The organism is Candidatus Paceibacterota bacterium, from assembly GCA_035583355.1.
In the GTDB taxonomy this organism is placed as follows: domain Bacteria; phylum Patescibacteriota; class Minisyncoccia; order Phycocordibacterales; family UBA6899; genus JAJZQJ01.
Window position 1 is genome coordinate 1 of sequence record DATEZQ010000011.1, and the last position, 57,671, is coordinate 57,671.

A 57,671-nucleotide genomic window follows, 5' to 3' on the forward strand; every position below is an offset into this window, starting at 1 on the left:
GCGACTTTTAATATGTGAGAGATCGCTTTGCGCATCGCTGCTCCGCAGCAATGAGCGGTGCTGCGCACCCGCTAGCGCAAAGCTGGCCGCCACAGCTTAGGTACGGCCCCGGTCTTTTTGCCGGGATCGCCGGCTTTTCGCTCTCGCGGTACCACTGTACCGCTTCGGGCTCCAAAGCCTGGCGCTGCAGGCAAAAATCCTCGGGGTATCATGGCGTGGCATGGGTAGGGCTTCAGGCTCCAGCGAGGCCACCGCCGACAAAAATACGCGCAGTGGAATGGGTTGGAGGCTATGGGCTCCAGAGCCTGGCGCTGCTCTTTTCCTTTATTTAGGAAAAGGGAAAGGGGTCGGGAAAACATATGTTTTCCCGTGAAGGAAGGCAGTGAGTCCTCGAGCGTCGGAAAGCCGTGGGTTTCCGAGGAGGCAAAATTCCTCGGGGTTTCATAGTGTGGGTGTGGTAGCAGGAATTTCTCCATTCCCTTATTCCCTTAACACCTTATTCCCTTGAATTTTCGCCTTTTACTCCATATATATAGAGCGGTATGGGTGTGCGGACGGCAAGTAGCGAGGAAAGATAATATTTGGTATAGTTCCAGTACCATGAATTTCCTAAAGAATCTCTTCCCGGATCCTGCAACAAAGGACCGTAAGAAGTTGGAACCAATAGTAGCCACGATTAACGCCCTCGAGGACTCTTTTGCGAGCCTCTCGGATGAGGGACTCCGCATGAAGACCCTTGAACTCCAGGGCCAGCTTTCCGCAGGGAAGACCACAAATGATATTCTCCCTGAGGCGTTCGCGCTTGCCCGTGAGGCAAGTAAGCGTACTCTTGGACTCCGCCAGTTTGATGTGCAGATGATCGGTGGCATCATTCTCAATAATGGTGGCATTCCCGAAATGCGCACAGGTGAAGGAAAAACACTCGTTGCAACTGCACCGGTCTATTTGAATGCACTCACAGGAAAGGGCGTCCATGTCGTGACCGTCAATGACTACCTCGCTCGTCGTGACGCTGTATGGATGGGTCAGGTGTATAACGCACTCGGTCTCTCTGTTGCAGTCATCAATCACGATTCTTCATATCTCTATGATCCCTCACATGTCGAGGAGGATAAGGAGCGTGATGAGGTAGGCTCATTCCGCGTCGTTTATGATTTCTTGCGTCCCTGCTCTCGCTCTGAGGCATATGGTGCAGACATTACCTATGGAACGAACAGTGAGTTCGGTTTTGATTATCTTCGAGATAATATTAGTTATGATGCGCGTGAGCTGAGGCAGCGCGGACACCATTTTGCTATCGTTGACGAGGTGGACTCCATTCTTATCGATGAGGCACGTACCCCACTTATCATTTCTGCTCCTGCGCAGGAGTCGGATGAGTTTTATGGCCAGTTCGCTGCAATCGCGGCGCAACTTGAACCTGAGACGCACTACACGATTGACGAGAAAAATAAGGCTATTCAGCTAACTGATGAGGGTATTACTCGTGCTGAGGAGCTTTTAGGTGTTGAAAATATCTATACTGAGCGCGGTATTAAGCATGTGCATCACCTTGAGACTGCTGTGCGTGCAAAGGCACTCTTCCTAAATAATCGCGAGTATGTGGTGAAGAATGGAGAGGTTATTATTGTGGATGAGTTCACGGGGCGTATGCAGCCAGGGCGTCGTTGGTCAGAAGGTCTTCATCAGGCGATTGAGGCGAAGGAACACGTTTCAGTGCAGCGCGAGAGTCGCACAATGGCCTCGATCACCTACCAGAACTACTTCAAGCTTTACGATAAGCTTTCAGGTATGACCGGAACGGCCGAGACGAGCGCGGAGGAATTTGAGAAGATCTATAATCTTCGTGTGATTCCTGTTCCTCCAAATAAGCCATCAGGTCGCGTTGACTTGAATGACCATATCTTCCAGACAGAGAAGGGAAAGTTCATGGCAATCGCACGAAGAGTGAAAGAGCTCCATGAGAAGGGCCAACCAGTTTTGATCGGTACCGTGTCTGTCGAGAAGAATGAAGAACTTTCGGCATTCCTCGAAAAGGAGGGGGTTCCTCATACAGTGCTGAATGCGAAGAATCACGAGCATGAAGGAGAGATTGTTGCACAGGCGGGACGTAAGGGTGCGGTAACTATTGCAACCAATATGGCCGGTCGTGGTGTTGATATCAAACTTGGAGGAAATCCATCCACAAATGAGCAGTATGAGGAAATCATCAGCCTTGGTGGTCTTGCGGTGATTGGCACGGAGCGTCATGATGCACGCCGAATCGACAATCAGCTCCGTGGTCGCTCTGGTCGTCAGGGGGACCCTGGCCTCACACAGTTCTTCGTTTCCCTCGAGGATTCGCTTATGCGCATCTTCGCTACGGACACCATTAAGGGTATGCTCGGGCGCTTTGGGGTCCCTGAGGATGAGCCGATAGCGACAAGCATGATCACGAAGGCGCTTGAGAATGCACAAAATAAGATCGAAGGTTTCAATTTCGATGCGCGTAAGCATGTTTTCCAGTATGACAATGTCATCAACGTGCAGCGACAGGCGATGTATGCTCGCAGGCATAAGTTGCTTACTGGCGAACTCCTTGAGGTCGAGAAGTACTTCATCGATCTTTGTGGAGAGGGGGGTGAAGCAGGCGAGCTCGCATTGCGTGCCGCAGAACAGCATATTGCTGCCACAAGTGCCGAGCAGTTCTATACGATGATCCGTCGCCTTACACTTCAGGTGAACGACATGCATTGGGTGGATCATCTTGAAATGATGGACTACTCACGTTCTTCGGTGAATCTTCGTGCGTATGGTCAGCGTGATCCGCTCGTGGAATATAAGCGCGAGGCATTACGCATGTATCGTGATATGGAAGCAGCAATCGCCGGGCAGATCCTCGAGATTGTCCCACGTCTTATCATAGATAATGAAACTGATGAACAGCGTAAGGCACGCGAGCAAAAGGCTGCAGCGCAGCGCGCTGCTATTGAAAAGCAGATGGCGGCAGCAAGTGCTCCTACCGCTGGAGAGTCAGGCCCCGCTCACGTGATAAAGAAGAAAGAGCAGGGAAGGAATGATCCTTGTGCCTGTGGTAGCGGAAAGAAATACAAGAATTGCCACGGGAAATAATTCATTTTCCTAGGCTGACATAAAGAAGCTGTCTGTCTATAAAAGCACCCTTTCCGGGGTGCTTTTATTAACATATAGAATATGGCTAGGAATATACATATTATTCCTACTTCTGTGGATTAGGGGGCGACGAAAACAAGGAAATATGCTAAGCTAATACTATGAAGCGAATCCTCGCGGTTATTTTTTTCACCGTCTTCATCGACCTACTTGGCGTCGGGATGATCGTTCCGGTGCTTCCGCAACTCTTAGGTAATCCTGACTCGCCACTTTATCTATTGAGCAAGTCTGGCGATAGCGTGAAGCTCGGGCTTATTCTTCACGGAATCCTCTTTTCTCTTTATGCAATAGGGCAATTCATTGCATCGCCACTTTTAGGTCAGCTCTCTGACCGCATCGGTCGCAGACGTGTACTCGCAGGCGCGATGTTCCTTACTGCGGTTTCGCAGGCGGGGTTTGCGTATGCAATTGGAGCACTTTCTCTTGTATTGCTCTTCCTTACGCGTTTCATTGGCGGTCTTGCATCGGGTAATATACCTGTTGCACAGGCGGTGATTACTGATGCTGTTCCTGAAGAGAAGCGTAGTTCTGCAATGGGTATTATAGGGGCAGCATTCGGACTCGGACTTATCATTGGTCCATATATTGGAGGTAAGCTTATCGCTTTTGGGCCTTCAGTACCATTTTGGGTTGCAGCCGCACTTGCTTTTGTGAATGGGATATTCATACTTGCGGCACTCAAGGAGACACATGTGGTGACGGTGCCAAAAAGCGAGCTTTCTCCACTTGTGATAGGGTTGCGTTCAGCATTCATCGAAGTGCGTAAGGCGTTTACTCATTCGAGTCTCCGCGCGGTATATATCGTGTACTTTCTTATGCAGCTTGGCTTTGCGATGTTTATGTCGTTCGCGACAGTGCATTTCTCAAACAAGTTTCACTTTTCTGCAGAGGCGCTTGGTATATATTTCGCATTTACGGGATTATGTGCGGTGGTCGCGCAGGTCATCGTTGTGCGTTATGTTGCGAGGCATCATACAGAACATTCCGTGCTTGCTCCAGGGCTTGCACTGAATGCGTTGGGGCTACTTGGAATAGCGATTGTCAGTCATGTCACTATTCTCTATGTTGCGACATTTGTGCTCGCTATAGGTTATGGGCTTGTACATGCCAATACGCCTGCGCTACTCTCTCTTCGGGTAGAAAAAGCTGAGCGTGGTGTGGTGCTTGGGTATCTCGGTAGTGTGCAGGCACTCGGGCTTGCAATTCCGCCACTCTTTGCAGGTTTCATTGCGGCATCGTTCAGTGCACAGTCGGTATTGCTGACTGCCGCGGCGATTGTCGCTTGGGCATCGTATTATTTCCATCATTCCAATAAAGCACAGGCCTAATGCCTGTGCTTTTTGCTGAGATTGGGGTAAAATACGCTTATGCAAAAGCCAACAATTACCTCACTGATTTTCTTCTGGGTTATTTTCGCAGTTACAGGTGTGTTCGCATATTTGATTTTCGCACCTTATCTTACGTCGTTATTCCTCGGACTGGTGTTCGCCATTGTGCTTGCACCAGTGCATACTTGGCTTTCAAAAAAGTATGAAGGGAAGACAACATTCGCTGCACTGACAACAACACTTATCGCGGTATTTGCGATTATTATTCCTATGCTTGTTATTGGTTCACTCATGACGCAGGAGGTTGTGAGTGCATATAACTTATTGACGCAGAGTGGGGGAGGCGCGCTCGTCAATGCAACTGAGCGAGTAAATACATTCTTCCAGCACGTTTTGCCTGCAGCAAATATTCACGTGGACTTGCCTTCTATTGTCGGAAGTTTCTTACAATATATCGGCAGCAATTTGAACGCATTTTTCTTGAGTATCGTTGGTGTGCTTTTCAGCGCAATGCTCATGTTGTTTGCATTGTATTTCTTCTTGCGCGATGGAGATAAGTTGAAGCATTTTCTTATGGAATGGTCTCCGCTTCCAGAACGTTATGACGAAAATATTCTCGATCGGCTTGCATCCGCAGTGAGCGCGGTGGTGAAGGGTTCTCTTGTTTCGGCAATCGCACAGGGAACAGGAGTCGGTATCGGATTTGCGCTCTTCGGGATTCAGGGCGCACTCCTTTGGGGTGTTGTTGCAGTTTTTGCTGCACTCATCCCTGTTGTTGGCACGGCATTGGTCACTGTCCCCGCAGCGCTCCTCTTTTTGTTCAATGGTGCATTGTTGAAAGGGATACTCCTGCTTCTCTATAGTGTGATTCTTGTAGGAAATATCGATACATTCATTAGGCCTTATTTGATGGGCAAAAATCTTGATATTCATCCACTTATTATTTTGCTTTCAGTGCTCGGAGGACTTTCGGTTTTTGGTCCTATTGGTTTCATTGCAGGTCCGGTTGTTATTGCGCTCTTCTTCGTTTTGCTTGAACTCTATCCTCAGCTCATGCGGGGAAAAGTCGAAGAAGGCGCTCCAAAGCAGTAACACAAAAGCCCCACTCGGGGCTTTTCTTGAGCTGTGTATAACTTGTGGAAAACTTTTCGCTTTCTACTATTGCATGCTCTTTGCTGGGGTCTATAATACAACTGTAGGACAAAACCTACCCGGATAAAACTCGTTCAGAGAAATCCCAAAAGGAAATCTCAAAAATCACAATGTACGAGCATTGCTGAAATAAAAAATTACGATGGCCATCGTAATTTTTTATTTCTTGGGCGTTTTTGCGCGACGAAGAAAACAGCGGGCTCTTGCCACACTGTTTTCTTCTGAGCACTGCTGCGCAGCTGCTTGTGCAAAAACTCTGTATATTAGCGGCGTATATTTGCTGATTCCGCCTCACGGTGTGAGTACGGCACTACGTGCCCAGATGAGGTTCTGTTGCGTCCTGTTCTTGAGAGGGCAGCAAACTTACATTGCCTCCGAGAGGTCATGCTTTGCATGACAACAATCCAGTCCTTTTGGTTGTATATCCTCATGACTCATGACTTCTACTCATGACTGTATTTTGGGCTTGATTTTATCCTATAATCTGCTATAGTTCGTCCATTAACAAAATAACTTTTGGATCATGATAACGATTGACGCAACATTGCGTGACGTGAAAGTAAATCCTAAGCACATCCGCGCAGAAGGCAATATGCCAGCGGTGTTCTATGGAAAGGGTGTCGAAACGACAGCCATCACTACTCCGCTCATCGCATTTACTAAGGCATATCGCGAGGCTGGTGAGTCTACGATTGTAACGCTTAAGGTGGGTGACAAGAAGTACTCTGTACTTATTCACGCACTCGACGTACATCCTGTAACCGGTGTTCCAATGCACGCAGACTTCCTTGTTGTTCCTATGGACAAGGTGCTCGAAGTTGCAGTACCGCTTGTATTCGTCGGTGAAATGCCAGCTGCAAAGCTCGGTGCAACACTGCTCAAGGTGCTTCACGAGGTGAACATTTCTGCGCTTCCTGCAGATCTTCCACACGATATCAAGGTTGATGTATCTTCATTGGTTGAAGTACATTCACACATCACGATTGGTGACCTCGCACTTCCAAAGGGCGTGAAGGTACTCGATGATGCCAGTGAGATCGTCGCTTCTGCAGCAGAGGCGATGGAAGAGGAGGTAGAGCCAGTTGTAGCTGTTGATATGGCTGCAGTTGAGGTTGAGAAGAAGGGAAAGAAGGAAGAGGCAGCACCAGCTGCATAATTCACAAAAAACGAGCAACAGCTCGTTTTTTTGTTTTTATGTGGTGTGATATCAATTTGCGTCATAAAAACATGGTAAAATGGTTATATAGATATGTTGCAGTGGCGCTTGGGGAAAACATTGTTTTATGCTGCCGGGCTCGTCTTGGTTTTCGGGCTCTTTTTTGTCATGCATGCACGCACCGTAGAGGCGGTCTCTTGTAATGCAGATGTCGGAACTGACCGTAACCTTCTTATGGAACAAATGAAGGCATGTGATGAAGAGGTTGCACAGCTTAATTCTACGATTGGTGAACTTTCCAAGAAGGGAAAGAGCTATAACAATGAAATTGCCTTACTGAAGGCACGTATCACAAAGGCGCAGTCGAATATCAAGGCGAAAAATGTGCAGATCTCACGACTTGCTGAAGATATCCAAGAGAAGAACCATGAGGTGAATCAGCTTTCCGATAAGCTTGAACGTGAGCGTCAGTCGCTTGCACAGCTGGTGCGCCTGACCTCAGAATACGATAATGCGAGTTTGATGGAGCAACTGCTCTCGGGTGATAGTATCTCAAATTTCTTCCTTGATGTTGATCAATTTGTTTCCTTGCAACAAGCATTGGGAAATTCGACCCAGACAATTAAACACATTCGTAAAGATACCGAAGAGGCAAAACAGCTCCTTGAGACGAAAAAGGATCAAGAGCTTGATGCTCGCGCAGAACTTGAGCGCGCAAGAGTAGAACATGAAGCGAACCAGAAGACGCAGCAGCAGCTTCTTTCGATAACAAAGAACCAGGAGGCGGGATACCAGAAGGTACTTGCTGATCGCAAGAAAAAGATTGCTGCGATTCGCGAAGCGCTGTTCAAACTCCAAGATGATACAAAGATCTCATTCGGACAAGCGTATGACTATGCACTTGAAGCAGAGAAGGATGTAGGTATTCGACCTGCATTTCTCCTTGCCATCTTCTCTCAGGAGACAAGCTTCGGTAAGTTTGTCGGTGGATGTGTGCTCACTGATGACAATGGGAATGGAAAGAAGATTAGTTCGGGAAGCGCGGTTTCGAAGTTGATGGCAACTCGTGATATTGCACCTTTCAAGACTATTACCGCAGCGCTCGCGAAGGATCCATATAGTACCCCCGTATCCTGCCCACAATCATATGGTTATGGCGGAGCTATGGGCTCTGCGCAGTTTATTCCCTCGACGTGGATAGGATTTGTAAAGCGCGTGCAGCCACTGGTGGGCTCGTATCCAAATCCTTGGAATCCTCGTCATGCATTCGTGACGGCAGCAATGTATTTGACTGATCTTGGTGCAGCAGCACGAACCGCAAGTGCGGAGCGCAATGCTGCATGTAGGTATTATTCTGGTGCAGCGTGTGGTAAGCGACCAGGGTCAAGTGCATACGGAGATTCTGTGCTCGCGAAAGCAGCAAATATACAGAAGACCATGATTGACCCGATGAATCAATAAAAACTTCCCCATTGGGGAAGTTTTTATTGATTCATCGGTTCTCACTGCGTAAGTACAGCCGCTGTCTTTTTCGCGGAGAAGGCCTCAGGTTTCGCCCTCAATGTACCATTGTACATCGTCGGGCTCCAACCAGGCCTTCGCCACGAAAAATCCGAGCGGTTTCATATATCTGGGGTAAGTGGCTCCGAATTATTACTCATGACTAATGACCCATGACTCATGACTTTGATGTGGGGAGGAGAGGGATGAGTACAGAAGCGATGCGGTCGGTGATGATTGTATAGCCGGCGTCGTTGGGGTGGATACCATCATCACTCATGAGTTTAGCGTTCCCGAATATACCATTGAGAATATCGGGGTCAAAGGCCGTACCCATTTCCTTTGCAAGTGATTTAAATGGTGATCGGTATTTATCGCCAATGATTCCACCTTGTACTCCAACGAGAAGAATCACGGCACCATCAGATTGAAAATCTTTGATGATAGTTTTGAGGTTACGAAATGTCTCGTCGACAGACACTCGGCGGAGTGCGTCATTTCCTCCGAGAAAGAGAATGACGATATCGGGTTTTTCAGCGCGTGCATCATTGATGCGGCTAAGTGCAAGAGCGGTTGTATCTCCAGAAATGCCCTTATTGATGATTGGAAGTTTTATTCTCTCGCTGAGCATACGCACATAGCCACCTGTATCACTACCGACACCTTGGGTAAGTGAGTCTCCGAAGGCGAGTATTTTATTGCCACGTGCGGGTGCGTTGCGTATGGAAATTGTTTTTGGATACAGTGCGTAAGTGACACCAGAAAAGACTAGGAGTGCAATGATAATGATAATAAAACGATTTTGCATACATATAGTGTAGCATAGGATAGTATTGGTGACTTCCATGGTTTGCTGCTTTGTGCTATCTTTGCGTTATGAATAGCGGCGCAGGAAAAAAAGTATTTGTTGGCATGTCTGGAGGAGTGGATTCTTCTGTCGTGGCGGCAATGCTTAAAGACGATGGGTATGACGTCACTGGTGTGTTCATTAAAGTCTGGGACGCGCCTTGGCTTCCTTGTGATTGGCGCGCAGAGCGACGTAGTGCAATGCATGTGGCAGCACAATTGCGTATACCATTTCGCACGCTTGATCTAGAAGCAGAATACAAGAAAGGGGTTGTGGATTACATGATTGCAGAATATGCAGCGGGGCGCATTCCAAATCCGGATGTATTTTGTAACAAAGTGGTGAAGTTTGGCGGCTTCTTCGACTATGCACGGAGCCAAGGCGCAGATTTCGTTGCAACGGGGCATTATGCGCGCACTGAAACAAGGAATGGTGTGGCGCGCCTCTTGACTGCTCACGATGAAGGGAAAGAGCAAAGTTATTTTCTTTGGAATGTTAGTGGCAATGCACTTGCACATACGTTGTTCCCAATAGGTGCTTTGCCTAAAGTGGAAGTGCGTAAGCTTGCAGAAAAGTATGCGCTTCCAAATGCGACGAAGAAGGATAGTCAAGGGATTTGTTTTCTTGGCCCAATATCAATCGTTGAGTTTTTGAAGCATTATGTAGACACACGTAAGGGTGCAGTGTTGAATGAGGAAGGCAAGACTATTGGTGAACATGAAGGCGCATTGCTCTATACAATAGGTCAACGTCATGGATTCCTTGTTCATGAAAAGACCGCTTCGAGCCAAGCATTTTATGTGGTGCGCAAGGATATGGAGAAAAATACGATTACGGTCGCGCCTCGCAAGGATGGCAAGACGAGCGCTGTTGCAGGGGGGTGCATACTCACTGACCTGAATTTTATCGCACCGAAGTCAGAGTGGGGGACGGGTGAGCTCGTTATTCGTTATCACGGTGAACGAATACCGCTCGCATCAATGGAGTTCACGGAGGAGGGGCTGCGTTGTCGATTCAGCCATCCTGTAACTGATGTTGCGCTTGGGCAATCAGGTGTGTATTACAAGGATGATGAATGTATGGGCGGTGGAGTTATTTGTGCTATTATTTAACACATTATGAATGAAGATAGAAAGTGGAATGTGATTGTCGGTGTGCTTGCAGCAGCACTTATTGTTGGCGGTGCATATATGATGATTCCTCGCACTGAGAAGGATAAAGTAGTTGCCGTAGCGGGTAAGGCTGCGGGCGAGGACTTGGCACCTGTTGAAGATGCAAAAGTGGAATCTGACGCTGCAAAGGTCATTAAGGTAAGTGAGAAGCCTTTAGTAAAACAGACTAATACAATAAAAATTATGGACCAAGATGGAGTAAAGGTAGAAATCATGAAGGAGGGAGCAGGTGATGGTGCGAAGAATGGACAGACTGTCGTTGTGCATTACACCGGTATGTTTACTGATGGAAAGGTCTTCGACTCGAGCGTGCCTCGTGGTCAGCCATTCCCAGTAAAGCTGGGTGCGGGTATGGTCATTGAGGGTTGGGAGAAGGGTCTCGTAGGGATGAAGGTTGGCGAGAAGCGCCGTCTTACGATTCCACCAGAGCTTGGATACGGCGCAGCGGGAGCAGGCGGTGTAATACCACCAAACTCCACCCTTGTGTTTGATGTCGAACTGCTCGAAATCAAATAGTAGAACACAAAAGCCACGATAAGTGGCTTTTGCTATACACTCCCGAAGCTGTGGTCTTATGCTATACTTTTGTATATGATGAAACAGCGCGGTTTTACATTAATTGAATTGCTTGTTGTGATTGCGGTGATTGCATTGTTGTCTTCTGTTGTGCTCGCAACACTGACCACCGCACGAACGAAGTCTCGTGATGCACAGCGAATTGTGAACGCAAACCAGATCGTCAAAGCACTCGAACTTAACGCTTCGGGCGGGGGAGCGCTGATGGTTAATGATGCGGGGATCTCATCGTCTACAAATCCAGGGGCGGGTTTTGTTGCAAAAACCTCCAGTGACGATGCGAGCTATCTTTCAAAGTCCATCGTGGCGTCGTTGAAAGAAAAGGGCGTTTATTCAAGTGATAAGTTGTCTGATCCTGTGTATGGGAAGGATAATTATTATCTTGCATACTGCCAGGATACAAATATTTATACGGTTTTTTTGAAACTGGAACGCCCAGAAAATCAAATCGCATCAACAACACTTGGGATGATGTGTGGCGGAGGTATTGCAAATTCGCTTGGGATGAATGGCGCAATCGCTGGAGGTGGTGGGGTTGCCGCTGCTCAGTCGTCATATGCATCGACTGATGGTTGTACAAGTTGCTCAACAACAAATGCCTGGGAGGTTGCAGGAGGTGCGCTACCTACACCACTCTCATTTGGGCAATCTGCAGTAATCGGTGACTATATGTATCTCTTTGGGGGGTACAACGGTTCTGCATATTCAAACGCAATCTACCGAGCACCACTTGTAAATCCCTTAGCTTGGGTTGATACTGGCTCAACACTTCCGGGTCCTGTTGCTCACGCAAGTTCTGCCATCATTGGATCATATATTTATATCTTCGGTGGTTATAATGGAAGCGTGTATATAAATACAATTTACCGAGCACCGCTCTCGAATCCTACTGCTTGGGTAAATACGGGTGCGACACTCCCTACAATTCTTGGTTATTCACATCTCGCGATCGTTGGTACGAATGTCTATCTCTTTGGTGGATATGCAGGAATTCATGTGAATACTATATTTCGTGCGCCAGTTTCTGATCCTATAGCTTGGGTTAATACTGGATCGACGATGCCGCTCACCCTTGCACATGGCCAGATAAAGGTAATCGGAGGATATGTTTACATTTTTGGTGGGAACGACGGAGTAACAGTGAAGAATACGATCTATCGTGCATCAACGGCTTCACCGCTTGTATGGGGAAATACGGGCGCGACATTACCATCAAACCTTATGTATTCAACGATTGGAGTTGTTGGTGATTACGTCTATCTCTATAGTGGAAGTGCAAACGCTACTGCTTACTTGAATGCGGTATATAGGGCGCCTATAAGCGATCCACTCGCTTGGTCAAGTCTTGGTGCCGTGCTGCCAACTGCTTACGGTGGCAGTAATTTTGCTATCATAAATGGCTATGCATACCTTATAGGCGGGTATAACGGATCAGCTCACCTCGGTGCAATCTATCGCGCCCCAGTGACCTATCCATAGAGCTTCTTGAGTAAAAATGCGGACCTAGTCCGCATTTTTATATTATCTAAAGTCGCATAATCAGTGTGTTACAATGTTATATATATGATTCCGATATTCATTACAAAGCAGAACGGCACTCGTGAGCCTTGGGACCCGAAGAAGGTGGAACGATCATTGCGTGCGGCAAAGGCAGATGAGCAGGTGATTGTTGAAGTTATGAAGCGACTTGATACTGAGGTGCGCGAGGGGATGACTACAAGAGAGATCTATCGTTTAGCATTCACTATGCTGCGCAAGATCCATCGTCCAACTGCTGCACAATATAGTCTGAAGAATGCAATCATGGACTTAGGGCCCTCAGGTTTTCCGTTCGAGCGTTTCTTTTCTGAAATATTGCGATCAGAAGGTTACCATACGCAGGTCGGAGTCATCGTAAAGGGAGCGTGTGTCGAGCATGAAGTTGATGTTATTGCAGAGCGTGATGGAGAGCGTTTTCTTGTCGAAGCAAAATATCATAATGCACAGAATACAAAGTCTGATGTAAAAGTCGCACTCTATGTACAGGCGCGCTTTGAAGATATTCAAAAGCAGCTCGGTGAGTCTGCGGCGGGACTCGGGTATTATAACCAAATGTGGCTTGTCACGAACACGAGTTTCACTGCACAGGCGATCCAATATGGATCATGTATCGGTTTGCGCATGACCGGATGGAATTTCCCCGCAGGAGATACGCTTCAGGATATGATACAGCGCACGCAGACGCATCCGATCACCAGTCTTACGACACTCACGCGCGCACAAAAGAATTCACTGATAAATGACGGTTATGTGCTCTGTCGCGATATTCTCGACCACCCAGACCTTTTAGAGAAGATGGGTGTAGTAAAGGGGAGACTCAAGGCGGTCCGCGATGAAGCCATGCAACTTTGCGGGAGAGTATCTCAAGCAGCGTAGCAAAAAAACGAAATACGGGAGTATTTCGTTTTTGTATTCATGCTATAATTTTATCATGATTCCAATAACTGATACCGATCTTATTTTACGTCTTTCGACCGCAGTGCTTTGCGGTCTACTCGTGGGCGTGGAGCGCTCTCGTGTAGGGAAGCGTGCGGGTATGCGTACCTATGGCTTGGTTGCTCTTGGTGCAGCATTATTCGTTGTGATCTCGCTCGCAGTTTCTGCGCAGTATGCTACTACATTCACCTTCGACCCCTTGCGCGTCGCTTCGCAGATTGTCGTTGGTATCGGTTTCCTTGGTGCGGGTGTTATCTTTGTCGAACGACAAGTGCTCACTGGACTGACAACGGCTGCGGGAATGTGGGTCGTCGCTGCAATCGGTGCGGCATCAGGATTTGGTTTGTATGTTATTGCTGCATACGTGACATTTCTTACATTGTTCATCTTTGAGGGGCTATGGTATATTGAAAATAGATTTGTACGTAAGGCTAAGTCATCTGATAAGTCAGATTAGGAGGGAACATCATGAACTCAGAACAACGCATCACAAAGGCAGTCATTGCCGCTGCGGGTATCGGTTCGCGCATGCTCCCTGCCACTAAAGCAATTCCGAAGGAGATGCTCACGATCGTTGATCGTCCCGTGATCCAACTCATTGTTGAAGAGCTTGTTGCTGCAGGTATCACCGATATTCTGTTTGTGACCAGTCCAGGAAAGAATGCCATCAAGGAGCACTTCGATCCCGCTCTCGAGCTCGAGGAATCGCTTGCGCAGTCGGGAAAGCATTCCCTGCGTGATGCGCTCCACGAGCTCTCCGCACTAGCTAATTTTTCATACATGTTGCAAAGCGGGCCATATGGTAATGGCACGCCAGTGCTCTGTGCGGAATCTTTTGTCGCGGGTGAACCATTCATCTATGTATGGCCTGACGATCTCGTGCTTTCGAAGACGCCATTCACGAAGCAGTTGATCAGTCGTTACCAGAAGACGGGTTGCCCGGTTATTGGTGTTGATGAGGTCCCTTACGAGGAAGTACATCGATATGGAGTCGTTGATCTTGATCCGCACACGGGTTCTATTCGTCGGGTGGTGGAGAAGCCTGCACGTGAAGATGCGCCGTCGAATCTTGTCCAATTTGGCAGGATGGTACTGACACGGGATATCATTGATATCCTCAAGGAAACTGCGCTGGGGAAGGGGAATGAGTTATGGCTCACCGACGCCATTGCGGCACATGTAGCTCGTGGGAATGTATTCCTTGCGGAACGTATTCCCGATGGCAAGTGGCTTACCACGGGTGATCCATTGAATAATCTCAAGGCTCTGGTTGAGCATGCACTTGTGGCCCCTGAGGTGTCGGAGAGTTTCAGGGCATACCTTCGTGATAGGCTTCAACGCGATTAATTGTGGGACATCTTAATACTGCTTCTTTTCTTAGCGCTTTGCGTGGAGAGAGGAGTAGTATTTTTTATATTTATCCTTGAATTGATTGCGATGCGTATGAGTGGAGCATACCGAAGGTACGTAAGGGTGTATGGGATTGTAAAAAGTATATATCTAGAGCCAGATATTTAAGTTAGTCAGAAATTTAATGTGGATAAAGTTATATACATAAATGAAAGTGGTGCTATAATTACATATGAAGTATAGTTGTAATATGTCACGTATCTTATTAAAACTCTCGGGTGAGGCACTTTCAGGTAAAAGTGAGGGTACCCTCTATGATCAGTCTGTTTTGCAAGATATGGTAGCGGCGGTGCGTTCATTATGTGCAGCGCATAATGAAGTCATGATTGTGCTCGGTGGGGGAAACCTTTTCCGTGGCGCTACACTTTCGTCGCAGTTACAACTTGAGCGCTCGACTGCTGATTATATTGGAATGCTCGCGACGATTCAAAATGCACTTGTTGTGCGGGACTATTTTCTTGCGAATGGGATCGATGCGCGTGTCGCTTCTGCGATTGCAATGCCACAAGTGTGTGAGGCCTATATTCCAAAGCGTATTGCGCGACACATGGAGAAAGGGAGAGTTATTATCTTTGCGGCAGGACTTGGCGTGCCTTACTTTACGACAGATACGACTGCTGTACAGCGAGCACTTGAGCTTGCGGCTACAGAAGTAATATTTGTAAAGAACGGTATCGATGCATTGTATGATGCTGATCCGCGCTTGCATTCCGACGCAAAACGAATTGTAAAGATCAGCGCTACTGACGTTGTGCGAGAGGGTTTGCGTGCACTCGATCTTTCGGCGGTTGCGCTCGCACGCGATAATAAGTTAAGTCTTCGTGTTATAGGTATGAGCGACCTTTCTCGCGCGCTCGATACGACCATCGGTTCGATCATCACCCCTGAGTAATATGGCCAATAAGCGTCAAAACATTATAAACAATGCGAATGAGTCACCGTCTGCGCCAGAGGCTGATTTGCATACGCTTGACGCTTACTCTATGTCCGCGCATCTTCGTAATGGTGCAGTGGGCATACTTGCCACCGATACACTTTACGGGCTTGTTGGCTCGGCATTTTTCCCTGATGTAGTCGCGCGCATTTTTCAGCTCAAGAGGCGCAATATAAACAAACCGGTCATTGTACTTGTGTCCGATGTGGAGCAGATGAAATATTTCGGCATTGAATTAACCAGAGAAGTACTGCGTGCGCTACAGACATACTGGCCTGGTAGGTATTCTATCGTATTGCCTACAACGGAAAATGCTCGTTTCGACTATTTGACTCGAGGTACAGGTACGATTGCTTTTCGAATGCCCGATCGTGCGGATCTCTTTGAGCTTTTAGATCTTGCGGGTCCTATTGTTGCTCCATCTGCAAACATTGAAGGGAAACCCCCAGCCACAACTATCGAAGAGGCACGTGCATATTTTGGAGACGAAGTTGACTTCTATGCAGATGCAGGGAAGGTTGAGGGTAAAGCAAGTACAGTGATAACGTTTGAGGAAGGACAAGTAAAATATCTCCGCGACTGACCACAAGGGTATCATAAGGAACCGTTGTGGTTTTTATTGCTGGGTATATGTTTGTATGCTAAAAATAGAGTAGGGTAGGAGAGGAGGTTTCGATGGACGAGAAAGCGACCACCGAACAGATCATCAGAGAATTGGAAGCATATCGAGTGAAGCAGCGAGCCGAGGTTAAGGAGCTTCGCAATAAGTTACAAATGACTTATGTGGAATTGAGGGAAAAGAGATTCTCTGCTTCAATGCGGGCGTGCAGGAGACTTGATTCGCTTCTGCGAAAAGAAACACAGGTTGTTGAGGGTGCCTTGCTGCAGTTTGCTGAAAAAACAAAGGAGCAGTCCCTCACGTCCATCGGTCCGGTGACACTGGTAAAGCTTGTCGAGTTGGTTAAGGCAATCGATGATCATATTGCACTGCAGGGGAAAATTCCGGGCATCGTGAAGAAAGAGGGGCAGTACCAATTGCGCTTCCCCCGTGCATACGATATCCTTCTTGGGAATCGCGCCTTGCTTGAACACATGCTTAGAGTTGTTGAGCGAGACACTGTTGCTCATGCAACCATGGAACTTGTGACTAGGTTGCATGAAGTCAATATGATTGTGCCGCAGCTTCCACAGGGTAATCGGCGCAAAGAGCTCGCAGACTATAAGCTCGCATTTAAGAATATCGGTATCTTTATACGTTTCGTGAAGAAGACCCATAAAATATTTTGTACTATATATCCCGATGAGGGAATGTGAATCACAGGCGCTTCGGCGCCTGTTTTTGTTGCTTTTTCAAGCCTGCCCGCTATAATCATAGGATGTTAGATTCGAACACCATCCGAGCTCGTTTTTTGGACTTTTTCCGTGAACGAGGCCACGCTATTATTCCATCCGCATCGCTTGTCCCCGAGAATGACCCCTCAGTGCTTTTCAATACTGCAGGCATGCAGCCTTTAGTGCCATACCTTCTTGGTGAGCCGCACCCACAAGGGAAGCGTATCGCAGATAGTCAAAAGTGTGTACGTACAGTGGACATCGATGAGATCGGCGATAATACGCACGCGACATTTTTTGAAATGCTTGGAAACTGGTCACTCGGTGATTATTTCAAGACTGAGATGATTGGTTGGAGTTTTGAATTTCTCACGAGCAAGGAGAAGGGACTTGCACTTGATCCAAAGCGTCTTTATGTCACGGTCTTTGGTGGAAATAGCGATGCGCCTCGCGACGATGAGGCACGTGCGCTATGGCAGAAGTATTTCGAGGGAGCAGGAATAAACCCAGATGGGCATATCTTCTATATGACCACAACTCCAACGGGCAAGGAACCAAATTGGTGGAGTCCAGGAGATAATGGTCCGTGTGGTCCGGATTCTGAGATGTTCTACAACGTATCGGAGAAAGATCTTGGTGATATGACACTTGAGGAATTCATGGCCGCAGATGAGCGTCAGGACATCGTTGAGATTTGGAATGATGTGTTCATGGAGTATGAGAAGAAAGATGGAAAAGTGATCGGTAAACTCGCAAAGCAGAATGTCGATACTGGTTCAGGTCTTGAGCGTGTACTCATGGTCGTACAGGGGAAGAATAATATCTTCGCGACCGATGTATTCGTGCCGATCATGGAGTATACACGTACGATCTCAGCAGATGAGCGTAGCGCACGCATCATCGCAGATCATATGCGTACCGCAGTCTTTCTTATTGGGGATGGTGTGCGTCCGGGAAGCGCTGATCAGGGTTATGTGCTCCGTCGCCTCATTCGTCGCGCGGTACTCCGCGCAAGCGGAAAGAAGCTCGCGCGCGATGCTATCGTGCAGATTGTCGGTATCATCGCTGCGAAATATGCAGGCGTGTATGAGAATATTGCTGTACAACAGGATAAGATTATCAACATCATCGATGATGAAGCAGTGAAGTTCGAGCGTTCTGTAGAACAGGGTCTCAAGAAGTTCGAACGCCTTGCTCCGCAGGGAGCGATTTCAGGCAAAGAAGCTTTTGATCTCTATCAGTCCTATGGTTTTCCTGCGGAAATCACTCTTGAGCTTGCAGGAGAACGCAATATTAAGGTTGATATGGAAGGGTATCAGGTAGAGCTTGCCGCACATCAAACGAAGTCGCGCGAGGGTGCAGAGCAGAAGTTCAAGGGAGGACTTGCCGATCACGGTGAGATGTCGGTGAAATACCACACGGCAACGCACTTGCTCCATAAGGCACTCCATATGGTGCTTGGAGAGACCGCACTCCAGAAGGGCTCTAATATCACTGCAGAGCGTCTGCGTTTCGACTTTGCGCATCCACAGAAGATGACTCCTGAGGAAATCAAACGTACTGAAGATATCGTGAATGACATCATTGCGAAGGATCTTCCGGTGACCTATGAAGATCTTCCTAAGGAGGAAGCGGAAGCACGTGGTGCACGTGGTCTCTTTGGAGATAAGTATGGTGACATCGTTCGCGTCTATGAAATAGGTAAGGGTGATGCACGCTTTTCGATTGAGTTCTGTGGTGGTCCTCATGTGGAGCACACCGGAGTCTTGGGTCATTTCAAGATCATGAAGGAGGAGGCATCATCGAGTGGAATACGCCGCATCAAGGCGATACTTGAGTAAAACACAACATTTGTTGTGTTTTTCATTGCAAGGAAAAGCGCCCGACATGTTGTCGGGCGCGAATGATGCAATGTGTTAAAGCGCGGCGCGGATGCCAAGGCCAACGTTCACTTGGCGAGCGATAAGAAAATCGAGGTAGTCGAACTTCTCAGCGTAGCCATAGAGCGCGAAGCGTTTGGAGAGATTTATACCGAAGCGGAGACTTCCACCAAAATATTTCTTCGTCTTATCTCCACGCTCGGGATTTCCGAAGGTTGCGTTGAACTTCAGCGTGCCGAAGTATTTGTCCCCCTCGTAATCATACGAGAGCGTTGTGCTCGCTACTGGGGTGCGTCTGAACTCACGGAAGCACGCAATCTTGAACAAGTGTTCTCTGTGCTCGTGGTAGGCGAGTCCGAGTGTTCCGCCGAAGTTGTTCATCGGTTGGGTTCCAGAATACTCCAGGGTGGAGCGCTGCCCGGACACACCGATGAAGGGTGACCAGCTGCTGCTTTTGTCGTGATATTTGTACTGGAGGCGGATGCCCGCAGTGCCACCATCGACATAGGAATAGGTGCTTCCTGAGAAGCCATACTCTTTCACACAATTGAGTTCTACGTATTTCCGTAGCGATGACATGGTGTATATCGCATTGATATGCTCAAAGCCGAACGTGAAGGCACGCTGGGTTGACTGACCGTCAAGGCTACTCGGCGCACCGCGAAGATTCGTGGAGCCTGCCTGGAGACTGAGGTGAACTTTTGGTTCATTCGCAGTGAGTACGAATACGGAAATGAAGAATGCGATGACTGTGCGCATGTTGTTCTCCGGGGACAGTGTAGGGGGGAGTTAAGGAACAGATTACATAAGTGATACAGTGGAAATAGCGCCCTGTCAATCGTCCTATATAGCCTTTACTTGGGCCCTCTCTTGCCTTTTTGTGGTCATTATGTTAAAGTAGCCACACTATGAAGACGGATATCCACCCAAAGTACTTCGAGCAGGCAAAGGTAACTTGTGCTTGTGGCGCAGAGTTTACTGTTGGTTCAGCGCAAAAGGAGCTCAACATTGAAATCTGTTCTCAGTGCCATCCACTTTTCACCGGCCAGGAGAAGGTGATGGATACTGCAGGCCGCATGGAGAAGTTCAAGGCTCGCGTTGCAGCAACTGCAGCGAAGACAGCCGCTAAGAAGGCAACAAAGAAATAAAACTGCATATTTGGGCGCATCTGGCCCCGCTTCGGCTTGCGACTCGCTCACCGTACCAACGTACGGCTCGCTAGAGTTCGCAACCCTCCAGCGGGACCATCTGCATCCCAAATCTGCAGTTTTTGTTTTATACTTGTATTGTGCTCACGGCTCATGACTGCTTAATATGGACTACGATCTCACAAAATTCAAAGACGACTATCGCACGAAATATCTCGCTGAGGATTTCGAGCGCATGCAAAAAGAACGCGCCGAGCTTGACGCGCTGCTTTCTGATCCTGATATGGCAGAAATGGCCCGAGATGACGCTACTGCGCTTGATGCTGCAATGGCAGAGCAGTACGCTCGCCTCGAGAAGATCTTGAAGGATGCCGAAGAAGAAGAGGAGAAGCCACGCGAGATTGTGCTCGAAGTACGAGCCGGAGTGGGTGGTGAAGAGGCTGCAATCTTTGCGGAGGATCTTGCGCTCATGTACCAGGCATTCGCAAAAGCACGAAGCTGGCGATTTGAAGTTGTCGATGAGAGCCGTGCAGAAATGGGTGGCTACAAGGAGGCGAGCTTCGAAATCACGGGAACTGATGCCTTTGATCTACTTCGTTATGAGACTGGTGTTCATCGCGTACAGCGTATCCCTGCAACAGAGAAGCAAGGGCGTGTGCATACATCAACGGCTTCGGTATCGGTCCTTCCTATTCGCAAGAAGTCGAAGGTGGTCATCAATCCTGCTGATGTGGAAATGCAATTTACCCGTGCAGGTGGTGCGGGTGGACAGAATGTGAACAAGGTTGAGACCGCAGTGCACCTTTTCCATAAGCCAACAGGTATTCACGTCCACTGTGCCGTGGAGCGTTCACAGCTCAAGAACCGTGAGAAGGCATTTACCATTCTCGCCGCAAAGGTGGAGCAGCTTGAGGATGAGAAGAACGCTGCGAAGAATGCAGAGATTCGCGCGATGGGGGGAACAGGCGATCGCTCTGAAAAGATCCGTACGTATAACGTGCTTCAGGATCGTGTGACGGATCACCGTATCAAGGAGTCGTGGCACGGTATTGAAGCCATTCTCGCAGGTGATATTTCTCGAATCGTTGAGACAGTACGAGACCGCGCACAGGCGGGGACCTTGGGTTCTGGTGATGACGAAGACTAAAATGGACGCGCATATTTTGGCGAATTTACCCCTACTTCGTCGAACGACTCAGTCAATGGGCACGAGCCCATCTCCTTCGAGTTCGTTCGACTCCAGCAGGGGGTAACTGCGCACAAAATCTGCGGTCCAGGTAATGTGTTAATTTTTCCTTACATGCGAACTAACCATAACGAAATCTTCCATGGCGTGACCCTCCAGATGATTCTGGAGTTCTTGGTTGCACGCTACGGCTGGGAAGAGCTCGACAAGCGCATGCGTATCAACTGTTTTGCAATCAATCCAAGCATCAAATCGAGCCTTGTATTCCTCCGTCGTACCCCTTGGGCGCGAGCAAAAGTCGAGGATCTCTATGAAGAGACTGTTGTCATGGATGCACGCGACAAGAAGCAGGGGATCGAGCCTGGAGCAAAGCGATTCTAGAAAACACCATTCTTGTGGTGTTTTTTTGTTGAAAACACAAAACTATACAATGAAATAGGAGAATTTCAATGTTTTTGCAGACTTATTTTGGGCGAAAAAATGTTGCAAAACCTCAATAAACGTGTTAGTGTTACTCCATTATTAAGAAAACAATAGAGGAAAGAATATGTCAGAAAATACCGTAATTGATGCTTTGTTTAATGCCGGTGCGCACATTGGATATGGGCGCCCTCGCCGCCATGCCTCTGTGCGCTCACAATTGTTTGGCGCAAAGAATGGCGTAGACATCATCGATCTTACAAAGACCGCAAAGCAGCTCGAGGCTGCAAGCTCAGCAGTCCGTGAACTCGGAAAGCAGGGCAAGATGGTGCTTTTTGTTGGTGCAAAGAAGGAGATCGCAGATCTCGTCGTTGATGCCGCAACAGCCGTTACTATGCCTTTTGTTGCAAGCCGCTGGCTTGGAGGTACACTCACGAACTTCATTGAGATTAAGAAGCGTATCGCACGCATGAAGAGTCTTACTGAGCAGTTTGCAAAGGGTGATCTTGTACAGAAGTACACAAAGAAGGAGCGTCTTATGCTTGAGCGCGAGCTTACTCGTCTCAAGGCAGATTTCGGCGGTATCGCCGCACTTGAGCAGCTTCCTGCAGCACTCATCGTCGTTGACGCACGTGCTGAGGAGATCGCAGTAACCGAGGCAATCAAGCTTCGTATTCCTGTTATCGCACTTGCAAACACAGACAACAACATCTCAAAGATCACGTTCCCTGTGCTCGCAAATGATTCAGCTCGTGAGAGCGTGAAGTACTTCCTTGATACGGTGGCTACATCGTTGAAAGCCGGCATCGCCCAGAAGTAAGAACGCCCCTTCGGGGACCAGGCGTTCTTGCCCGTAGATGTCGCGCCACCGCGCGTCACATCAACTCGAGGAACTGCTTCGCATTTCCTCTTTCGGGTAGCTTTGAACGTCACATTAATTAGATCTTTTGAAGTGACTTTGTCATTTCTTGATAAAATATATTCCTATGGAAATCAGCATGGACATGGTGAAGCAGTTGCGTGATGAGACGAATGTCGCAATCATGCAGTGCAAGAAGGCGCTCGAGGATGCGGGCGGTGATATGGAGAAGGCACGTATTGCGCTCCGTAAGAAGTCAGCAGAGATTGCAACGAAGAAGGCAGACCGTACCCTCGGTTCTGGTGTCGTCGCTGCATACATTCACGGCAATTCAACAGTCGGCGCAATGGTAGAGCTTAACTGTGAGACAGACTTCGTTGCAAAGAACGAGGACTTCAAGCAGCTTGCTTACGATATCGCGATGCACATCGCAGCTGTCGCTCCAAAGTACCGTGTTGAGGAGGATATCCCAGAGTCTGACCGCGCAAAGGCTATCGAGTTCTTCAAAGAGGAAGTTGATAAGCAGATGGCGGGAAAGCCAGAGGAGATCAAGCAGAAAGCGCTTGATGGAAAGATCTCAGCATTCTTCGCAGAGCAGGTTGTCATGAAGCAGCCATACGTCAAGAACCCAGACATTACGATTGCACAACTCATCGAGGGTGCGGTTCAGAAGTTTGGAGAGAAGACGGAGTTGGCACGCTTCTCACGTTTCGTAGTCGGTAAGTAATTTCCCAAAGGGAAATTACTTCCGCGGATGTCTCGCTTGTCGAGTCAACATATGATACTTCTTATCACAATTTGGGGGCTAGCACTGCTTGTTGTGCTTGGCGCACTTGGCGCTGCATTTTTCGGAGTGCAATCGCAGGCAGGGCAACGCTCGCGCGGTATACCTGCAACTTGGTGGGATATGTACATTTTGACCTACCAAGATTTCATGCGTGCACTTGTAGACCTATGGCACGATTTCATGCCATATGTACATAATGCAACGACGCATGTACTCTCACGAGTACTTGCATGGCGTGATCGCACCTATGCGAAGCTCTTCGGGTATCCTGCAGTGCCTCATGGTGGTGTCGTGTCATTTTTCTTGAAGAGAATAGTGGAGCATAAAGAAGAGTTTCGTCAGAAGGTCGCTCATCGTAGGGCAGTGTATGAACCCCTCCTCGACAGAAAGCCAAGATCATCGTTTGCTGATATGCGACCCGATCATAAGGCTGATGAGCATTCGACAAAATAAACTTTTTCGGTTATATTGTATCGGCATTCAACTGAATGTCGATACCACTGCCACCTTAGCTCAGTTGGTAGAGCAACGGTTTTGTAAACCGTAGGTCGTCAGTTCAAGCCTGACAGGTGGCTCCAAAAACATAAAACCCCCCAATGCGGGGGTTTTTGTTTTTGGGCCACCTGTCAGGCTTGAACGCGGAGGGGTCGGGAGGGGACTCCCTCTCCCGCGAAGGAGAGCAGGAATTCCCTTTGTTGCGGCAACAAAAGGAATTCCGTCGAGAACCGTGGGTTCTCGAGGAGCAGGGCCGTGCGGGGCCCCTCTGGGGTGCGCGGCATCGCGACGTGAAAGTCCTGCAGCTGTATTAAAAAGCACCCCTCCTGGGGTGCTGTATTTTTTTCCTACACCGGTATCGCATCCTTATGCTCCGGCTCGAACTCTACCCATTCTCCATGCTTCTTCACGAGCATCTCCTTGATTTCCTTTCGGAATTCGAGTCCATGCATCTTGAATGCATCGAGGCACATGAGGCTTGCGACTTCGCTGAACTGGCTGCTCGAGACGTGAAGCAGATCGACTGCTTCCTTTATCTCGAATTGCGAAAGTGAGCGGTCGTGGAGCTTTTGCACTGCTGACCGCAGGATGTTGTAGTCCCTGAACCGGCGGGCAACGAGAATGACCTCATCCTTCGTTGCTTTATCGAGATGTTCTCCGCACATCATGATGAGCCTGAAGAAATCCCTTGCCTGAGCTTGGATGATCCAATTGCTGTTGAGCTCGGGGAGCATCAAGAAGCAATCCTTGACGAGTTGTTGATAGGCCCAACTTGGGGCTTCCATTTCGTTGAGGCGTTGTACGGTGTGCTTCGCGAGTGAGAGGGCGTACGGGCTGCTCAGCCCAAGTATTCCCTTGATATCGAAAGCAAGATGCGTCGCGAGTGGCATGAGTCCACTACTGTTTGCGCGAAGAGGGCTACTCATGAGGGCTCCTTATGGTGTGGGGTTGATGAAAGAGCAAGTTGTTTCGGAGAAATACCTTAACACATATTGTGTATTATGGCAATTCAAGAAAGACGCTGAAATAAAAAAGTAGCGCGAATTTCTCGCGCCACTTATTGGTGAAAATTATTAGCGTTTTTTCAGCGGCACAACTGACTTGATGTGTGCTCGTCCGGAGATTCTCCCAATGACATACACAACTCGAATCTGCTTGCCGGGTGACAAGAAACGAAAGTCGTTGATGTCCGTCGTGAAAGTGAATTCATTTTCCCCCATATTGAAAGCAAGGAAGCATTCCTCACTTGAATACATGAAGGGGAAGAATCCAAATTTCTCTGTGCGTTTCTCTCGGTGGGTCACCTTGGACTCAACGTTCACTTTTGCGCAGAACCATGAGTCGAGTGCCTCGTAGACCCAATTCACGAATGCCGCGACTGCAGCCAGTGCGAGGAAAACGACGCAGAGCATCACTGCGAGAATGCAGATGGCACCGATGCGGTGGGGGATATCAAGACCCGGGGTGAAGATTTCCTTGATGAGAAACCAGATAAAGCCAAAGAATGCAACGAGGCTGTTTCCGCTGTCCATGATGGACTCCTTTTTGGTGGCAATTTGCCAACAAATATAATACCATATAAATTAGTTTTGTCAATGTAAAAATATACAAAAACCCTCATTTTACGCATGTTTCTCCGTGTGATATGATGGATTCACTATGTATTCACGAGAGCAAATCGGCCTTGACGCTACGCTCCCTGGGAAGGGGAATGAGCGCGGGCACATGCATCCAGTATCGATCATGATGCGTGATATCAACAGCATCTTCGGTTCAATGGGTTTTACCATTGCTGATGGTCCAGAAATAGAAACTGAGCACTACAACTTCGACACACTGAATATTCCAAAGGATCATCCTGCGCGCGATATGTGGGATACTTTTTGGCTTTCGGATAGTCGCGGACTCGAGCGCTTGCTCTTACGTACGCATACGTCGCCCGTGCAGATTCGTCACATGGAAAAGCAAGGTGCGCCAATTCGTATTATTGCTCCCGGAAAGGTCTTTCGTTACGAGGCAACCGACGCAACACATGAAGCACAATTCCATCAGTTTGAAGGATTGATGATAGGTAAAGAAGTATCGCTTGCAAACCTCAAGGGTATGCTCGAGCTCTTTTTCGCACGCCTCTTTGGTCGTCCGATGATGGTGCGTTTCCGCCCATCGTACTTTCCATTTACTGAGCCATCAGTGGAGATTGATATCGGTTGGACAGACAGTAAGGGCAAGGTAGAGAAGTGGATCGAGGTGATGGGTGCAGGCATGGTCCATCCTGAGGTGCTCCGTGCAGGCGGCATCGATCCAAATAAGTACCAAGGCTTCGCATTTGGTGGCGGTGTCGATCGTTTCGTTATGCTTAAGTGGGGAATCCCTGATATCCGTACGCTCTACAATGGTGATCTCCGCCTCGTTGATCAGTTCGATACCATCTAATTTTTCTTGTTATGATTATCTCTCGAAAATTACTCCAATCCTATTTCGATAAACCACTGCCAAAGGCAGATGTCATCGCGGCGAAATTGACCGCGCATAGTTTTGAGATTGAAGGAATGGAAGCAAAAGGTGGTGATACGTTGATCGATGTGAAAGTGCTTCCAAATCGTGCACACGACTGTCTTTCACATCGTGGTGTTGCACGTGAAGTTTCTGCGGTGCTCGATTTGCCAATGCGTAAAGAGGTAGTTGTGAAACTCCCAAAGGGTAGTGCGAAGGCACCCAAGATCGATGTACAGATAAGTGATAAGCGCGCATTTCGTTACGCTGCGCTTGTATTGGATAACATTACGGTTGGTCCATCACCAAAGTGGCTCAAGGAGGCGCTGGAGACACTTGGCGCGCGCTCTATCAACAACGTTGTTGATGCAACAAATTATGTACTCTATATGATGGGGCAACCACTCCATGCTTTCGACTACGCAAAGCTCGCAGGCGCAAAGATTGTCGTACGCGGTTCAAAGGAGGGTGAGCAGATCACAACCCTTGATGGGAAGCAGCTCATGCTTGATGTGGGGACGCTCGTCATCGCAGATAAGAACGTTCCACTCGCTATCGCAGGGGTAAAGGGTGGTATGGTGGCAGAGGTGACCAGTGAGACGAAAACTATTGTACTCGAGTCGGCAAACTTTGATGGAGCAACGGTGCGACGTGCGGCGCAGCGCTATAATTTACGCACTGATGCTGCGAAGCGTTTTGAGCAGGGCATGACGCCACACTTTGTTGACGAGGCGCTTGCTATGGTTGCAGGCATTATCATCGATATTGCAGGAGGAAAACAGGTTATTGTCGGTAACCCAGTCATAAAGGGTGCAGCACTCCCAAAGCAGCGCAGTGTGACGGTTTCACTTCTCCAAATCGAGCGTATCGTCGGTGCAAAATACAATGCAGCAGATGTTGCACGTATTTGGAAGCGACTTGGTTTTACTACGAAGGTAAAGGGGAAGGGTACAGAGAGTGTATGGACAATCACTGTCCCACATGAGCGTCTCGACATCACAATGAAGGAAGATCTCGCAGAAGAGGTCTGTCGTCTCGTAGGTCTTGAGGATCTTATTGGAACACTTCCGCTCGAGCCAATGGTCGCTCCGATGCCAAATCCATTTTGGATACTTCGAGATAAGGCACGAGAGGTGATGCTTGCTGCAGGATTCTCAGAAGTATACACCTATTCATTCAATAATCTTGGTGAAGTAGAGTTGCGTAATCCGATGGCTTCTGATCGCAAGACCCTCCGTAATAATTTGTCGCATGGTCTCCGCGAGGCACTTACCGAAAACCTCAAATATCGTGAAGCGGTGCGTATTTTCGAGTTCGGCTCCGTCTTTGGCAAGAATGCTGGTAAAGTAGCCGAGAATCGCTCATTTGCGGCCGCTATAGGCTTCCAGAAGCGCAAGCAGGGCCAGGTAAAGGATGACTTCGTACAACTTAAGGGTCTGCTCGACGCAGTGGCACAGGCCTGTGGATTCTCCGGATTTCGTTATGTTGAAGCGGGTGGAGATGTTGCTGCAGAAATCTATGTCGGGAAGACACTTGTCGGCGTATTCCATGTACAAGGCTTTGAACTTGATTTCGATATGCTCGTTGAGCTCGCAGGTAAGGAGAAGCAGATGCGCTACCGTGCACCAAGCAAGTTCCCATCAATGATCCGTGATGTCGCGCTCTGGGTACCCCAAGAGGTACGTGCAGGGGATATCGATGCAATCATCCGCGGTGCGATGGGTCCACTCGTTACGAACGTTGCACTCTTCGATGTCTTCGAAAAACCCGAAGAGAAGAAAAAGAGTTTTGCATTTCGCATGACACTGCAAAGTGATGAGCGTACGCTCTCTGATGAAGAGGCGAACGTCGTCGCCGAGAAGGTGGTCGCAGCACTTCGTGCTGCGGATGCGCGCTTCGATGTCCGCTCATAGTAATGATAAAAACCAGCTCGCTTGAGCTGGTTTTTTGTCGATGTTAATCGACGAGCACGAATTCGCCCGCGAAGCATTCGTTGCCCGCGACGCGGCACGAGTCGAAGTAGAGGTAGGGCTTCCGGCCTTTCTCGATGGTAATGACCTGCTTGACGATGGGGAAGGCGCGACCATGCAGGTAGATGTACCTTGTATTGATCTCGAGGAAGGTTGCTCCGGATTTTTCATCTTGAACAGCACTAGTTATTTCCCCCTTTATCTTGATCGGGGGAATATCTTTCGCATTCTGCCCGGGTGGAGTGTGCGTCATGGCGGCAAAGAGAAACTTTTTGCCTACCCATGTCATGTAGTCTTTGGTGTCCATAAGACCCCCGTTTTGTGTCTTTGACCACTCTAAACTATTCTTTACATTCGTCAAGTGTTATGGTGCAAAAATAATGTAATTTTGTGGCCTCATTAAGCCACAGATTTAGTTTCGTTGTCCCCATTTTTACATTGTGGTGAGGGGTGAAAAATGCTAAAATAGGGATATATTCTATAAGCGCGTGGAGTTACTCCAAGAACTATTTTATGGCAAAAGCAAAGGAAGAAAAGCAGTATGGTGCAGAGCAAATTCAGGTCCTCGAGGGTCTTGATCCAGTGCGTAAGCGTCCAGGTATGTACATCGGTTCAACGGGGGTTGAAGGTCTCCATCATTTGATTTGGGAGATTTTTGACAACTCTCGCGATGAGGCGATGAATGGTCATTGTAACCGCATAGAAGTTGCGCTGCTCCCGAATAATCAGATTCGCGTCACGGACAATGGGCGTGGAATTCCAACGGGTATTCATCCAAAGACAAAAGTCTCTGCGCTTGAGACGGTCATGACGACACTTCACGCGGGAGGAAAGTTTGGAGGAGAGGGTTCGGGTTATATGGCATCAGGTGGTCTCCATGGCGTGGGAGCATCAGTGGTGAATGCACTTAGTCAGTACACAAAGGTGACTGTTCATCAGAATGGCGGTATTCATATGCAGGAGTATGTGCGCGGAAAGCGCAAAGCTGCGGTGAAGCAAGTGGGCAAGAGTAAAGAGCATGGAACGATTGTGCTCTTTGATGCTGATCCTGAGATCTTTAGTGAGATTGCCTATAATCAAAAAGTGGTCATTGATCGTCTGCGCCAACAGGCATATCTTGTAAAAGCAGTTGAGGTTATCATTCTCGACTACACCAAGTATGAGGGCAAGATCAAGGAGGATGAGTATTTCTTCCTTCGTGACGCTAAGCACAATGTCCCAAGTACGACGTTCTATTTCGAAGGAGGGCTTATCTCGCTGGTGAAGTTCTATAATAAGCATCAGGCGCCGATTCATAAGAATATCTTCTATGTTGGGCGTGACGAAAACAAGGTTTTCGTCGAGGTCGCTTTGCAGTATGTTGATGATATGGCAACCCGTGGTGAAAGTGGATTTGCAAACAATATCTACACGCCAGGAGGTGGTATGCATATTACGGGTTTCCGTACCGCGCTCACCTCAACGCTCAATAAATATGCGAAGGAAAATAAGCTGGTAAAGGAAGGAGATGATTCTTTTTCAGGCGATGATGTCCGTGAAGGTCTCGCGGTCGTTGTTTCAGTCAAAATGCTTGAGATCCAGTTCGAGGGTCAAACAAAGGACAAACTCGGCTCTGTAGAGGCTCGTGGGGCTACAGAGAAGGTCTTTGGAGATGCATTCTCGACCTTCCTTGAGGAACATCCTGATGATGCAAAGGCAATCGTCGGTAAAGTGCTTCTCGCACAGCGTGCTCGCCGCGCTGCTAAGGCAGCGAAGGATTCAGTGCTCCGAAAGGGCGCGCTCGATGGCTTTGCGCTTCCTGGAAAGCTTGCTGACTGTCAGTCGCGTTCTGCTGAGGAGTCAGAGATCTTTATTGTTGAGGGAGACTCCGCAGGTGGTTCTAGCAAGCAGGGTCGCGATCGTCGTACGCAAGCAATTTTGCCACTCAAAGGAAAAATCTTGAATGTTGAGCGTGCACGTCTCGATAAGATGCTTGCCTCGGATGAAGTGCGCGCACTTGTTATTGCGATGGGTACCGCGATCGGTGATACATTCGACATTTCGAAGTTGCGCTATCACAAAATCATCATCGCAACCGATGCTGATGTTGATGGAGAGCATATTCGTACATTGCTGCTTACGCTCTTCTTCCGTCACTTCCGTCCCGTTATCGAAGCTGGTCATATTTACATTGCACAACCGCCACTCTACAAGATTAAGAAGGGTAAGGAGGTGAATTATTTCTACAGTGACGAGCAGAAGTTCAAATATCTTGAATCGCTCGGAATCGCAGTGGAGCCTGAGCCAGAACTCGCAGATGGCGAAGAGCTTCCTCCTGAAGCCGAAGAGGTTGAAGAGGAAGAGGTGAAAGGGAAGTCTCCAAAGATTCACGTACAACGCTACAAGGGTCTTGGAGAGATGAATCCTGAAGAACTTTGGGAGACAACAATGGATCCAAAGAATCGCGTGCTCAAGCAGGTGACGATTGATGATGCAGTGGATGCAGATAAGGTATTTGATTTGTTGATGGGGATTGAGGTGGCACCACGAAAGTCCTTTATACAGTCCAACGCTCGGTACGCAAATATTGATGCATAAAAAAAGAAGAAGCTTTGCTTCTTCTTTTTTTATGCATCAATATTTGCTTACTTTGTGCTGATGATTACAGCGTCGGTCTTTTTGTCGGGATTATGCTCTTTTCATTCCGCTTCGCGCTCAATGTATTTTTATACACCTCGCTTGCGATGCTCATTCCAAAGAGCATGCTGCCGACAAAAATCCTCGACGTTTCATTGAGTGAAAATATATTTTCCGAAAAAACTAAGTACATTTTTTGTTTTCTCTGGTGACTACTCGAAATAAAATTTGTGAAAAATTTAAGAGAGAAATTTCAAATCATAAGTTGGAAAAGTTGCAAGGGTTATATTAAAAAATGCAGATGGGAATGAGGGTGATCGGGGAGAAGGAAAAGAAGGAAAGAGTTAATACAAAAATCGTAATAAAACAAAATATCAAGTACGTCAAGTGTGTGGAGTACATTACTAACGTCAGTGATAGAAATGGCCGTTAAGCCATCTTTTTTGTTAGTGGGGAATACAAGGGGTTTCGGGGAAAAACTGTGGATAACTTTTGCATTTGCAAATGAATAACATGTGGATAAGAAACAAAATAGCGCTCTGTTCCGCGGTAAAATATAGATATAACACTTGCAGGAGTTATCCACACCCACTTGCAACTCGTTATGGAATACACATGGAGGAGTGGCTGCTCCTTTGTGTAAAATTTAATGAAGCACGAACCGGAAAACAGTGTTGTGCATCTTCCTCGGAGTGGCATAAAACCGCCACCAACAAGGATTATGCAACATGTCTCCTCACCGAATGCGAGTGGGGCTGTTCTGCTATCTCAGAGGAAAGCTACTGTATCTGTTGCAGTTCCTCGCACTGCAAACATCCCTGTTTCGCTGCGACCTGCTGATTTGACGCTCCAGAGTTTTTCTGTTACGCGCGCGCGTACGCACGCGCACGCACACGCGCGAAAAGATGAAGGGGCATTGAGGAGGGTACTTGATGCTGCGCTTACTGGTGGTGATGTTCGCATTGCTGCGCTCAAGCCTTCGTCTACGCTTACGCGTTTCTTTGCTTGGCTTCTCATTCCTGCGATGCTCATCACTCCACTTGTTCCTGCGTACGCGAATGAGGCGCCGCTTGCAGACCGTGTTGCAAGTGATGTTGCTGCAATCGTTGCTGATTCAGCAATCGCAGAAAGTGTTACTGAGCCTGCTGGGGCTGTTGCTGCTGTCGCTGAGGTCGCTGAAGCAGATGCGCCAAGTGCGACTACTGGCGAAGTGCAAGTTGATACTCCTCCATCTATCCCAGGTAATGAAACTCCCCTAAGCGAAGAAACAACTGGCGAGAGTTCGGGGACTTCTGGTGACGTAGTCTCTCCTTCAACTCCTGACACCCCGGCAACTGGGGAAGTGGTGACTGTTGGAGAAGATCAGGTGCCTTCTTCGGGTGGCGCAAGTGCAGATGCTGGTGCGCCTGCTGCTACAAACACGCCGAGCGAAGTTATACCCGCAGATAGCGATTCGTCAGTAAACACGCCGAGTGAAGTAATCGTTTCGGATAATGATTCTTCTGCAACAACTTCGACGACAACGATTCCTGTGGATGATTCTACGCAGACTGATTCGATGGCTTCGACCACTGAGGATGGGGTTACGCCGATCTTTGACATTGCACCTGATGAGGTGATGAGCAATGTTGATGCTATTCGTGCACGCTTGCGCAATGAAATGCGCGGACAGCTTCGTGATGAGGTTCGTAATGAGGTGAAGCAGGAGGTGCGACGTGAAGTTGAGGAAGAGGTCTATCGCGGATGTAAAAATCTTGATGGTACTGGCTACTACTGTATTCCTGATGCGAAGAGTTTTGGATCACCGGTTATTGAGAATGAGCGATCGATCGAAGTTGTCGTGCAGCCTGATCCGATTACTGGAAATAAACAGATCTTCTTGGTGCGCGGAGCTAGTACGATACAGCTCACGCATGGAACAGATGATAATGTTTTCCCTGTACTTGATCCACTTTCAGATACGCTTGTATGGCAGTCACTGCAAAGTGGTCGTTGGCAAGTTGCCTTTGCACACTTGAGTGATGTTGGTGTGCCGAAGGTGCAGTATCTCACGAGTGGTGAAAATAATTTTAATCCAAAGATTTATGCGGGCCGCATTGTATGGCAAGCATGGGTTGATGGTAACTGGGAGATATTCACTGCAATGCCGTCGAAAGATAAAATTCCTGATGAAGCACTTTCGGCTGAACATCGCGCCGCAGGTGTGGGTGGTGATTGGCAGGTGAAACGTATCACCGCAAATAGCGCTCCCGACATGTTCCCAACTATTACGGGCGAGACAATCACGTGGCAGGCAGTCGATGGTGGTGTCTGGCAGGTCTTTGCCTATGACATCGCAACGAGTGTTGCGCATCGTGTTTCGAAGCCAGGAGTGAAGAGTGATTCACCGAAGGTTGCGCTTGTTTGGAATGAAGAAGATGCAAATGGTCAGATGCGCATGGTGGGTACGAGTGTCGATGGCTCTGAGTCATTCGATTTCACTGCACTTGCAAGACGTATCGTTGATAATACTAAGGGAGAACCAAAATCTCCTGTTTCGAATACGGAAATCGTTGTGGTTACTCCAGTTGCAGTACGCACGGAGTCTGAGGCTTCATCGACACCTCCCGTGAACTAAACATGATAAGAAATAACGCCTACAATCTTTTCGAAAAGACATGCACAATGATGCTCATCATGGCGTTGTTTTTGGTCAGCAGTGGTGGTCCAGAAAGCATGCGGTTTTTTGTTCATCCACTGGGAGTAAAATCGGCTGAAGCGGCGCAGACGAGCTATGGCAAGGAGTTGCGTACTGCCGAGTTTGTGCTTGGTGGTGGAAGTGATAATGCGTTGCGCGCGAGTGGAGTTATAGGGTATGCGGGGGCGAGCACCTGGGCAACTACAAAGCCCGCACTGCTTACTGGTGGTGATGTGGTAAAACTTTTGGGTACGGGAATTTCTGTCATCAACGCACAGCTTGATGTGTCATATGAATTTCCATCCGCGGCTGCCGCGACAGTTTCTGAGAATAAGATTTATCTTGACGTTGAAGGTGCTGCAACGCAGGGGAGTAACACTCCTGTCAATGAAGCGAATGGCGCATCTCCACTTGCGGTTATGGCTGGAGGAACAGGATACCTACGTACAATACATGATGTAACCAGTTTTTTTGATCGACAGTCTGACGCTACTTGGAATAGTGGTGTGCACGTGATAGCTGCGGTTGCTCCGACGCTTACTGCTGGTAATCGTGCGCTCACGACTGCAAAGCTGCTTGTTACGTATGAGGTTGATATCGATCCGGCGATTACACAGCTCGTGAAGACAGTGCGTATTCCGCTTGCATCGAGTGGGGTTGCAGGAAATACAGGCTCTCGCACTACGGTTTGTGCAGCAGGGGCGACATGTCCTTTCACTTTTGATACTACAGTTATTCGTGATCTTGCTGCTGATGCAGATATTCTTGATGCGCATATTGAATTTTTTGCGCAACAAGCAAGTAATGTAAATTCAACATACAGACTTCAGTTCGCAGGCGGCACTGCATCGCCGCTCTATGCTTGGAATGAGGCAGTTGCAGATACACACAATACACGTGTGCTTTGGGGAGCATTGCCGATCGGCGGGGCGAATCTGCGTGCGCAAACTGCACACACATTGAATCTCGTGAACACTGCGGGTGGCGCGCCGCTTTATGCAACGGGTGGTGAGGTAGTGATTACCTATGTATTCAATCCGACTGCTGCAACACAAACAGAGACGATTCGTTACTTTGTTGATCAGGAAACAGCATCACCTGGATCGGGAGTGAATGCTGCTATTGCGGGAACGAATGTGGTCATTGCAAATGATGCTCCTGTTGTGGAAAAGGCATGGTATCGTATGCAGCTTGCCCCAGTGTTCGCTGCGGCAACAACGATGACCGTCACCCATAGTGTGGGTGGGGTAAATGGTACTGCACAAGTGTACCAGTTTCCTGCTCCTTCAACAGCGCGAAGAGCTGCAAACACACCCGTGGTGATTCATAGCCTTACTCCCGAAACGCTTTCATTCTCCGCGTCTACTCCAGTCGGTGGGACGTTTCGCTTTAGCGCAGCGGGTGGATCTCCTGTCGCTATCGAGGTAGTGACGACATTTTCTTGGAGTTATTCAATTTCGAGTAGTCAGACGAAGACTGCATTGTTTGGTGCATCACTCCCATCGATTGGCCGAAATGTTGGAACTGTCGATAAGGTGCGTCATACGATGCTGTATCTTCCTGAACGTGCAGCAAAAACATTTGAAGATGGATTTCTTGAGGCGCACTATACACATCATGATGCGTCAGCAATTTCAATTTCAAGTGGTATTCATATAGGTTTTGGGACTTCGACGACTGCAAATGCCTTGACTGTGACAGAGCTAGGCGGAACAGGGGGAACATATTCATATAGCGCTCGGTTGTATGCGAAGTTTACTTCTTCAGCTATTGGGTCATCAGTAAATTTGACCAAGCAACGTTATCCGTTTGCGGTTGAAGAGAGCGTTGATGTTGCTGCTGACTTCACCTACTTCGCGAACACTGTTGTACTTACTTATACGGTTGCGGCACCACTTGCATATAGTCCACATCCAAAACAGTTGCGTACTGCTGAGTTTTTACTTGGTGGGGGATCTGAACAGGCGACGCGCGCAACGGGAGTGTATTCGTATGCAGGTGCATCTTGGAATACAACAAAACCTGCAGGAGAATTGATTAAGTTGCTTGGAGATGATGCGGAGGTCGTGAGTGCGTACGTGGATTTATCTTTCTCTACTACGAACATTGTGGCAGTCACCGGACTCACTGTATTGGGGGATATTACGGGTTCTATAGATAGCGATGCAACAAACGTTACGCTTTATACTGCACCGATGAATCAAATTGTGGGTGGAGGAAGTACGGTAACGGGTTATTACCATGCTCAGATTGATGCAACAAGAATGTTTATTGGACAGTCGAGTGCATCGCTCAATGCGGGAGTGAATTTTGGGATTGGTGTTGCTGCGACAGGTCCAACTCGTGCACTCACTTCTGCAAAACTTGTGGTGACCTATGAGAGCACGTACTCACTCAATCCAATGGTAGGAACGAAGACCGTACGTTTCCCACTCGATTCGACAACAGGAACAGATGTCGGCTCCAAGACTACAACATGCACCACCACAGCTTGCGGATTTACCTATAACGCCGCAATTGGAGATTTGCTCAACAGTGATACTGCGAATATTCTTTCGGTGCATGCAGAGATTTCTGCACTTGCGAACTCGGCGGGTGCGGCAGCAGCACGTGCATATACAATTACTATTGCACATTCTCCTGGTTCAAGTGCAACATATAATCCCGTTGAGACCGCACTGGACTCAACAGGCCTTCGTCTTATGTGGGGGATGCCTATCGGGGGAAATGACTTTGTAGTGAATACTCCAAGAACGCTTAATATCGGTGCGAACACGACAAATGTTCCCCTTGCGCATCTTGGTGGAGAGATCGTCGTGACTTATGCATATTCAAGTCGCTCGACAAATCAATCGGAGACACTCGTGTATCCACTTGGGCAACTTGCCGTTGCTCCAGCAGTGGGTGCAACAACAACGATAGGTACTTTTACTCCCGTACTTCCCATGCAGGATGCACAAGTGCAGCAGATGTGGCTCCGAGTGCGCTATTCACCGCATAGTTCACTTTCTGCAATTATTGAGGGAAGTGTCGGTGCGTCATTACTTGGACGCACTTATGCAGCAGGGACAATGACTAATCGTGGAGGTGGTGAAACTTATATTCTCCATGATATGACTTCATTGATAGGAGCATATGCCACTTCAGGGACTGCAATTGGTGCAAAGATAAAATTCGTGACCGCAGCAGTTCCCGCAACTGCAGAATTATTTATCACATATGTTTGGGACGGGAGTCATGGTGGTACGCAAGCGCGTAGCGTTTCATATGTAGCGCCACAGCAATATGCTCCAAGCACGGCTGTTGCGTCAACAACATATCCTTTTGCAATTGATTTTGCGCGTGATGTGGGGAAGATATTCCGAGCTGCTCAGCTTGAAACATTTATTGCTCATGGAAACAGTACCACCATTACACGTGGAGGAATTGAAACATCGCTAAACGGAGTTACTACAACACTGACCGAAGCAGGCGCAGCAACCTCGTATCCATATAATACCGTGATGGTTGATGGATTTACTGCAACCGATTTGTGGGGTAGCGCGAGCATGCCGAGTAGTACGGTTGCACTGCAAGTTCGAAATGCGAAGACCACCACAGTGAATTATCTGAACTTTAGTAACGTGCTCACGGTTACTTACGAGGAAATGCAAGCGGTACGAAGGGCAACATTTATTCAGGCGGGTTTCCGTATATATGCGGACAATGGAGCACTTACGCCTCTTGATTCTTGGTACCCGGGGTATCCGAATCAAATCGGAGATGATCAGGAGATGACCGTAGCTAATAGACCGGTCAGAAAGAGTGACAGTGTACGTTTGCGTATCGCACTTGCCGTGAGTACCTCGACAATGCCTATAGATGATCGCGCATTTCAATTGCAGTCCGCATTGAAGCCGATTGGTACATCTTGTAGTGCGATTGCGCCTGCATCATGGACTGCGGTAAGTAGTACGGGAGACTGGTCGGGATACAACAATACAGGTCTTGCAGCGTCAGCGATTATACCGACTCCACTTGTTGCGGTGAGTATTGGACATGTTCCACAACTCTATTCCGAAGATGGAATAACGGGCACAAATCCAAATGCTGCGAATGTTAGCGAGACAGGAGATGTCATTGAGTATGATTGGGCATTAAAACGCAATAATGCAGTTAAAGATGCTGACTATTGTTTCCGTGTCACTGAAAGTGATGGTACTCCAATTTTTGGATATGACTTCTACCCAGTTATGCGTACTGCGGGGTATACACCAGAAATCGCGTCTTGGCGTTGGGTGGACAACTATGCAAATGAAGCAGGTTGGCAGTCGTTGCTCGGTGCTGGATTGAATATTGCACCATCGGGGCTTCCAAATAGAACTATTATAAAGCTACGTGTTGCTTTGCAGGATGTTGCGAATGAATCCGGAAGTAATGAGCGTTACGCAGTGCAGTGGTCTGAAGATCCAACATTTACAACAGGGGTATTCTTTGCAGACTTAGAAGGGAATTGTGTTGCAACAAGTACGTTTTGCTATGCAATAGGAATTGGTGCTGATGATACGAGCCTCAGTGTACAGACCATAGGTGGTACGGTGCTCGGGAGGCATAATGAAGCAACGAGTTCTTCAACATTCTCTCCTGCAGCAAATAGTCTGACTGAGATGGAATATACACTGACTTCACAAAGGCAGCGTACTGGACAGGCATATTACTTCAGGCTTTTTGACGTGAATAGGGGAATACCGTTACTCAAGAGCGCCTCTGTATACCCATCACTTACTGCTGAGGGTGCGACGGTCAATGGTCTTGTTAGTGGTGTAAATGCTGGTGTTACTATAGATGGCTTAGTAACAACAGGCACGACAACTGCAACAACTACTCCATTCGGAATGTTGACGATGGATACAATTGCAATACTTGCGCACCGCATCAGTATCTCCACAAATGCGATGATGGGTTATCAGGTGAATATGCAAGCAGAGGGTGATCTTAAGAATTTGTACGGTGAGATCGTTCCGTCAATTGCGGGCGCTCCTAATGCAGCACCGGTCAGTTGGAGTGTTGGTTGTCCAGCGCTGAGCGTAGGATGTATTGGCTACCATACTTCTGATCATACATTGAGTCCTGACGGTGTACCTGATCGTTTCGCTGCGAGCGATACGTGGGCAGAATTCGCGACTTCAACGCCTTCAGAGGTTGGCTATTCTGATCTACCAACTGTAGGGACGGAGCAGTTCGATGTTGTGTATAAAATCGAACCCCATGCAGCTACTCCTCCAGGGTCTTATCGTACAAATATTTTGTATATAATTACCCCTGTCTATTAATAGAGTAGAGAGAGCGAAAAACGGGGTATAAAAGTTCAAAAATGAAGAAAGAAGCATGACGAATGCCATGCTTCTTTTTTGATTTCTTAGTCATGGTGGGCAGGCAATAAAATATGAGCGCAATTTCTGTGGAAAAGTAAAAAATATCCAGTATTTTCAGTGTATAATATAAGTAGTGAACACACATTCGCACAAAGCGACGCAGCAACTCTTCGCCCTGTTTTTTGGGTTTTTGATGCTGCCGATTTTCGCTTTTGCAGCCTCCTTTGAAGTGACTCCAAAGGTTATTGATGTGAAAGGAAAAGTACGCGAGATCAGCCATCATAATTTGACGCTGAAAGCGACTGGCGCAGGCGTCTCTACACTGTATGTTTGGGTTGTTGATGTTGATCAGGTGAAGGGTGATCTCGCAAAGAGTGATATGAGTGGCATCAATGCAAACTCACTTGACGCAAGCCCCTCACGCTGGATCGAAATACCCCGTTCAATCAACTTGCTTCCTAAGGAAGAACAGACGGTACCATTTCAAATGCAAATACCTGCGCGTGCAAGACCAGGCAATTATCATGTGGCGCTAAAATTCGCATCGGGTCAAACGCAATTTGATGCACAGAAGTGCGAAAGTTGTACTGAACAAGTATTGATGAATATCGAAGTCACTGAAGATATTCGAGAGAAGTTACAACTGTTTTCATTTACTGCTGCGAAGAATATTTTTGTTCGACCGAGTGCTGAATTTAGTTTTGCAGTTGAGAATACAGGTAACCGTGCGCTTGTCCCTAATGGCAAGATACGAATTTTTGATAATACGGGAAAAGAAGTCGGGCTTGTTGATGTAAATGCAGACGGGAAACAAGTGGAACCAAAAGGCAAAGAGTTATTAGCTGCATCGTGGGCGGCAGGGGGACACTTCGGAAAATATAAAGCCATGCTTGATATGAGTTATGGTCAACGTGGTACGATGCAAGACGTCGTATATTTCTGGGTTATTCCTTGGTCAAAGATGCTTGGTTTCGGTTTCACGCTCATTGTGCTCATGGTGCTCTTTATGTTATTTGCGCGTGGACGAGATCTTGCTCGCCCACAGTATGCATATGCAGAAGCAGTAGAACCTACACCTGCGCAAGAAGCAGAAAGTCAGGTTGAAGAAAATGAAATACGCGAGGGCATGCTCAGTCGCATTGCGCGACGCTTTAGGAGGAATGGAAATCGACTCGAGGATGTCATTAACGAGAGCGAATTGAGCAGTCTCACTGAAGTTAATATCCCTGTGCGTACACGTACTGTTCCTCCTGCACACTATTCCGTGCAGCTCGAACAGAAGGTTCGCGTGGTTCCTGAGAATCATATCGTGCGCCTCCGCTAGTCAATATGATAGAGAGGCATATTCACAAAAAAATCAGTAAAAAGGCCATACTTTTCGGTATGGTCTTTTGCCTTTTGCTTCCCAGTACATTGTATGCACAGGAGGAGTTCCATCCGGAAGGTTTTTCGGCTGAACCTGCGATACTTCGTGTCTCCGTGGAAAGAGGAGGGCAGTTTCGCTCGTTCTTTAGTCTTCTAAATTCAGGTGATACGGCACTTACGCTCGATATTCTTGTCGCTGATTTCGTACCAATAAACAGTACGGGGGGAGTGCAAAAGATGGAAGGTATCCCTGAGAAGGATGATCCTGTGCGCGCATCGGGTTGGTTTTCAATTCCTGAGGGTCCGCTTATAGTTCCTCCAAGGCAGAAGTTGCGCGTCCCATTCTCTATTTCGGTCCCTTCAGATGCAAATCCTGGTGGGCGCTCCGTCGTTATTGAGCTTGAAACCAGGGGTGGATCTGCGCGTGAGCGTATGAATATGCTCAACTTCGTGACTGTGCCAGGAGAAGCGAAGGAGCAGCTCACTATTCTTTCATTTGGACGAGATGCCATAATGACCGCTACTGCACATGGTACCTTTAGTCTTTTGCTCAAGAATGACGGCGAGACACATTTGCGACCGGAGGGGGAAGTGGTGGTACGTAATATGTTCGGAGTTGAACGTGGCCGTTATTCACTCGAAGGTCTACTTGCTCCGGGTACTATCATACCCAATGCAAAGCGCAGTGTTGAGTATAAGTGGGTTGGCTCACTGAGTGCATTTGATTTTGGCCTATGGAATGCACGCGTTGCGCTGCGTTACGGTGAGGGTGGAGCAAACTCTGTGGGAGACCGTACCTTTTTCCTCGTACTTCCATGGAGGGCATTTCTGCTTATTGTATTTATCTTGGGTGGTTCGGTGCGATTCTTTATGTATGCGGTGGCGCGTTTACGAAAAGACCTTGCGCATATTTCCATAGACAATGATGGTGCTGCCGTTGAGAGAACCGTAAGCGTTCAGTTGCTCATCATTCCGTTTATCGCAGGCCTGTTGTTGCTTGTTGTGGTGACAGGAACAATGTTTTCTCTTCTTTCGGGGAAAAATGAGGGGTCATTTGAGCGAGTACAAAAAGTAAATCGATAGACGCACAAACTTTCCACAGGTTGTGCGTTTTTTATACAGAGTTGTCCACAGTTTTATGCACAGTTTATTAACAAATGTAGTATAATTACAGTTAGGAGGCCGTCCTCCACGAGTAAAGATATTCGATGATCTTCTCGTGCGCATAAGAAGCGGGTTTTCCACTTTCGGCGTTATTTATAACGCTTATAGCAGCTGTACCACTCGGTACAACTTTTGCGCCCCACTTATACGTTTAAATAGCGTCCCATAACGCTGTTTAGCAGGTTTTAAAATGACATATTCACAATCCCTTGCTTTCTTTAGGGAGCAGAAGGCGTTTTCCGCCTTTCTGTCTGTCATTGTGATTATCAGTTCGGTAGGAGCAGTTTTTGCAACGCAAGTTGCCTCAGCTGCAAACCTTGCTTTTGGAAATGTGACCGATACGATGAGTAACGCTCGCCTTTCAACTGCAGGGACAACGTATTACTCAGCACATACATTCAAGTTCACTCCGAAAGTGGACATCACTGGCGGACAAGCGGTGACGTTTACTTTCCGCGCAGACGATGCAAGTATGGGCAGAGGGAATACAGGTACAAATTTCGATGCAGCATTGATTGATAACCAGGACGTTTCCATTCCAGGAAAGGTCATCGGTTCAAGCTGTGGAGGTGGTGAGAATTTCTCATTCACTACTACAGCTACAGTGTTGACGCTGAGTACGTGCCCAGGTAATACCATTGCCTCTACATCACCTTTTGTTGTTACTTTTGGTAGCAGTACGAGGAATATGATAAAGACTCCGGCACCTGGTCCAACGTATGATGCGTATAGCTATCAGATCGATATTGCTGGTCCAGCAAGTCAGTTCTCGTCAACGCTTGTTGCGCTCGTCAGTAATGTACTGGTTTCTGCTTCAGTGGATCCAGTGTTCAACTTCACTATTTCGGGTCTTGCAAGTAGCACTACACGTGATGGAAAGTTGATCGATATTGATACCTCTACTTCAAGTATCGCTTATGGAGCACTTCCTGTGGGGACACCGGTCACCGCAGCACAAGAGCTTCAGGTGACAACAAATGCAAAAACGGGCTTCAATGTTACGGTAGTCGCTGATCAACCATTCCAGTCATCAAATGGCTCGGTGATCGATGGCTTCAGTGCAACAGCGGGAGCACCACAGGCATTTGTTGCGCCTACGGGCATACTTGCAGATGATACGACATGGGGTCACATTGCGTTGTCTACGGATGATGCGAATATTCCCGGCGCTGCAACATTGAGTGGTGATAAGTGGACGGGAGACTTTGTGCGCGGTATTCCTGTTTCTGTCTTTGGTAATGCTTCGTCAACCGCAGGTGTTGGCGTAGGCTTGGGTACGACTACGGTCTTTTATAGAACGCAGATCAGCCCACTTCAAGAGGCGGCAACAGATTACTTCACCAATCTCATCTACGTCGCAACTCCAACGTTCTAGCGATAACACCTAAAGAAAGCAAAACGGAGAAAACGCACCATTTATGGAGGCGTATTTTCCGTATTAGGAAAGAATTTGCATTTGCTATTCGGTTATGAAAGGGGGTATGGGGATAACTTTTTACTGTCAACGAGGTTGTGAGAAGCTTATGCACATCTTGTGCATACTTTTTTATTAGTTGTCCACAGGTTTATCAGCAGGTTGTTCACATCTGTAGTATAATTACATGTAGGAGGTAATCCTCCGCCAGCTGGTGAAAAAGCCATCTGGGGCGCATAAGTTTGCGGGTTTTCCACTTTCCATAGCGTCGTCGAAAAACGCTACAGCACTTATGTATTTACGCTTGTAATTACATTTTTGCACCCACGCTTATTCGTCTAAGCGGTGTCCCATAACACTGCTTGTATAGTTCTTATGAATTACACAAAATTGTTTGCTTACTTCAGGGAACAGAAGGCATTTACTGCTTTCCTTAGTGCCTTGATGGTTATTAGTACCGTCTCAGCAGTATTTGCAGGTCGCTATGCGTCCGCAGCTACTATCGCAATCAGAAATGTAAGCGATACGCTGGACAATGCGCGTATTAGTACGGGTGCAGTCACACAGTACTCAATACATAAGTTTGTATTTCAGCCAAAGGTTGATATTGCTGAGGGTTCACCCCTTAGTTTCAAGTTCTACCCTAATGCTGATGTTACAAATTTCGATCTTAGCCTCCTTTCTCTGGGTTCCGATATCGCAGTTGCGGGAAAGACCGTCAACGCCACACTCGGAGCTTGTGGAGCAGCTGACTTTATGGCTACGGTTGCGGCAGATCAGCTTGATCTGACGCCATGTGTTGGTCATGGAGTAATGTCATCGTCAACTGTATATACAGTTACGATTGGTAGCGCTGCGGGTAATAAGATCGTGAATCCTCAGCCAACTTCAGCTACAGCAGCGAACTACATGATTGAGCTCTTCAACACTGCAACAACGCAGTCAACACGTATTCGTGTTGCACTCGTTGAGAATGTTGACGTGACCGCTCAGGTTGATCCAATCTTTGACTTCACTGTTTCTGGTATCGCAAGTACGACGGTTACGTCATACGGTGCTATCACGACAGACTCAAGCACATCGACGATCAACTACGGAATTCTCCCAGTAAACGTTGCGCAGACCGCTGCACAAATGCTCCAGGTGAAGACCAATGCACGTCAGGGCTTCAATGTCACAGTCGTTTCAGACCAGCCATTCCAGTCTCAAAACGGTGCAATCATCGATGGTCTTGCAGCATCGGCTCCGGCAGCGTGGTCAGTTCCAACAGCAAATGTAAATGATGACATTACGTGGGGTCATATCGGTGTCTCTTCGGATGATACTGCTATCCCAAATGGTGGCATCTATGCATATGCAGGACAGGCATATACTGGTGATTTCGTTCGCGGAACAGCAGTATCTATCTTTGGAAATGCATCATCGACCGCAGGTGTTGGTTCAGGAACAGGTACGACAACCGTCTACTACAAGACTGAAATCAGCCCACTCCAGGAAGCAGCAACGGATTACCACATGAATCTCATTTACGTGGCAACCCCAACCTTCTAATACTGAAGAAAGCAAAAGAAATACACTCCTTTATGGGGGGTGTATTTTTTTCTGCTTCTGCTATATTGCGTAGAACGATGCTAAATAGCGCAGTACAATTTGGTCCAACCGAGGAGTTGGTGCGACATATTTCTGCGGTGAAAGATGAACCAGCTTGGATGCTCGATCTTCGTCTTAACGCACTACGTCTGTGGCAAGAGACTCCAATGCCCACATGGGGGCCTGATCTTTCAGGGCTCGATTTTAGTGGTATGTCGTATTTTGCCGATCCTCTTGTTGATGAGCAGTACTCATGGAGTGGGGTACCTAAGGAGATCAAACAAACATTCATTGACCTCGGTATACCTGAAGCAGAGCGCGAGTACTTGGGTGGTGTTGGGGCGCAGTTCGACTCGGGGTCAGTGTATCACCACTTGAAAGCAACACTTGAGGCAAAGGGGGTGCTATTTGAAAACATGGATACTGCGGTGGAAAAGTATCCAGAACTTGTGCGCGAGTATTTTATGACTTCTTGTGTGGCAATTGGGGAACATAAGTTTGCCATGTTGCATGCCGCTTGCTGGAGTGGTGGGACGTTTATCTACGTCCCCAAAGGAGTCACTGTGGAGTTGCCACTTCAAGCGTATTTCCGCATGAATAAAATGCACTCCGCACAGTTCGAACACACACTCATTATCGCGGATGAGGAGTCGAGTATTACCTATATCGAAGGGTGCTCGGCGCCGCAGTACACCGCATCATCATTGCATGCAGGTTGCGTGGAAATATTTGTGAAGAGGAATGCGGCAGTGCGCTATATCTCTGTGGAGAATTGGTCGAAGAATACGTTTAACCTCAATACGAAGAAAGCGATTATCGGTGCTGATGCCAGGATGACATGGGTAGGCGGGAATATGGGAAGCAAGGTAAGTATGCTCTATCCCTCATCCGTACTCCTCGGCGATCGCGGGAAGAGTGAAGCGCTTAGTGTTGTTGTTGCGGGAGCGGGGCAAGTACAAGATGTGGGCGCAAAGGTGATTCATATTGGTAAGGATACTTCGTCAATGATACGCTCGAAGTCAATTTCCAAAGATGGTGGAATTTCTCATTACCGAGGCTTAGTGAAAATTCTTCCAATGGCAATTGGCGCAACCACTCATGTGCAATGTGATGGGTTACTGCTTGATAACAATTCTATTTCAAGCGCACTTCCTGTGTACAAGATAGAGAACGCACATACCCACGCTGCACACGAGGCGCGCGTTGGTCGTGTTGATATGGAGGCACTTTTTTATGCAAAAAGTAGGGGGCTTAGTGAGGCTGAGGCAATACGTATGCTCGTGGGTGGTTTCGTTGCGCCGATTGCTGCCGCACTCCCTTTGGAGTATGCAATTGAATTCAATAGACTTCTTGATCTGGAGTTTTAATGCTCCTCGACACGAAACGTATAAGCCATTATGATTAGATAAATAGCGTATGGAACAACGAACACAAGAGCCAGCATGGCTGACTACATGGAGGAACGAGGCAAGGAGTGCTGCAGAGCATCTGCCTGAATCGGTGACGTACGAAGGGGGTATTAAAGGGGTTTTTTCTCATACTCCGAGCTTTGATGGAGAAGCGCCAACCTATCGCGTAGTGAGTATTGAAAAGGAACTTGAGCTCTATACGCTCAAGGAGGCATATGAAACACTCGGAATAAATGATTTGCTTAAGGGCCTTTTGGGAAGCTCGCTGGTTCCATTACCACTTATACAAGCAGAAGCGATGGCGCGCGCGAAGATTGTGAGTGGTCTTTTCTGCTATGTGCAACCGAAGATTGATGAAGTCGGTACTTTTGTGGAGCAAAAGATTTCGCTCGAGACGACGCTCGGTGCAAAAAGCGCAGCAGATATTCTTGTTGTTATTGCAAAGACCGGCGCGCGCGTCGTTATTGAACACAGCTTTGCTGGTGCGTCGGATTCAAGTACGCTTTGGAGGACATGTATCGTGGTATGCGAAGAAGGTGCCGAAGTTCGATTTATCGATGAAGTAGATCAAGTATCGGGTGCAATTGCAGTCGACCGTTTTGGACTTATTGGCGATCGTGCGAAGGTGGATTGGATTGAGAATATATCAGCTCCAATACTTTATCGCTCTCATATGACGAATATGCTTGCAGGTGCTGACGCGAGCGCAAAAGTTGAGCATGTGCTCCTTGCGCAAGCTGAGGCACAATATGATATCAGTGCACAATCATTACTTCGCGCAGAAGGTACAAGAAGTAATATTGTTGCGATTGGGGCAGTGTATCAAAGAGGACATATTATCTATCAAAGTAATAGTGATACGGGCAATGCCGCAGCACATGCAAAGGGGGAGGAGCATGCAAAGTTCCTGCTTCTTGATGATGCTGCGCGTGTTGACGTGGTGCCATTGCTTACGGTAGGGAATAGTTCAGCACAGGCGGAGCATCGTGTGGTGGTAACGCATGTTCGTGATGAGGAAATGTTTTATGCATCAGCAAAAGGTCTTGGTGTAGAAAATGCCCGCCTACTTGCACTCGAGGGATTCTTTGCGGAGGCAAAGCATTCAGATCGATTACGGGCAAAATTAATAAGCCTCGCGTAATAAAATAACACATATGTCTACGTTGCAGCTTTCAAAAGTTTCGGTGAGCGCTCATGAGAAGGTGGTGGTCAAAGATTTTGATCTTACGCTCCATCTTGGAGAACTCTATGTGCTGATGGGTGCAAATGGGTCCGGGAAGTCTTCACTTGTGAACGGCATCTTCGGTCACCCTAAATACACTCTAACGGGCGGAACTATTTTGCTTGACAATGAAGACATAACGCAGTTTGTTACTGAGGAAAAAGCACGCAAGGGTTTGTTTCTTTCGATGCAACACCTCCCAAATATTGCAGGTGTAACTCTTGTAAATTTCCTTCACCGTATTGCGAAAGAAGTGTATGGAAATACAGATTCTCCGATTGCGTTTTATGATGACCTCGTGAAGTCCGCAGATGAATTTGGTCTTGATAAGGGGTTATTGCTACGGGAAGTGAATAACGGTCTTTCGGGTGGAGAGAAGAAGCAAGCAGAATTGCTCCAGCTTATTGCACTGCGCCCCCAGTTCGCATTCCTTGATGAGATCGATGCAGGCATGGATCTTGATGTGCAGAAGAAGCTACACAGGGTTATTGATCACTTACGTAAGAGTGGGATGGGTATTGTGCTCGTCTCCCATCACTTGCACATACTCAAGGAACTCGCACCAGAATCCGTACTTGTGATGAAGGAAGGACGTATCGTCGAGTCTGGTGGTGCTGAGCTCGTCGATCGCATCCTGTCCGAAGGTTTTGCGGGGCTTGTCGAGTAATATGACGAAAGATATTAAAATAGAAGACATCGTGCGTGTGCTGAAACGCGTCATCGACCCTGAGATGCATATCGACATTTATTCACTGGGGCTTGTTTATGACATCAAGCAGAGTAGCGCTGGTGCACTCGTCACAATGACGCTCACGACGCCACTTTGTCCCTATGCAGATGAAATTGTTGCCGATGTAAAGAAAGCAGTTGAATCCCTTGGCATGCATGTGGAGGTCAAGGTAACCTTCACTCCTCCTTGGGTGCCGCCCGCAAACCTACGCGCAATTTTTGGCGTATAAAAAATGGACTTACGTCCATTTTTTATTTTCGGCTTTATTAAGATTAGAGGCCAACCTGAGCGAGCTGTGCCTTGATTGCCTGAAGTGGAAGAGCTCCATTGATGACGGTCTGCTTTCCTGTCTTCTTATTGAAAGCGACGGTGAATGGTGTTCCCTGAACGCCTGCACGTGCTCCGCTCTCAATGTCCTTCTGTACACGTCCTGCCATCTTTCCGCTATCAAGACATGCAGAGAACTTTGCTGCGTCGATTCCTGCGGTCTTTGCAATCGGATCAAGCTTTGCGCGATCGAGGGCATTGTTTCCAGGGCTGACGGAAAATACAGTGTCTACGAACTTCCAGAATCCTTCTGCTCCTGCAATCTCATTTGCACACTCTGCTGCTTCTGACTCCTTCTTTGAGTAGGTGTGGAAGTCGAGAGGGTACGAACGGTAGACCCACTGTACCTTGCCCTCGTAATCCTTCATGAGCTGATTCATGCTGTCATGATGTCGCTTACAGAATGGGCACTCAAGGTCGGACCATTCAAGGAGGACGACATCTGCGTTTGCATTGCCACGAATGTGGTCATCGCTGCGTATTGCGAGTTCTGCTTTATCTACAACTACTGCAGGTGGTTGTTGCTGGCCCGCGCCTGCATTTACAACTGCGGCTGGGCTTCCATCACGTGATCCTCCGAGGATGACTGCTGCGGCGATAAGGCCACCTGCGATGATGATTGCTACAGGAATCGCCATTGGATTTGCCTGTGGTGCTGCGTGAGCAACTGGCTGTGTGTGTTCTTCGTTGTTCATATTGGATGAGTATAACATGATTTTTATTAAGCAAGCATTGATTGAATGGTTTCTATAAGTGCTCGTTCGTGGACTTCGATTTGATCGCCGGAAATAAGGTTACGGACAATAATTGTTTCCTTTGTAAGTTCCTGTTCTCCGGTAATGAGTGCGACTTGAAATCCGCGTTTATTTGCATATTCAAGCTCCTTTCCGAGTGCACGGTCAGTGAGATAGACTTCGGTCGGAATATTCGCCGCACGCAGGAGCGCTGCTTGCTTCAAATATATGTTTCCATGGGTCGCAAGTGGCATTGCCGTGGTGATGATGACCGGTGCTATCGCTGAAGTATCTGCCTTGATGAGTCCAGTTTTGATGAGGCGAGGAAGGAGTCGTGAGACACCGATAGAGACACCAACTCCGGGGAGCTGTCGATCAATGAAGCTACCGGCGAGGTTGTCGTAACGACCACCTGAGGCAATGCTTCCGATGTCTGCATGATTATCAAGTCTTGTTTCAAAAACATTTCCTGTGTAATAGGCGAGTCCTCGAGCGATTGACAGATCGATACAGAAATGACGCTCGGAGACTCCCAGTGCGCGGAGTCCGATAATCATTTGTTCAATTTCCTCAAGTCCTTTCGTGAATTGAGTTCCTAGTTGCTGTGCCCTTAAACTGAGGAGTTGCTCATCAGTACTTCGCGTGTCTGTAAGCAGGGAAAGTGTGCGCTCTGCTACAGTGATGTTCATCCCACAGTTTTTGAGTGCGTGGATTGAGTCTTCATGAGACACCTTTTCAATGCGATCGATTACAAGCAGAGCTTCGGTGATTTTTGAATCATCGAGTCCTGCACCCGCAAGAATGCCCTGAAGAATTTTACGATTACCGATACGTATCGTGAAGTCTCCGATTGAAAGTTCGGTAAGAATATTCGCTATTACCGAAAGCACCTCTGCGTCATGGAGCGTGTCGAGAGTGCCATCTCCAATGACATCGATATCTGCTTGGATGAATTGACGATAACGTCCTTCACGAGGTCGCTCGCCACGGAAGACTGGTCCAATAGCATAGCGACGGAAAGGAAATGCAATCTCTCGTTGGTGTGCTGCAACATAGCGTGCCATAGGTACGGTATGGTCGAAGCGTAAGACAAGATCTTTGCTATCAGTAGGGGAATCTTTTGCCGGATTCATAAGGCGGAGTCCATACATCTGTGTACTGATCTCACCTTCTGATTTCGCAGTCATTACTTCCTCTCTTTCGACAAGCGGAGTTTCAATAGGGACAAAGCCTGCGCGCTCGTAGTGCTTGCGAATTACATCGAGCACTTTTTGTTGCGCGATTGCTTCGTTGGGGAGCAGTTCAGGAAAACCACTTGGGCTTTGCAGAAGATTCTTTGGAAAATCTGACATGTAGTTATAATAGCGTAAATACTGAGAATGGGGAATGGGAAAAAGCGTTGTTGCAGCAGTCTAAATTTCGCTTCAGAGGCTCTCTTAATGTCTTCCCATAAGCGCTTTTTTATGTTATGGTGCATGGATGAAAACTCCTCCCAAGCAAGATAAGCCACACGTGCCTTATCATCTACGCAATTACGGAAAAGTTGGTCCATCAGGCTCAATGAAGCAGGGTGATGGTCGTGAGGGTGTCCGCGTACGATTCACTCGTGGTATTCACGGTACTGATGATATTTTGAGCATGCCCTATCCACAGATAGCTTTTGTTGGCCGCTCAAATGTCGGAAAGTCTTCAATCATTAATGCTCTGCTTGGGGGCGTCTTTGCACGCGTTTCTGCGACACCAGGAAAGACTCAGGAGATCAACTTCTACACAGTAGATGACCGCCTCTTCGTTGTAGACCTTCCAGGCTATGGATATGCAAAACTTCCAATCCCGATTGCTGAGAAAATTCGTAAGCATATTCTTTGGTACCTAGGGAGCGATGAAGTCCGTCCAAAGGTCGTCTTGCTCATTCTCGATGCGCGTGTTGGGGTGACTGATGCGGACCGCGAGCTTATCAAGGTCGTTGAGGCAGAAAAGCATCCATTGCTTGTCGTGCTCAATAAGTGGGACAAACTCAATCAGTCTGAGGCGGTGCACGCAATGCGTAATTTTAAAGCTGAATTTCCACATCTCGAGGTGATGCCTGTTTCTGCGGAAAAGAAGTATAATGTTCCCGCACTTTTCGAGCGTCTCGAGCTCAAGAAATAGTACTAACCAAAACACCACTTGCGATGTGGTGTTTTTGTGTGTTCACATGCAAAATACCACTACTATAAACATGACGTACAGGAAAGTGGAGAGTATGCTGTATATAGAGCAGTTCATTGTATAGGGAGGCCAATATGGCCACGCAAAAAAGCAAATCCCCGAAGAGCCCCTGGAACTCGCAGAAGCTGCATACGTTCATTCAGAAGGTCATCGATAGTGGTGGCCTCAATGTGACGGATGAAATTCCGACGAATCTCTTGCATGCCGCGATTGCGGAACGCGAGGATCTTGTTCGGCTTTTCACGAAGCAGTTTCCGTTTACGAAAACAGCGATTCAGGAACACCTCGGCAATCTTGTCTGGACGAAACAGCGGACGAAGTTGATCGAGGCGTATTACAAGAATGGTGAAACTGACGAAAAGATCGCCAAGCACTTCAGCTATCTTCCGCTTTCCATCCTCCGCGCGCGTATGCGCTGGATTCGAGGGAAGGGGATGCCAAAGACTCCGCCCCCGCGCGTGCACGGCTTGTTCCGTGTCATTCCCGATGGGCAGGTCGTCGAGGAGGTGAAGGTCGAAGCTTCGACGCTCGAAGAGCCGATCATCCTTTCTGACAAGGTCGAGGGCATCGTTCCTCTCCAGTCATTGATGTTCGGTTTGCCCTATGATCCGTGCATGACGCATCTTGTCCCTCGCTGTGCGATGGAAGTTGCGGAGCGCACGAATCATGCGGTCGTCATCGCAGGAGGACTCCTGCATCTTGATGTTCGCCAGGCGAGTGCCGCAACAGCGAATCGTATCGCGCGCATGAGTGCGCTCGATATCGATCCTGCGGTCTTCCCGACCGCGTACAAGAAGCGCGTCGAGCTCATTATGAAAGACGAGCCTGACACGCCGATCTTCACGACGTTCGCGGAAGACCTCGAGAATCTGCTTTCGGGCATTCGCAAGGTATTCCAGGATACGAGCAAGAAGGGTGCGGTTCCGCGCTTTACGGTGCCACTCTTCCTGATGCTCACTTCGGGTGAACGCGATCTCATCGATCGCTGTGCGCATTACGAAATTCGTTACAATGTGCTTCGCGAAGCGAAGCGCTTGAATGACGAACGTGCGCGCCTCAGTGCGCTCATGCGTGCTGACCCTGAGAACGAATCCTTTAAGGAGTCGCTCGAGGCCATCGACGACGAGATCAAGCGGACGCTGCAGACTTACGTGTCGAAAGACAACCGACGTCGTGCGTATGATCGCCTCTATAACTACATCGTGCAGGAATTGCTTTCGGCGATTCCAGGTTCGCGCTTTGTGGGGATGAATCAGGTCACGTTTTTCCACAAAGGGAAGACCTGGCGCATCAGCGAGGCTGGTCGTGACAAGAAGAGCGCGAAGTTGCTCGATCACGAAATGCGTAATCATCTGAACGGGCTCACCCTTACGGGCGGGCTTGCCGACGTGGAGATCATCGTCAATCGGTGGTCGCTGTATGGGGCGATGTCGCTCCTCAATGACACGAAGGCTGAACAGAAGCGTTTCGTGCAAGTGGTGGTGCCTCCTCCGACTTGTGATGTCGCGCACGTGCGCGCACATATGTTGAGGGAAGGGCTATTCGAAAATCGTACTCAGGCGGAGCGCTTCTTCAATGAGTCGCTCTTGGAGCCGGGTATGTTCACGCTCAGTTCTCGTGAGGGTCTCGTGCGCGTCGGCTGCTACAAGATTGCTGCGTTGCAGTATCAGGGCGGCATGCTTGCGTCGAGGCGCAAAGAGATTGAGGCGCGTAGGGAGCAGTACTTCACGTTCATGCTGACGAGCGATTTGCACGTCGGACATGCGTGGGAATGGCATGCGCGTTCACCGAAGAAGGGTTTGCTTGATATGACGAGTGCGATCTTTACTCTCCTTAGGGAGCATAACGGGATCGGTCGTATTCACTCGTATCTCATTCCTGACGATCTGGTGCATGGCGCGAATCATCCGTACCATCTGCAGCCACACGAGCAACGCTTGAGTGTGCATGCACTGGAAGCGATGCGCGCGAAGGAATTGGAAGAGGTGAAGACCACGCAGAGCACCAAAGAGCTTCGCAAGAAGCTCAAGGAGCGGTGGGACTTCTCGATTGACCAAGTGGTGAAGGGTGCGAGCTATCGTCCGGAAGAACAGTTCAGAAAGTTCATCTACATGACGCTCGTTCCCAATGCCGACATGCTTGGGAATATCGTGGCCACCTACTGCCAGTCGTCGGCGCGTTTCGTGCCGGCGAGTGAAGTCCTCAAGGTGCCAAAAGATTCTCGCGATCTTACCGTCATTGCCTTTGGCAACGGTAATCACTGGATGAATTCTGGTATCCGTGGTGAGAGCTTCATTTCGGAAAGTTTCATCGCCGCCGAAGTCCTCAAACCGCATCTGATGCAGTATGTCCCTCGGGACTACCATCATAAGTTGCTTGAGGAGTATTCTCCGCTCGTTGGAGCACCGCTCCATGGGCAGGATGCGCTCGGTTTGGCCCGGCTTAATCTGGGTCATAATGTCGAATATGGCGTCGCCTTGCGGGGGAGCCCTGCACGCTATGGTGCTGCGAATGGTTTCGGCCTTGCCGAGACTGCGCACAATGCCATCGAGCGTGGCAATTACAATGGTATCTTCCGCGGAGTGCAAATGACCGTCGAATTTTACGGTGATAAGCACAAGGCTGCCGCTATCTTCGCTCCGGGTTATCTCGGTGTGATGTCCGGCACTGCTGCGACTGAGGATCCCTTCAGTATTCATGGGTTCTCTCGTGTACACAATGCAGGCGTCTTCGCTTCGCTCTGCGCCGCAGGAAATGAATTTGGTCCCACCTTCGTCACGTATTGCCCCGCGCCGTGGCTGAAGGACTGCATCGAAAAAGAACGCGTGGTGGATTTCCGGAATATCCTTCCGAATCCTATGTAAACAATGCCCCCCCAAGTGGGGGCATTTTTTTGAGCAGTTTTGCTCATCGTGTTATACTATACTCATGGCAACTATAGCACTCATCATTGCAGAGGAAGGTTTTCAGACAAAGGAATATAATGATACGAAGCATATGCTCGAAAGCGCAGGGCATAAGGTTATCACTGTATCCGTGCATGGGGGAGTGGCAATCTCAAATATCAACGAGCACATTGCGGTCGATATGAGTCTTTCAGAGCTTCAGCTCGAAAGCATTGATGGTGTGTATTTGATTGGGGGTCCAGGTGCATTACGTGCTCTCGATAATCCTGAGATGTATAAATTCCTTGCATCGGTACGCGACCTTCCTGGGATGGCATATGGTTCTATCTGTGTATCGACGAGAGTGCTCGCAAAAGCACATGTACTTGAAGGTCAGAAGGCCACAGGATGGAATGGTGACCGACAACTCGGAGATATTCTTTCTGCAGGAGGTGCCACCTACATCCCACAACCAGTTGTCGAAGATGGCCGTGTTATCACCGCCGATGGTCCTATCTCTGCCGCAGGCTTCGGCACCGCTATAGCGAAGCGTTTCAAGACTTCATAATTTGGCGAACTTTATCTTGTTTCATCATGTGATTCGCTCACCGTATAACCCATACGCCTCGCTAGAATTCACATGACTCCAACAAGACAAATTTCATCCAAATTCTGAAGTCTCTCGTTTGAGATATGATGCTTTATGCTAATTTATTGTTTCAACAAAATTTAGGTAATAAAAATTCCCCTAGCGGGGAAATTTTTATTACCACTGCTGACGTGGGCGGAACTCGCGCTGTGGGCGATCCTCCTTTGGGCGAGCGATGTTCACCGTAAGACGGCGACCACCGAACTCCTTGTCATGAAACATGTCGATAGCTGCATTTGCCATCTCCTCAGTGTCCATCTCTACGAAACCGAATCCGCGTGAGCGGCGAGTTTCGCGATCTGTCACTATAGAAGCTGACGTTACAGTACCAGCAGCAGCGAACGCGTCCTTGAGCTCCGTATCTGTTGTAGAATATGGGAGACCACCGACGTAAAGCTTTATTGCCATAATACTCGGGAATTTACATTAAAAATCGTGACGACCTTCCCGAGATACTTAGGGCAGTTAGCCCTAGACGCACGAGAATCACACGAACTTCATTATAGTACACTATTCCTGGGGAATAGCAAGGATAGTAAATAACAGTGGAATATCCCATAAAAACAAAACAAGACCTTGCGGTCTTGTTTTTTAACGCCACTGCTTCCTCTCGGGGACGAAGGTGAGCGCATGTCCACTCTTGCTTGCACGACCAGTACGACCGATGCGGTGCACATAAGTGTCATAGTCATTTGGAAGGTCGTAGTTTACGACCATGGTGATATCGGCGATATCGATACCGCGAGCCGCAACATCAGTTGCAATGACCGCCTGCACTGTACCTGAGGCGAGTGCCTGCACAGCACGCTCACGCTCACGATTACGCATGTCTCCATGGAGTGCGAGTACACGGAATCCACGCTTATTGAGTGTCTCTGCAAGGCCATCAACGTGACGCTTCATTTCGCGGAAGATAAGTACCTTATTCGCATTGTCTCCATTCAAGATATCCGAGAGCTTCTCGATTTTGTCCGCTTCGTCACGTACGCGCACGATGTTCTGTTCCACTGCGCTTGCAGTGTCACGAGACTTGATTGCGATCGTTGTAGGATCCTTGAGGAACTTACGGCAAAGTGCACGAATCTCATCAGAGAATGTCGCTGAGAAGAAAAGACTCTGGCGATCCTCCGGCATTTCGCCGAGGATGAAGCGCATATCATCAATGAAACCCATGTCGAGCATACGGTCTGCCTCATCGAGGACGACCGACGTATAACCCTTCATGTTGATCTTTCCCTGGAGCATAAGGTCTTTGACACGACCTGGCGTACCGATGACCGCATGTACTCCTTGGCGAAGTTCACGGATCTGACGATAGATAGGAGCGCCGCCGACACACGTCACTGAGAAAAGATTCATTCCCTTTGTGAAGTCTTGGAAAGCATCCTCGATCTGCGTCGCGAGTTCGCGTGTAGGAGAGAGGACAAGGATTTTCTGATTAGGATTTGCAACGAGCTTGTTGATGAGGGGGATGAGGAATGCTGCGGTCTTTCCTGTTCCTGTTGCAGCAATACCGATGATGTCTTTGCCGGTAAGAACTACAGGGATAGCCTGGTCTTGAATTGCAGATGGCTTTACAAAACCCTTTGCCGCTAGATTTGCGGCAAGCTTCTCGTGAATTCCAAAGTCATTGAAGACATGCTTTGCATCATATGATTCCTGTTCGCTCTTCGTTGCCTTGTTGATGAAGCGTGCCTCATCGATGATATTCTTATTGAAGCCACGTCCGCGACCACCACCATTTCGCGATCCGCCGGAGCGAGAACCAAATGATGGACGCCCGAATGAGCGTGCGGGTGCACGGCTTGGTGCAGCTGATGCACCACGGTAACCACCACGAGTACTGTGCTCTGCGTGTGGCGTACGACCTGATGCTGGTGCTGCGGAGTGACCACGGTAACCACCGCGAGACTCATCACGTCCAAAAGAGCGCTCGCGCGTTGCGGGTGCTGCTGCATGACCACGATAGCCCCCTGTTTTTGGTGCTGTGCTGCGTGCGCGGCTGCGAGGAGATTCCTCTTGTGCGCGTTCGCTACGATTGCGATTACGTGAAGACTTTGGTGCCGAAGGATGCAGTGGGCGACCACTGCGCGGAGACTTTGCTCCGAATTTTTTGATACGCATTATGTATGTGATTTAATTCAATGTAAATCACGTTTTAAGCCCACTAAAGAGAATGGCTATGTAATGACGTACAGAGATGTTGGAAAGTTGCACTATATCATGTTCGTTCGTTCGTGTCAAGATAATCCATGCATCTGCTATAATGAACCAATGGAAATTCGCGTGAAGATAACTCCAAACGTAAAAAAGGAATCGGTGGAAGTGCTTCCTGACGGGCGTTATCATGTTGCTGTGAAAGCTGACCGCAAAGACGGGCTTGCAAACGATCGCATGAGAAGTTTATTGGCGGTACATTTCAATGTTCCCATCTCCTCCGTCAATCTTATTGCAGGACATACGAGCCCCACAAAGACTGTGAGGATTAATGGCATTAAATAGCATTGGGGACATAACCGCGCATGGCCTTTTTCTAATGCTATAATGGTCACATGAGTAAAATTGAAATGCAGGTACTTACCGCATCGGGTTGTACGCATTGTCATCATTTTTTGAAATTCTGGAATGCTGAGTCTGCATCCTGGGAAAACATAACGCTTCGTGAAATCGACATACTTGATAGAGAAGGGCAGCAGATGGTGGCGAAGCATCATATTTTTTCTCTTCCTGGTGTGGTGATACAGAATAGATTAATTTCGACGGGAGAAGTTGATGTTCCTCGTTTTCGTGAAGCATTGAGTGCGATCGCTGCTTAGAACTTTTTTACATACCATGCAACCTTTATACAGAATGCGCATCATCCCAGCGCTCAGCGTTATCCTGGTTTTCATTGCAGTACTTGCAATGATTTCTTGGGGTCTTTTTTCGCAGACAATATTTGGGGGTGGTATTTCGGTGACTAGTTTTGGATGGTATGTATATGCATTTGCTTCGGGCATATTTCTTCTTGGGTCTCCTGCGGTCTTTCCCTTT

General features: G+C 48.1%; 49 protein-coding genes and 1 tRNA gene (1 of these 50 running past the window's edge). 41 read left to right on the forward strand and 9 right to left on the reverse strand.

All coding sequences use genetic code 11. The features are described from left to right. Window positions 1-600 precede the first annotated feature (600 nt). The 5 genes from secA to VJ579_04170 all read left to right on the forward strand — a co-directional run bounded on the left by secA (window position 601) and on the right by VJ579_04170 (window position 8,268). Complete coding sequence (secA, locus tag VJ579_04150) at window positions 601-3,111, forward strand: preprotein translocase subunit SecA (GenBank protein HXK38229.1); 2,511 nt, start codon at window positions 601-603, stop codon at window positions 3,109-3,111. A 161-nt stretch (window positions 3,112-3,272) separates the two neighbouring features. Then, window positions 3,273-4,499 carry an MFS transporter gene (locus tag VJ579_04155; protein HXK38230.1) on the forward strand — a complete coding sequence of 409 codons (1,227 nt, stop codon included), beginning with the start codon at window positions 3,273-3,275 and terminating at the stop codon, window positions 4,497-4,499. 39 nt (window positions 4,500-4,538) lie between these two features. After that, window positions 4,539-5,591, forward strand: a complete 1,053-nt coding sequence (locus tag VJ579_04160) for an AI-2E family transporter (GenBank protein ID HXK38231.1) — start codon at window positions 4,539-4,541, stop codon at window positions 5,589-5,591. A 583-nt stretch (window positions 5,592-6,174) separates the two neighbouring features. Next, a complete protein-coding gene (locus VJ579_04165) occupies window positions 6,175-6,807 on the forward strand; it encodes a 50S ribosomal protein L25 (protein HXK38232.1) in 633 nt (210 codons plus the stop codon). Between the two features lie 93 nt (window positions 6,808-6,900). Further along, window positions 6,901-8,268 (forward strand): hypothetical protein, encoded by a 1,368-nt coding sequence (locus tag VJ579_04170; protein HXK38233.1) that lies wholly within the window; start codon window positions 6,901-6,903, stop codon window positions 8,266-8,268. A gap of 217 nt (window positions 8,269-8,485) precedes the next feature. On the opposite strand, the gene VJ579_04175 is transcribed toward VJ579_04170, so the two are convergent. After that, on the reverse strand, window positions 8,486-9,115 hold the full coding sequence (locus VJ579_04175; GenBank protein ID HXK38234.1) for a GDSL-type esterase/lipase family protein: 630 nt from the start codon (window positions 9,113-9,115) through the stop codon (window positions 8,486-8,488). A gap of 68 nt (window positions 9,116-9,183) precedes the next feature. Here VJ579_04175 and mnmA point away from each other — a divergent pair, with 68 nt between their 5' ends. The 10 genes from mnmA (at window position 9,184) to VJ579_04225 (ending at window position 18,894) form a co-directional block, all read left to right on the forward strand. Beyond that, window positions 9,184-10,266, forward strand: coding sequence for a tRNA 2-thiouridine(34) synthase MnmA (gene mnmA / locus VJ579_04180; GenBank protein ID HXK38235.1), 1,083 nt, complete (start codon window positions 9,184-9,186; stop codon window positions 10,264-10,266). 6 nt (window positions 10,267-10,272) lie between these two features. Continuing rightward, window positions 10,273-10,842, forward strand: a complete 570-nt coding sequence (locus tag VJ579_04185; protein HXK38236.1) for an FKBP-type peptidyl-prolyl cis-trans isomerase — start codon at window positions 10,273-10,275, stop codon at window positions 10,840-10,842. Between the two features lie 75 nt (window positions 10,843-10,917). After that, the gene (locus VJ579_04190) at window positions 10,918-12,381 is read left to right on the forward strand and encodes a prepilin-type N-terminal cleavage/methylation domain-containing protein (GenBank protein ID HXK38237.1); all 1,464 of its coding nucleotides are present in this window, start codon (window positions 10,918-10,920) and stop codon (window positions 12,379-12,381) included. 84 nt (window positions 12,382-12,465) lie between these two features. After that, on the forward strand, window positions 12,466-13,317 hold the full coding sequence (locus tag VJ579_04195) for an ATP cone domain-containing protein (protein ID HXK38238.1): 852 nt from the start codon (window positions 12,466-12,468) through the stop codon (window positions 13,315-13,317). 55 nt (window positions 13,318-13,372) lie between these two features. Further along, the gene (locus VJ579_04200; protein HXK38239.1) at window positions 13,373-13,834 is read left to right on the forward strand and encodes an MgtC/SapB family protein; all 462 of its coding nucleotides are present in this window, start codon (window positions 13,373-13,375) and stop codon (window positions 13,832-13,834) included. Window positions 13,835-13,845: 11 nt separating this feature from the next. Beyond that, complete coding sequence (locus tag VJ579_04205) at window positions 13,846-14,724, forward strand: UTP--glucose-1-phosphate uridylyltransferase (GenBank protein ID HXK38240.1); 879 nt, start codon at window positions 13,846-13,848, stop codon at window positions 14,722-14,724. 253 nt (window positions 14,725-14,977) lie between these two features. After that, a complete protein-coding gene (gene pyrH, locus VJ579_04210; protein ID HXK38241.1) occupies window positions 14,978-15,679 on the forward strand; it encodes a UMP kinase in 702 nt (233 codons plus the stop codon). A gap of 1 nt (window position 15,680) precedes the next feature. Beyond that, window positions 15,681-16,304 carry an L-threonylcarbamoyladenylate synthase gene (locus VJ579_04215; protein HXK38242.1) on the forward strand — a complete coding sequence of 208 codons (624 nt, stop codon included), beginning with the start codon at window positions 15,681-15,683 and terminating at the stop codon, window positions 16,302-16,304. Between the two features lie 92 nt (window positions 16,305-16,396). Further along, window positions 16,397-17,035 carry a hypothetical protein gene (locus tag VJ579_04220; GenBank protein ID HXK38243.1) on the forward strand — a complete coding sequence of 213 codons (639 nt, stop codon included), beginning with the start codon at window positions 16,397-16,399 and terminating at the stop codon, window positions 17,033-17,035. A 62-nt stretch (window positions 17,036-17,097) separates the two neighbouring features. Then, window positions 17,098-18,894, forward strand: coding sequence for an alanine--tRNA ligase (locus tag VJ579_04225; GenBank protein HXK38244.1), 1,797 nt, complete (start codon window positions 17,098-17,100; stop codon window positions 18,892-18,894). Window positions 18,895-18,969: 75 nt separating this feature from the next. Here VJ579_04225 and VJ579_04230 read toward each other — a convergent pair whose 3' ends face one another. Beyond that, a complete protein-coding gene (locus VJ579_04230; GenBank protein ID HXK38245.1) occupies window positions 18,970-19,692 on the reverse strand; it encodes a hypothetical protein in 723 nt (240 codons plus the stop codon). 149 nt (window positions 19,693-19,841) lie between these two features. Between VJ579_04230 and rpmE the strand changes: the two genes are divergently transcribed. The 7 genes from rpmE (at window position 19,842) to VJ579_04265 (ending at window position 23,911) form a co-directional block, all read left to right on the forward strand. Continuing rightward, a complete protein-coding gene (rpmE, locus tag VJ579_04235) occupies window positions 19,842-20,081 on the forward strand; it encodes a 50S ribosomal protein L31 (GenBank protein HXK38246.1) in 240 nt (79 codons plus the stop codon). A 166-nt stretch (window positions 20,082-20,247) separates the two neighbouring features. Beyond that, complete coding sequence (locus tag VJ579_04240) at window positions 20,248-21,228, forward strand: PCRF domain-containing protein (GenBank protein HXK38247.1); 981 nt, start codon at window positions 20,248-20,250, stop codon at window positions 21,226-21,228. Window positions 21,229-21,381: 153 nt separating this feature from the next. Continuing rightward, window positions 21,382-21,648: a VF530 family protein gene (locus VJ579_04245; protein HXK38248.1), complete on the forward strand. Its 267-nt coding sequence runs from the start codon at window positions 21,382-21,384 to the stop codon at window positions 21,646-21,648. A gap of 166 nt (window positions 21,649-21,814) precedes the next feature. Next, complete coding sequence (gene rpsB, locus VJ579_04250; protein ID HXK38249.1) at window positions 21,815-22,507, forward strand: 30S ribosomal protein S2; 693 nt, start codon at window positions 21,815-21,817, stop codon at window positions 22,505-22,507. A gap of 166 nt (window positions 22,508-22,673) precedes the next feature. Beyond that, window positions 22,674-23,273 carry an elongation factor Ts gene (gene tsf / locus VJ579_04255; protein HXK38250.1) on the forward strand — a complete coding sequence of 200 codons (600 nt, stop codon included), beginning with the start codon at window positions 22,674-22,676 and terminating at the stop codon, window positions 23,271-23,273. Window positions 23,274-23,324: 51 nt separating this feature from the next. Further along, a complete protein-coding gene (locus VJ579_04260) occupies window positions 23,325-23,786 on the forward strand; it encodes a hypothetical protein (protein ID HXK38251.1) in 462 nt (153 codons plus the stop codon). Window positions 23,787-23,835: 49 nt separating this feature from the next. Then, window positions 23,836-23,911 (forward strand) — tRNA-Thr (locus VJ579_04265). A gap of 264 nt (window positions 23,912-24,175) precedes the next feature. On the opposite strand, the gene VJ579_04270 is transcribed toward VJ579_04265, so the two are convergent. Continuing rightward, window positions 24,176-24,754 carry a hypothetical protein gene (locus VJ579_04270; GenBank protein ID HXK38252.1) on the reverse strand — a complete coding sequence of 193 codons (579 nt, stop codon included), beginning with the start codon at window positions 24,752-24,754 and terminating at the stop codon, window positions 24,176-24,178. A gap of 147 nt (window positions 24,755-24,901) precedes the next feature. Further along, a complete protein-coding gene (locus VJ579_04275) occupies window positions 24,902-25,360 on the reverse strand; it encodes a hypothetical protein (protein HXK38253.1) in 459 nt (152 codons plus the stop codon). A 127-nt stretch (window positions 25,361-25,487) separates the two neighbouring features. Between VJ579_04275 and pheS the strand changes: the two genes are divergently transcribed. After that, a complete protein-coding gene (gene pheS / locus VJ579_04280; protein ID HXK38254.1) occupies window positions 25,488-26,261 on the forward strand; it encodes a phenylalanine--tRNA ligase subunit alpha in 774 nt (257 codons plus the stop codon). An 11-nt stretch (window positions 26,262-26,272) separates the two neighbouring features. After that, on the forward strand, window positions 26,273-28,234 hold the full coding sequence (gene pheT / locus VJ579_04285) for a phenylalanine--tRNA ligase subunit beta (GenBank protein HXK38255.1): 1,962 nt from the start codon (window positions 26,273-26,275) through the stop codon (window positions 28,232-28,234). Between the two features lie 43 nt (window positions 28,235-28,277). Here the strand turns inward: pheT and VJ579_04290 are convergent, their stop codons facing one another. Further along, window positions 28,278-28,598, reverse strand: coding sequence for a hypothetical protein (locus VJ579_04290; protein HXK38256.1), 321 nt, complete (start codon window positions 28,596-28,598; stop codon window positions 28,278-28,280). Between the two features lie 206 nt (window positions 28,599-28,804). Between VJ579_04290 and VJ579_04295 the strand changes: the two genes are divergently transcribed. The 11 genes from VJ579_04295 (at window position 28,805) to VJ579_04345 (ending at window position 48,061) form a co-directional block, all read left to right on the forward strand. After that, entirely contained in the window at window positions 28,805-30,868 is a 2,064-nt protein-coding gene (locus tag VJ579_04295; protein HXK38257.1) for a DNA gyrase subunit B, read from the forward strand. A 760-nt stretch (window positions 30,869-31,628) separates the two neighbouring features. Next, window positions 31,629-33,524: a hypothetical protein gene (locus VJ579_04300; protein HXK38258.1), complete on the forward strand. Its 1,896-nt coding sequence runs from the start codon at window positions 31,629-31,631 to the stop codon at window positions 33,522-33,524. A 2-nt stretch (window positions 33,525-33,526) separates the two neighbouring features. Further along, window positions 33,527-38,896 carry a hypothetical protein gene (locus tag VJ579_04305; GenBank protein HXK38259.1) on the forward strand — a complete coding sequence of 1,790 codons (5,370 nt, stop codon included), beginning with the start codon at window positions 33,527-33,529 and terminating at the stop codon, window positions 38,894-38,896. A gap of 175 nt (window positions 38,897-39,071) precedes the next feature. After that, window positions 39,072-40,262, forward strand: coding sequence for a hypothetical protein (locus VJ579_04310; protein HXK38260.1), 1,191 nt, complete (start codon window positions 39,072-39,074; stop codon window positions 40,260-40,262). Between the two features lie 59 nt (window positions 40,263-40,321). Continuing rightward, complete coding sequence (locus VJ579_04315) at window positions 40,322-41,386, forward strand: hypothetical protein (protein ID HXK38261.1); 1,065 nt, start codon at window positions 40,322-40,324, stop codon at window positions 41,384-41,386. A gap of 271 nt (window positions 41,387-41,657) precedes the next feature. Next, window positions 41,658-42,842 carry a hypothetical protein gene (locus VJ579_04320; protein ID HXK38262.1) on the forward strand — a complete coding sequence of 395 codons (1,185 nt, stop codon included), beginning with the start codon at window positions 41,658-41,660 and terminating at the stop codon, window positions 42,840-42,842. Window positions 42,843-43,256: 414 nt separating this feature from the next. Beyond that, window positions 43,257-44,432, forward strand: coding sequence for a hypothetical protein (locus tag VJ579_04325; protein ID HXK38263.1), 1,176 nt, complete (start codon window positions 43,257-43,259; stop codon window positions 44,430-44,432). Between the two features lie 77 nt (window positions 44,433-44,509). Beyond that, entirely contained in the window at window positions 44,510-45,838 is a 1,329-nt protein-coding gene (sufB, locus tag VJ579_04330) for a Fe-S cluster assembly protein SufB (GenBank protein HXK38264.1), read from the forward strand. Between the two features lie 49 nt (window positions 45,839-45,887). Next, window positions 45,888-47,021 (forward strand): SufD family Fe-S cluster assembly protein, encoded by a 1,134-nt coding sequence (locus VJ579_04335; GenBank protein HXK38265.1) that lies wholly within the window; start codon window positions 45,888-45,890, stop codon window positions 47,019-47,021. A gap of 13 nt (window positions 47,022-47,034) precedes the next feature. After that, window positions 47,035-47,769, forward strand: coding sequence for a Fe-S cluster assembly ATPase SufC (gene sufC / locus VJ579_04340; protein HXK38266.1), 735 nt, complete (start codon window positions 47,035-47,037; stop codon window positions 47,767-47,769). A 1-nt stretch (window position 47,770) separates the two neighbouring features. After that, window positions 47,771-48,061, forward strand: coding sequence for a metal-sulfur cluster assembly factor (locus VJ579_04345; protein ID HXK38267.1), 291 nt, complete (start codon window positions 47,771-47,773; stop codon window positions 48,059-48,061). 43 nt (window positions 48,062-48,104) lie between these two features. Here the strand turns inward: VJ579_04345 and VJ579_04350 are convergent, their stop codons facing one another. After that, window positions 48,105-48,854, reverse strand: a complete 750-nt coding sequence (locus VJ579_04350) for a thioredoxin domain-containing protein (protein HXK38268.1) — start codon at window positions 48,852-48,854, stop codon at window positions 48,105-48,107. A 26-nt stretch (window positions 48,855-48,880) separates the two neighbouring features. Next, window positions 48,881-50,245, reverse strand: coding sequence for a histidine--tRNA ligase (gene hisS, locus VJ579_04355; protein ID HXK38269.1), 1,365 nt, complete (start codon window positions 50,243-50,245; stop codon window positions 48,881-48,883). Between the two features lie 127 nt (window positions 50,246-50,372). Between hisS and yihA the strand changes: the two genes are divergently transcribed. The 3 genes from yihA (at window position 50,373) to VJ579_04370 (ending at window position 54,557) form a co-directional block, all read left to right on the forward strand. Next, window positions 50,373-51,044 (forward strand): ribosome biogenesis GTP-binding protein YihA/YsxC, encoded by a 672-nt coding sequence (yihA, locus tag VJ579_04360; GenBank protein ID HXK38270.1) that lies wholly within the window; start codon window positions 50,373-50,375, stop codon window positions 51,042-51,044. A gap of 134 nt (window positions 51,045-51,178) precedes the next feature. Further along, window positions 51,179-53,968, forward strand: a complete 2,790-nt coding sequence (locus VJ579_04365; protein ID HXK38271.1) for a hypothetical protein — start codon at window positions 51,179-51,181, stop codon at window positions 53,966-53,968. Between the two features lie 64 nt (window positions 53,969-54,032). After that, window positions 54,033-54,557, forward strand: coding sequence for a DJ-1/PfpI family protein (locus tag VJ579_04370; GenBank protein ID HXK38272.1), 525 nt, complete (start codon window positions 54,033-54,035; stop codon window positions 54,555-54,557). A 198-nt stretch (window positions 54,558-54,755) separates the two neighbouring features. Here VJ579_04370 and VJ579_04375 read toward each other — a convergent pair whose 3' ends face one another. Further along, window positions 54,756-55,046 carry an RNA-binding protein gene (locus VJ579_04375; protein ID HXK38273.1) on the reverse strand — a complete coding sequence of 97 codons (291 nt, stop codon included), beginning with the start codon at window positions 55,044-55,046 and terminating at the stop codon, window positions 54,756-54,758. 183 nt (window positions 55,047-55,229) lie between these two features. Further along, window positions 55,230-56,762: a DEAD/DEAH box helicase gene (locus VJ579_04380; protein HXK38274.1), complete on the reverse strand. Its 1,533-nt coding sequence runs from the start codon at window positions 56,760-56,762 to the stop codon at window positions 55,230-55,232. A gap of 150 nt (window positions 56,763-56,912) precedes the next feature. On the opposite strand from VJ579_04380, the gene VJ579_04385 reads away from it, so the two are divergent. The 3 genes in view from VJ579_04385 to VJ579_04395 are tightly spaced (at most 50 nt apart) and all read left to right on the forward strand, a layout consistent with a single transcriptional unit that may run on beyond the window. Continuing rightward, on the forward strand, window positions 56,913-57,140 hold the full coding sequence (locus VJ579_04385) for a DUF167 family protein (protein ID HXK38275.1): 228 nt from the start codon (window positions 56,913-56,915) through the stop codon (window positions 57,138-57,140). A 50-nt stretch (window positions 57,141-57,190) separates the two neighbouring features. Beyond that, on the forward strand, window positions 57,191-57,454 hold the full coding sequence (locus tag VJ579_04390) for a thioredoxin family protein (protein ID HXK38276.1): 264 nt from the start codon (window positions 57,191-57,193) through the stop codon (window positions 57,452-57,454). A gap of 34 nt (window positions 57,455-57,488) precedes the next feature. Then, window positions 57,489-57,671, forward strand: the 5' portion of a protein-coding gene (locus VJ579_04395; GenBank protein HXK38277.1) for a hypothetical protein. Its footprint extends 1,026 nt past the window's final position; the window shows 183 of its 1,209 coding nt (coding positions 1-183); it begins with the start codon at window positions 57,489-57,491; the stop codon falls past the right edge of the window.

What these genes read in the sequence shown, in the direction of transcription:
- secA (HXK38229.1), top strand. Translation starts at nt 601, where the DNA reads ATGAATTTCCTAAAGAATCTCTTCCCGGATCCTGCAACAAAGGACCGT.
- VJ579_04155 (HXK38230.1), top strand. Translation starts at nt 3,273, where the DNA reads ATGAAGCGAATCCTCGCGGTTATTTTTTTCACCGTCTTCATCGACCTA.
- VJ579_04160 (HXK38231.1), top strand. Translation starts at nt 4,539, where the DNA reads ATGCAAAAGCCAACAATTACCTCACTGATTTTCTTCTGGGTTATTTTC.
- VJ579_04165 (HXK38232.1), top strand. Translation starts at nt 6,175, where the DNA reads ATGATAACGATTGACGCAACATTGCGTGACGTGAAAGTAAATCCTAAG.
- VJ579_04170 (HXK38233.1), top strand. Translation starts at nt 6,901, where the DNA reads ATGTTGCAGTGGCGCTTGGGGAAAACATTGTTTTATGCTGCCGGGCTC.
- VJ579_04175 (HXK38234.1), bottom strand. Translation starts at nt 9,115, where the DNA reads ATGCAAAATCGTTTTATTATCATTATCATTGCACTCCTAGTCTTTTCT.
- mnmA (HXK38235.1), top strand. Translation starts at nt 9,184, where the DNA reads ATGAATAGCGGCGCAGGAAAAAAAGTATTTGTTGGCATGTCTGGAGGA.
- VJ579_04185 (HXK38236.1), top strand. Translation starts at nt 10,273, where the DNA reads ATGAATGAAGATAGAAAGTGGAATGTGATTGTCGGTGTGCTTGCAGCA.
- VJ579_04190 (HXK38237.1), top strand. Translation starts at nt 10,918, where the DNA reads ATGATGAAACAGCGCGGTTTTACATTAATTGAATTGCTTGTTGTGATT.
- VJ579_04195 (HXK38238.1), top strand. Translation starts at nt 12,466, where the DNA reads ATGATTCCGATATTCATTACAAAGCAGAACGGCACTCGTGAGCCTTGG.
- VJ579_04200 (HXK38239.1), top strand. Translation starts at nt 13,373, where the DNA reads ATGATTCCAATAACTGATACCGATCTTATTTTACGTCTTTCGACCGCA.
- VJ579_04205 (HXK38240.1), top strand. Translation starts at nt 13,846, where the DNA reads ATGAACTCAGAACAACGCATCACAAAGGCAGTCATTGCCGCTGCGGGT.
- pyrH (HXK38241.1), top strand. Translation starts at nt 14,978, where the DNA reads ATGTCACGTATCTTATTAAAACTCTCGGGTGAGGCACTTTCAGGTAAA.
- VJ579_04215 (HXK38242.1), top strand. Translation starts at nt 15,681, where the DNA reads ATGGCCAATAAGCGTCAAAACATTATAAACAATGCGAATGAGTCACCG.
- VJ579_04220 (HXK38243.1), top strand. Translation starts at nt 16,397, where the DNA reads ATGGACGAGAAAGCGACCACCGAACAGATCATCAGAGAATTGGAAGCA.
- VJ579_04225 (HXK38244.1), top strand. Translation starts at nt 17,098, where the DNA reads ATGTTAGATTCGAACACCATCCGAGCTCGTTTTTTGGACTTTTTCCGT.
- VJ579_04230 (HXK38245.1), bottom strand. Translation starts at nt 19,692, where the DNA reads ATGCGCACAGTCATCGCATTCTTCATTTCCGTATTCGTACTCACTGCG.
- rpmE (HXK38246.1), top strand. Translation starts at nt 19,842, where the DNA reads ATGAAGACGGATATCCACCCAAAGTACTTCGAGCAGGCAAAGGTAACT.
- VJ579_04240 (HXK38247.1), top strand. Translation starts at nt 20,248, where the DNA reads ATGGACTACGATCTCACAAAATTCAAAGACGACTATCGCACGAAATAT.
- VJ579_04245 (HXK38248.1), top strand. Translation starts at nt 21,382, where the DNA reads ATGCGAACTAACCATAACGAAATCTTCCATGGCGTGACCCTCCAGATG.
- rpsB (HXK38249.1), top strand. Translation starts at nt 21,815, where the DNA reads ATGTCAGAAAATACCGTAATTGATGCTTTGTTTAATGCCGGTGCGCAC.
- tsf (HXK38250.1), top strand. Translation starts at nt 22,674, where the DNA reads ATGGAAATCAGCATGGACATGGTGAAGCAGTTGCGTGATGAGACGAAT.
- VJ579_04260 (HXK38251.1), top strand. Translation starts at nt 23,325, where the DNA reads ATGATACTTCTTATCACAATTTGGGGGCTAGCACTGCTTGTTGTGCTT.
- VJ579_04270 (HXK38252.1), bottom strand. Translation starts at nt 24,754, where the DNA reads ATGAGTAGCCCTCTTCGCGCAAACAGTAGTGGACTCATGCCACTCGCG.
- VJ579_04275 (HXK38253.1), bottom strand. Translation starts at nt 25,360, where the DNA reads ATGGACAGCGGAAACAGCCTCGTTGCATTCTTTGGCTTTATCTGGTTT.
- pheS (HXK38254.1), top strand. Translation starts at nt 25,488, where the DNA reads ATGTATTCACGAGAGCAAATCGGCCTTGACGCTACGCTCCCTGGGAAG.
- pheT (HXK38255.1), top strand. Translation starts at nt 26,273, where the DNA reads ATGATTATCTCTCGAAAATTACTCCAATCCTATTTCGATAAACCACTG.
- VJ579_04290 (HXK38256.1), bottom strand. Translation starts at nt 28,598, where the DNA reads ATGGACACCAAAGACTACATGACATGGGTAGGCAAAAAGTTTCTCTTT.
- VJ579_04295 (HXK38257.1), top strand. Translation starts at nt 28,805, where the DNA reads ATGGCAAAAGCAAAGGAAGAAAAGCAGTATGGTGCAGAGCAAATTCAG.
- VJ579_04300 (HXK38258.1), top strand. Translation starts at nt 31,629, where the DNA reads ATGCAACATGTCTCCTCACCGAATGCGAGTGGGGCTGTTCTGCTATCT.
- VJ579_04305 (HXK38259.1), top strand. Translation starts at nt 33,527, where the DNA reads ATGATAAGAAATAACGCCTACAATCTTTTCGAAAAGACATGCACAATG.
- VJ579_04315 (HXK38261.1), top strand. Translation starts at nt 40,322, where the DNA reads ATGGTCTTTTGCCTTTTGCTTCCCAGTACATTGTATGCACAGGAGGAG.
- VJ579_04320 (HXK38262.1), top strand. Translation starts at nt 41,658, where the DNA reads ATGACATATTCACAATCCCTTGCTTTCTTTAGGGAGCAGAAGGCGTTT.
- VJ579_04325 (HXK38263.1), top strand. Translation starts at nt 43,257, where the DNA reads ATGAATTACACAAAATTGTTTGCTTACTTCAGGGAACAGAAGGCATTT.
- sufB (HXK38264.1), top strand. Translation starts at nt 44,510, where the DNA reads ATGCTAAATAGCGCAGTACAATTTGGTCCAACCGAGGAGTTGGTGCGA.
- VJ579_04335 (HXK38265.1), top strand. Translation starts at nt 45,888, where the DNA reads ATGGAACAACGAACACAAGAGCCAGCATGGCTGACTACATGGAGGAAC.
- sufC (HXK38266.1), top strand. Translation starts at nt 47,035, where the DNA reads ATGTCTACGTTGCAGCTTTCAAAAGTTTCGGTGAGCGCTCATGAGAAG.
- VJ579_04345 (HXK38267.1), top strand. Translation starts at nt 47,771, where the DNA reads ATGACGAAAGATATTAAAATAGAAGACATCGTGCGTGTGCTGAAACGC.
- VJ579_04350 (HXK38268.1), bottom strand. Translation starts at nt 48,854, where the DNA reads ATGAACAACGAAGAACACACACAGCCAGTTGCTCACGCAGCACCACAG.
- hisS (HXK38269.1), bottom strand. Translation starts at nt 50,245, where the DNA reads ATGTCAGATTTTCCAAAGAATCTTCTGCAAAGCCCAAGTGGTTTTCCT.
- yihA (HXK38270.1), top strand. Translation starts at nt 50,373, where the DNA reads ATGAAAACTCCTCCCAAGCAAGATAAGCCACACGTGCCTTATCATCTA.
- VJ579_04365 (HXK38271.1), top strand. Translation starts at nt 51,179, where the DNA reads ATGGCCACGCAAAAAAGCAAATCCCCGAAGAGCCCCTGGAACTCGCAG.
- VJ579_04370 (HXK38272.1), top strand. Translation starts at nt 54,033, where the DNA reads ATGGCAACTATAGCACTCATCATTGCAGAGGAAGGTTTTCAGACAAAG.
- VJ579_04375 (HXK38273.1), bottom strand. Translation starts at nt 55,046, where the DNA reads ATGGCAATAAAGCTTTACGTCGGTGGTCTCCCATATTCTACAACAGAT.
- VJ579_04380 (HXK38274.1), bottom strand. Translation starts at nt 56,762, where the DNA reads ATGCGTATCAAAAAATTCGGAGCAAAGTCTCCGCGCAGTGGTCGCCCA.
- VJ579_04385 (HXK38275.1), top strand. Translation starts at nt 56,913, where the DNA reads ATGGAAATTCGCGTGAAGATAACTCCAAACGTAAAAAAGGAATCGGTG.
- VJ579_04390 (HXK38276.1), top strand. Translation starts at nt 57,191, where the DNA reads ATGAGTAAAATTGAAATGCAGGTACTTACCGCATCGGGTTGTACGCAT.